The organism is Streptomyces sp. NPDC087859 (assembly GCF_044742595.1).
Classification (GTDB): Bacteria; Actinomycetota; Actinomycetes; order Streptomycetales; family Streptomycetaceae; genus Streptomyces; species Streptomyces canus_F.
Window position 1 is genome coordinate 57,672 of the sequence record NZ_JBIUUU010000011.1, and the last position, 54,576, is coordinate 112,247.

The following is a 54,576-nucleotide window of genomic DNA, read 5'->3' on the forward strand; positions in this document are numbered from 1 at the left end:
TCGGCGTCCGGGGCGGGCCGGCGGGGACGCGGGGCGAGGACGGCGTCGATGTCGCTGCCGACGTCGTGCGCGGCGGCCTTGTCGACGGTGGTGACGTACACACCCCCGGGCCGCAGCACCCGCGCGCACTCGGCGACGATGCTGCGCACGTCCTCGGCGTCGTCGACGAGATGCAGCAGCCACACACTGGTCACCGCGTCGAACACCCCGTCGGGGAAGGGCAGCCGGCGGCTGTCCGCGAGGACGATCGTCCCCGGCAGCCGGGCCGCGGCCATCCGTGCCATGCCGTACGTCAGGTCGGCGCCCGCCACCCGCAGCGCGGGCCGTGCCCTCGCGAGCCGCCGGGTGACGATCCCGGTGCCGCAGGCCACGTCGAGCAGGCGGCGGGCGCCCTCGGGGACGAGGCCCAGGACGGCGTCGGCGGCCGCGGCGGCGCGAGGTTCGCCGCCGCGGGTGATGTCGTAGGCGTCGGCCTCCTTGTCGTAGTCCAGCACCTCACCGGGCTCCGTGGCCGGGGGCGAGCGCCTCCACCCTCTGCGCGAGTTCGAAGTCCTTCTCGGTCACCGCGCCGCCCACGCTGTGCGTGTTCACGGTCAGGGACACCGTGTTGTAGCCGAGCGTGAGGTCGGAGTGGTGGTCGAGCTCCTCCTGGACCCGGGCGATGTGGACGACCATCGCCGTGGCCGCGAAGTGCGAGGACAGACGGTAGGAACGGGCAAGGCGGTCCCCGTCGAGCGACCAGCCCGGCAGTTCCGCGAGCCGGTCCTCGATGTCCTTCTGCGACAGCGGTTCGAGGGGCATGACGCTGCTCCTTCCTGGACTGCGGATTCTCCTTCAGCGTGCCACACGGAGCCCACCGAAGCCCTGGTCAGCCGGGTTCTCTTCCCCGGTGTGCCCCTTCGTCGTCTACGGTCCTCGTATGACCACCACTGCCGCCGACAAGGGCGTCGGCCCCCTGCTGCGGGCCTGGCGCGAGCAGCGCCGGGTCAGTCAGCTGGAGCTGGCGCTGCGGGCCGACTCCTCCGCCCGGCACATCAGCTTCATCGAGACGGGCCGCTCCCGGCCGAGCGAGGAGATGGTGCTGCGGCTGGCCGAGCATCTGGACGTCCCCGTGCGGGAGCGCAACGCGCTGCTGCTGGCGGCGGGTTACGCCCCGCGCTATGCGCAGACCCCGCTGGACGACCCGGCGCTGGATTCCGTACGGACGGGCATGGAGCGGCTGATCCAGGGCTACGAGCCCTATCCGGCACTGGTGTTGGACGCGATGTACAACGTGCTCGCGGCCAACCGGGGCATCCTCATGCTGCTCGACGGCATCCCGGAGTCGCTGCTCGAACCCCCGCTGAACGCGATGCGGCTCACCCTGCACCCCGAGGGCATGGCCCCCCGGATCCGCAACCTCGGTGAGTGGCGCGGGCATCTGCTCGCGCAGATGGAGCGGCAGATCGCGCTGCACCGCTCGCGGCCGCTGCGGGAGCTGTACGAGGAGGTGGCGGCGTATCCCGTGCCGGACACCGGTTCCGGTGAACCGCTGGAGGAGGCACCGTACTTCGCGCTCCCGATGCTGATCGAGCACGAGGGCCGGGTGCTGTCGTTCATCTCCTCCATCTCCACCTTCAACACCCCCATGGACGTGACCGTCGCCGAGCTGGCCATCGAGACGTTCCTCCCGGCCGACCCGGCGACGGTCAAGTACCTTCAGTCACTGATGTCCTGACGGGCCTTCAGCCCCATGTACTGGAGGACGGCGAACCCCGCGACGGTGAAGGCCTGCACGACGGTCCACACGGCGCCCGCCGTCGAAGGGGTGAGCCACAGGGCCAGGGCGAGACAACTCACCGTGGTCCAGGCGAGGTTGATCTCGACGACGGCCCGGACCGGCAGCGCGGCGGGCCGGGCCCGGGAGGCCAGCAGGGCGACGGCCGCGGCGTACACCGCCAGGAATGCCCCGAGGGCGAGCAGCAGCGTGGAGCCGACCCCCAACAGGCGGCCCAGCGGCCCGGAGAGGGCCAGGTAGGCGAGGGCGTTCGCGCCGGTGACGACCGCGTCGAGGGCGAGGAAGCGCCGCAGCGCGGTGTGCGGGTCGCCGGTGCGGACAAGAGCGGACAGCTGGGTGGCGGACATGGCGAATCACCCTCCGACGGGGTCGATTTGGGGCTGTGAGGAACGGCGGGACCCGGGTTCCGGACCGGAGTGCGCCGGCCCGGAACCCGGTGTCACCACGATCCCGCCCCGGGCCCGGCCGGTCGATTACCCCTGACGTCATGCCACACGTGGCGAGCGCCTCACCCCGGACCCTGTGAGACCGACGGCGGAACATGACACACTGCCCTGCGTACTTCGGCGCGTAGGGGAGGCGTGGCGTGAGTGAGCGGCGGCCTGCGCCCACCGTGGGTCAGGTGGTGCTCGGCAGACGGCTCCAGGAGTTGCGGGAGGCGGCCGGGCTCAAGCGCGAGGAGGCCGCGAAGGTCCTCCGTGTGGCGCCCGCGACCGTACGGCGCATGGAGATGGCCGAGGTCGCGCTGAAGATCCCCTACGTGCAGCTGCTGCTGTCCACGTACGGCGTCGCGGAGGAGGAGACGGACGCCTTCGTCGCGCTGGCCGAGGAGGCGAACCAGCCGGGCTGGTGGCAGCGGTTCCACGATGTGCTGCCGGACTGGTTCAGCCTGTACGTGAGCCTGGAGGGTGCCGCCCGCCTCATCCGCTCCTACGAACCGCACTTCGTGCCCGGCCTGTTGCAGACCGAGGCGTACGCCCGCGCCGTCATGGAGGCGGGCACGATCGCACAGCTGGGCTCCGACACCATCGAGCGGCATGTGTCCCTGCGGATGACCCGGCAGCAGCTTCTGGAGAAGCCCGATCCGCCCCACCTGTGGGTGATCATGGACGAGACGGTGCTGTGCCGGCCGGTCGGGCAGGGCGGCGAGATCATGCGGGAACAGCTCGACAGACTCCTGGAGTTCGCCGAGCGCGACCGGGTCACCCTGCAGATCGCGGAGTTCGCCGCGGGCCCGCACCCGGGGACGTACGCGCCCTTCTCGCTGTTCCGTTTCGCCGAGCCGGAACTGCCCGACATGGCGTTCACCGAGTATCTGACCGGCGCCCTGTACCTGGACTCGCGCGCGGAGGTCTCCGCGCATCTGGAGGTCCTGGACCACATGACGGCGCGCGCCGCGTCGGCCGAGCGCACCAAGAAGCTCCTGCTGGAGCGCCGCGCGACCTATTGAGCCACGCACCACTCGGGCCGCGCACGGCAACCTTCCCGCCCTCCCCCGACGACTCCCGAGCAGACCCCGTCAGGCACCGCGCACCGAGGAGAAGACACCGCATGACCGGATCCGGATCCGAAGCCGCGCCCACCACCGTCGACACCAGCCGGCCGCATCCGGCGCGGGTGTACGACTGGTGGCTGGGCGGCAAGGACAACTACCCGGTGGACGAGGCGCTGGCCCGCAGGATCCTGGCGTCGGACGGCACCGCGGTGCGCGGGGCGCGCGCCAACCGCCGGTTCATGCACCGGGCGGTGCGGACGGCCGCCGAGGCCGGGATCCGCCAGTTCCTGGACATCGGCACCGGCATCCCCACCGAGCCGAACCTCCACCAGGTGGCCCAGGAGGTCGCCCCCGAGTCGAGGGTCGTGTACGCCGACAACGACCCGATCGTCCTCAGGCACGCCCAGGCACTGCTGCACAGCGCCCCCGAGGGCGCCACGAACTATGTGCACGCCGACGTCCGGGACCCCGGCACCATCCTGCGGCTGGCCGCGGAGACCCTGGACTTCGCGCGGCCCGTCGCGCTGTCCCTGGTGGCGCTCACCCACTACCTGGACGACGAGCCCGACGGCGACGACGTGTACGGCTTGCTCGCGCGGTACGTCGCCGAGCTCGCGCCCGGCAGCTTCGTGATCCTGTCCCAGGTCACCCCCGACCTCAGCCCGGAGGCGATCGCCAAGGCCACGGAGCACTTCCGGGCCGGCGGCACACCGTTCCACCCGCGGTCGCTGGCGGAGTTCTCGCGGTTCTTCGACGGTCTGGAGCTGCTCGGCCCCGGCGTGATCCCGGTCTCCGGCTGGCGCCCCGGCCCCGAGGACGTGGCCGCCCAGGCGGAGGGCATCGTGCCGGTCTACGCGGGGGTCGCCCGCAAGGCGTGACCTGACCCGAACGGGTGTCGCCGACGGGTGCGCTCCCCTGCCCAGCCCTAGCTTCGAGAGGCACGGGCAAGCAAGGGAGCGCATGTGACCGACACCCAGACACCGCCCTTGGAGCCGGGTGCGGCGCTGCTGCGGGCCGGTAGGTTCTTCCGGCCCGGCACGCCCTCGTCCGACCTGCACAGCATCGGGCTGACGGGTGGCCGCGAGGCGGACGCCTTCTACCGCGACCGCTGGAGCCACGACAAGGTCGTGAACTCCACGCACGGCGTGAACTGCACGGGTTCGTGCCGCTGGAAGGTGTATGTCAAGGACGGCATCATCACGTGGGAGACCCAGCAGACCGACTACCCGGGCGTCGGCCCCGACCGCCCCGAGTACGAGCCGCGCGGCTGCCCCCGGGGCGCCGCCTTCTCCTGGTACACGTACTCCCCCACCCGGGTGCGCCATTCCTACGTCCGCGGTGTCCTGCTCGAGATGTACCGCGAGGCCCTCGGCCGTCTCGGCGACCCGGTCCTCGCCTGGGCGGACATCCAGGACGACCCCGAGCGCCGCCGCCGCTACCAGCGGGCCCGCGGCAACGGCTTCTCCCCCATCCCCGCGATGTCGATGGTGTCGCACGCGGCGGGCGCCCGGTTCCACTCCCTGATCGGCGCCCCGATGCTGTCGTTCTACGACTGGTACGCCGACCTGCCCGTGGCCTCCCCGCAGGTCTTCGGCGACCAGACCGACGTGCCGGGCCGGGATCCCGTACGACTGGATGGAGGCGGCCCGCCGCTCCCCCGTGCGGGCGCTGATCAGCACGTACAAGGTGGCGCTGCCCCTGCATCCGGAGTACCGCACCATGCCGATGGTCTGGTACATCCCGCCGCTGTCCCCGGTGGTGGACGCGCTGACCGAGACCGGTCACGACGGCGAGGACGCCCAGAACCTCTTCGGCGCCATCGACACGCTCCGCATCCCGCTGGAGTACCTCGCGGAGGTCTTCACCGCGGGCGACACCGCCCCGGTGCGGTCGTCCCTGGAGAAGCTCGCCGCGATGCGCGCCCACTTGCGCGCGATCAACCTCGGCGAGGAACCGGACCCGTCGGTCGCGGAGGCCGTCGGCATGAAACCCGAGGAGATCGAGGAGATGTACCGGCTGCTGGCGATCGCCAAGTACGAGGACCGCTATGTCATCCCGACCGCGGCCGTCGGTGACGCGCGCCGGCTGGAGGAGTCGGCGATCCCGGACGACTGCAGCCTCGCATACGACGGCGGCCCGGGCATGGGCGGCGACGGGCCGTTCGGCCAGGATTCCGGCCGCAAGCTGCTGCCGGTGGTGTCCGTGGAGAACTTCCACGGTCTGCGCAGACGCCAGACGTCCGACGACCCGGCCGACGCCGAGGAGGTCTGATGCCCTCGTACGCCGTGCTGTACCAGGCAGCCGCGCTCTGTCTGACGTACCCCGACGACGACTTCCGGGCCCGGCTGCCCCTGCTGCGCGAAGCGGCCCCGCAGCTGCGGGAGTTCGTCGACCACGCGGTTCTCACCCCGCCGCAGGAGCTGGCCGCGCACTATGTCCAGGTCTTCGACTTCAAGAACCGGCACAGCCTCTACCTGAGCTGGTGGCAGGACGGGGACACCCGCCGGCGCGGTATGTCGCTGGTCCGCTTCAAGGAGGTCTACCGCGCCGCAGGACTGGAGTTCACCGGCGAGGAACTGCCCGACTTCCTGCCCGCGGTCCTCGAGTTCGCGGCCCGCACCGGCAGCACCGACCTGCTCACCGAACACCGGGACGGCCTGGAGCAGCTGCGCTCCCGGCTCACCGCCTGCGGCACTCCGTACGCGTCCGTGCTGAACGCCGTATGCGCCGCACTGCCGACCGCACACACCGGGGCGCGCTCATGAGCACACTTCTCTGGGGCGCCCTGCCGTACGTCGTCCTCGCAGGTCTACGAGTCGAAGCTGCTGAACATCGCCTCGCCGGCGTTCCATTACGGCATTCTCTTCGTGCTGGCCGGGCACCTCGTGGGCCTGTTCGTCCCGATGTCGTGGACGGAGGGCCTCGGGGTCGGCGAGCACGCGTACCACCTGCTCTCGCTCTACGGCGGCACGGCGGCCGGGCTGCTCACGGTCGGCGGGATCCTGTTGCTCGTATACCGTCGACGGACCAAGGCGCCCGTCTTCCGGGCGACGACCGCCAACGACAAGCTCATGTACCTGGTGCTGCTCGGCGCGATCGCGATGGGCATGATCGCCAAGCTCACCCACGCCTCCGGCGACGGCTACAACTCCCGCGAGTCCATCGGCCCCTGGGCGCGCAGTCTGTTCACCCTCCGGCCGGACATCGACCGGATGGAGGGGGTGCCGGTGCTGTACCAGATCCACGCGGTCATCGGGATGGCGCTGATCGCGTTCATTCCGTACAGCCGGCTGGTGCACATGTTCAGCGCGCCGGTGCAGCACCTGTTCCGCCCGTATGTCGTGTACCGCAGCCGCGACCCCAGGCAGTTGGGGCCGCGGCCGGAGCGGCGGGGTTGGGAGAAGACGGGCGCGTAGTCCGTCAGCCGCCGTCGACGTGGCCGGCCGGGGCGGCGCCGCCGTCGTAGTGGCCGTCCGTGCTGCTGTCGTGGTGGCCGGCCGGGGCCGCCTCCACGGAGAAGTCCCGGTTCTCCGGGGCGTCCACGACCCCGTGCACGCCCGCGGCGGCCGCCCCTGCCAGCAGCGCCCCGGCCGCCAGAGCCGCCAGCCTTGTGCGCCGCTTCCCGCTGTCGTCCATACTCACGTCCCTCCGTGAAGTCCGTTACCACCGACCAGCATTGAGGGCCGGGGCCGCTCAGGCGAGGTGGAACGGAGCATCTTCACAAAGGGAATCTCAGGCCGCGCCGCCCTTCCGGCCCTTGTCGTCCTTCTCGTCATCGACGATCTCCGCGTCCACCACGCCTTCCTCCTCCGGCGACTCGGACGACGCCGACTGCTCCTGACCGGCGGCCGGTTCGGACTGCGCCTGGGCGTACATCGCCTGGCCCATCTTCTGGCTGACGGTGGCGAGTTTCTCGACGCCGGTGCGCAGCGCGTTCGTGTCGGCGTTCTGCTCCAGGAGCGTCTTCAGCTCCGAGATCGCCGACTCCACCTCGGACTTGGTGTCGGCGGGGACGCGTTCGTCGTTGTCACGGATGAACTTCTCGGTCTGGTAGACGAGTTGCTCGGCGTGGTTGCGGGTCTCGGCCGCCTCCCGGCGGTTGTGGTCCTCCTCGGCGTACTGCTCCGCCTCCCGCATCATGCGGTCGATGTCGTCCTTGGGCAGGGCCGAGCCGCCGGTGACCGTCATCTTCTGTTCGCGGCCGGTCGCCAGGTCCTTGGCGGAGACGTGCATGATCCCGTTGGCGTCGATGTCGAACGCGACCTCGATCTGCGGAACGCCGCGCGGCGCGGGCGGCAGTCCGGTCAGGTCGAAGACGCCCAGCTTCTTGTTGTACGCGGCGATCTCCCGCTCGCCCTGGTACACCTGGATGCCCACCGAGGGCTGGTTGTCGGTCGCCGTCGTGAAGATCTCCGAACGACGGGTCGGGATCGTGGTGTTGCGCTCGATGAGCTTGGTCATGATGCCGCCCTTGGTCTCGATGCCCAGGGACAGCGGGGTGACGTCGAGCAGCAGGACGTCCTTCACGTCGCCGCGGATGACACCGGCCTGGAGGGCCGCGCCGACGGCGACGACCTCGTCCGGGTTGACGCCCTTGTGCGGGTCCTTGCCGGTGAGTTCCTTGACGAGGTCGGTGACGGCGGGCATCCGGGTCGAGCCGCCGACGAGGATGACGTGGTCGACCGCGGAGAGCTTGATGCCGGCGTCCTTGACGGCTTGGTGGAAGGGGGTCGTGCAGCGGTCGAGCAGATCGGCGGTCAGCTCCTGGAACTGGGCGCGCGTCATCTTCTCGTCGAGGTGCAGGGGGCCCTCTGCCGAGGCCGTGATGTAGGGGAGGTTGATCGTCGTCTCCGACGAGCTCGACAGCTCGATCTTGGCCTTCTCGGCTCCCTCCCGAAGCCGTTGCAGCGCCATCTTGTCCTTGCCGAGGTCCACGCCGTACTGCCCCCGGAACTTCTTCACCAGGTGCTCCATGACCCGCTGGTCCCAGTCGTCGCCGCCGAGATGGGTGTCGCCGTTGGTGGCCTTGACCTCGATGACACCGTCGCCGATCTCCAGCAGGGAGACGTCGAAGGTGCCGCCGCCGAGGTCGAAGACGAGGACGGTCTGCTCCTCGCCCCGGTCCAGGCCGTAGGCGAGCGCGGCGGCCGTCGGCTCGTTGATGATCCGCAGCACGTTCAGGCCCGCGATCTCCCCGGCCTCCTTGGTGGCCTGGCGCTGAGCGTCGTCGAAGTACGCCGGGACGGTGATCACCGCGTCGGTGACGTCCTCGCCGAGATAGGACTCGGCGTCCCGCTTCAGCTTCTGCAGGACCCGCGCGGAGAGCTCCTGCGCCCGGTAGCGGGTGCCGTCGACATCCCCCTGGTCCGGGAAGCGCCAGCTCCCGTCCCCCATGTACCGCTTCACCGAACGGGCCGTCCGCTCGACGTTCGTCACCGCCTGCCGTTTGGCGACCTCCCCGACGAGCACCTCGCCGTTCTTGGCGAAGGCCACGACCGACGGTGTGGTCCTGGCCCCCTCCGCATTGGCGACGACTGTGGGGTCGCCGCCCTCCAGGACGGCCACCACGGAGTTCGTGGTCCCCAGATCGATCCCGACCGCGCGTCCCATCGCTGTCCCCTTCCGCCAGGGCACTTCCCGGACTCCAGCACAAAACTTGAGTGGGCTGTTGTCAATGCCGCGTACCCATGCCGGGTACCCGGAAAAGGGCGCTGCCGCGCCCCTCGCGAGGGGGACGCGGCAGCGCGGGACGTACGGATGTCAGGCGAGCTTCGCCGACAGGGTGATCGGTACGGCCTTGAGGGCCTGGCTGACGGGGCAGTTCACCTTGGCCTGCTCCGCCGCGGCGACGAAGCCGTCCTCGTCGAGGCCGGGGACGGTGCCCTCGACGGTGAGGTGGATGCCGGTGATGCCCTCGCCCGGCTGGAAGGTGACGTCGGCGGAGGTGACGAGCTTGGTGGGCGGGGTGCCGGCCCCCGCGAGGGCGTGCGAGAACGCCATCGAGAAGCAGCTGGAGTGGGCGGCCGCGATCAGCTCCTCGGGGCTGGTCTTGCCGTTGGCCTCCTGCGTGCGGGCAGCCCACGTCACCGGCTGCTCGGCGATGGCGCCGGAGGAGTCGAAGGTGACGACTCCGTTGCCCTCGAGCAGGTTGCCTTCCCAGACGGTGTGTGCGGAGCGCGTGGTAGCCACGGTCAGTCCTTTCGTGTGGTCCCGGTTCCGGGTGGTGCACCCCATCCGATCACACTCGGGCGCGGCTCACCCTGAAGACCGGCCCGCGCGGGCTGAAGGGCAGCCGCGCGCCCTCCGGGACCAGATACGCGTGTTCGCGCCGCACCCTCAGCACGTCGCACCAGCCGTCCGTGATCACCAGCACGGGCGCGCCGGGCGGGAAGTCGTCGGCACGGTGCAGCAGGTCGATCCCGGGCTGCAGGACCGTACCGCCGCGACCGCGCACCCGGACCCGGCCCGCGATCTCGGTGACCGGCAGATACCCGGCGTCGTAGGGGGCCGCGTCGCAGAACACGACGCGCGCCGCCGGTACGTCCCGGGCCTCGGCGTACGAGGCGATCGCGCCGAGCGCCTTGCCGAGCAGGGTCCGGTCCATGGACCCGGAGGTGTCCAGGACGACGCCGAAGGTGCAGCGGGCGATCTCCTCGGGCGGGAAGTACCGGCCCGCGCGGGGGATGTCGGGGGTGGACGACTGACGGCGGGAGGGGCGCGCGTACGTCCGCAGCGGCTCCGGGCGGGGCACGAACTCGTCGAACCAGCGGGCCAGTCGGGCGTCCCACGGCAGCGGCGGGTGGCTGAGCGTGCGGATCTCCTCGACGAGGCCGCCGGGCAGGAACCCGCGCGCCTGCCGCTGGTGCAGGTCCAGGCCGTGGCCGAGGCCGCGGCGGTAGAACTCGTCGAGGTCGACGTAGTCCCGGGGCGAGCCGAGCGGGCCGCCGAGGACGTCGCCGAGGCCCTTGCCACGCAGGGTGCCCAGGCGGCGCATCCGGCGCAGGTCGCCGGCGATACGGTCGTAGACCTCCTCCGCGGACAGGTCCTTCAGCCCGGGGTCGTGGAGCAGCCCGTCGGGCATGGTGCCGACCTGCATGTCGGCCAGCCAGCCGTTGATGACGTAGTCGCAGGCGACGTTGAACAGGTACGGGTCGCGGGTACCGCAGCGGTCGCCGTGCCGCAGGGCGGCGTGCAGCATCTCGTGGGCGAGGACGAACCGCCATTCCTCGTCGTCGAGTTCGCGCAGCGGGTTGATGTAGATCTCGGCGAGTTCGGGGTTGACCGCGGCGACGGAGATGTCGTGGGCGCGGGCCAGTTCGGCGTCGGCGACCAGGGTGATGCCGGCCGCGATGCCGCCGAGCAGCGGGTAGGAGGAGACGAACCAGCTCAACGCCCGTTCCCACGGCTGGAGCCGGGTGGAGCCGCCGCCCATCGACGCCCGGCGGCCGCCCGCCACGTCCATGGCGGCGGCGACGGTACGGGTGAGGGCGTGCGCGAAGTCCAGCTGCCAGTCCTTCGGGGCGCCGCCCGTCCACACGTCCCAGCGCACGAGCAGTTGGTCGGGTTCACGGCCCGCCGTGCCGCAGTGCTCGTACACGGGCGGGATGCCGTCGCGGCGCCAGCGGGCGGCGAGCTGCTCCTCGTCGCCGTCGGGGTAGGACGGCGGCAGGTCCTCGGGGGTGCGGCCGACGGGGAAGCCGAGCAGGAAGCGGTTGACGACGGCGCAGCGGGCGGCCAGCTCGAACCGGTCGGGCTGGGTGCGGCGGCCCTCCTTCGCCGGAACGTGTCCGAAGCCGAGGTGGATGATGGCGTGGGCGACCGCCCAGGCCCAGTCGACGGGGTCGGCGCGCCGGGTGGGGTGGACGTGCAGGGTGCCGTCGGAGTCGACGCGGACCAGCCCGGAGGCGGGCGAGTGGGGGCAGTCCTCCTTGCGGCAGGTGCTGAACCCGATCGCGGCGAGGGCCCGGTTGGCCCGCACCAGCCGCAGTCCCTCGGCGAAGGCCTCGGCCGCGAGGTCCTTCTTCGCCGGCTTCGCGGCGCGTGTACGGCTCACCGCCACGCCCCCTTCGTACGGCTCACTGCCGCGCCTCCACCAGCCGCGGCATGTCACGGGCCGCCTCGACCAGGAACCAGGCGGGCAGCAGCGGGTTGCCGTCGGTGTCCGGGGCGATGACGCTCTGTGCGACCTCCACCGAGATCTCGGCGAGCTGCACGAGCAGCGACTTGGCGCGGTACGCCGTCTGCTGAGCGGACGCCGACAGGTGCTCCTTGCTGGCGGGAAGCTCCTTGACCAGACGGCCGCGGAAGGACTCGGCGAGGTAGTACAGGAGGTCGCGGTCCTCCAGGCGGTGCGGCCAGCGGGCGTCGCCCTTGATGATCGCCTCGATGCCGTACTGGCCGCGCACGATCTTGACGTAGCCGCAGAACGCGACGGCGTGCGCGGGGGTCAGCGTGCCGTGCGCGATCACCTTCAGCGTCTCCTCGTCGAGGCCGCGGCCGAAGGAGTGCAGGGCGTCGGAGAGCATGTGCCAGGAGCGGGGCGTGGAGAACGGCTCCTCGGTCTTGGGCGGCTTGGACCACAGGTGGTCGGGCCGGTCGATGAGGTGGTCCAGGACCCAGGGGTGGATGCCGTTGCCCGCGGCCCAGACGAGCCAGTCCTTCGCGGAGGCCTCCAGATGGACGTGGGCGAGCCGGTTGACCAGCGCGGAGGCGATGGGGCGGGCGAGGGCGTTGTCGGTGGCGCGGTTGCCTGCGCCGATCACGATCGAGCCGGCCGGGAGGTCGTAGCTGCCGATACGGCGGTCCAGGACCAGCGAGTAGAACGCCTTCTGCACATCCGGGGTGGCCGCGTTGAGCTCGTCCAGGAACAGGCAGTACGGCTCGTCGCGGGCGATCGCCTCCGGCGGGCAGAACACCGAGCGTCCGTCACGGATCTGCGGCACGCCGATCAGGTCCTCGGGAGCGAGCTGGGTGCCCAGCAGACTCACGCACTCCAGCCCCAGGGACTCGGCGAACTCCCGTACCAGGGAGGACTTTCCGATGCCGGGGGCGCCCCAGATGAAGACCGGCCGCACGGTCGCGAGACCGAGCAGCAGCTCCGGGATCCGGGCGGGAGTGACGGTGACGGCAGCCTGCACGCAGTGGCTCCAGGAGATGTTCGAGAAGGGCGCGCTGGTGCGCGGGGTCCGATGCGAACAGTGTGTGTGCCGCCGCTGCGGGACGCACACGATTTTCCGGGCCCGCGGCGCGAGGGGCGTACCACCGGAGCCGCTCACGGGTGGGACGGGGAGGCGCGTGCGGGGCGCGCGGCAGTGACCGGAATGTGCCCTGGGCAAACCCGTGCCGCGGTGACACGGTGTGCGCGGTCCTCCGTGTGAGCCGCTCCTCCGTTCATGGGGGTATGGAGGAGCGGCGGACGTCGAGGGCTAGGCCGCGCGCCGCTCCTCGTCCTGACGTGGCGTCAAAGGCACCTGGGGGCCGTCGGATTCGCGCAGCCAGCGGCGCAGGACGCGGTGGACCTGCTCGGCGCCGACGAGTTCCTCGGTGTCCGCCACCGGCGCGGACAGGACGACGGGCGACAGGAGGAACGGCCGGCCCTGGGCGCCGCCGAGCCCGCCGTGCGAGCCGATCTGCTCCTCGAAGGCGAGGACTTCGCCGTCGACCGGGTCGTACCAGGAGTTGACCATGATGTCGGCGGTGTGCGCGAAGCCGTGCGTGCGGCGTACGACGTCGGCGGCGCCGGGTCCGAAGGCGGCCAACGGGCCCGGTTCCTCGTCGAGTCGGGCCACCGGGATCTCGGTACCGAACGGGCCCAGGACCACTCCCCCGTGCTCCGCGCTGCGGACGAGGAGGAACCCGATGCCCGGGTGGTTGGCGAGCGTGGTCAGCAGGGCGGGGTGGCGGGCGTCGATCTCCTCCTTGGTCATCCGGTGGGGCACGTCCGGGAAGGAGACCAGGCCGAGGTTGCCGGAGGCCAGCACGAGCGGCTCCGAGCGGTGGTGCGAGGGCCGGCGCTGCTCGTCGCGCTCCTCGACGCGGATGCGCAGCGCGGCCCGCACGGCCGCGCGGGCCTCGGCGCCGCTGTGGGTGCGCTGCGCCTTGCGGGGCACCGGCAGCCCGCAGCCTGCCCGCACCAGGTCGCCGAGGGAGAGGCCGTAGCGGGTGCGGAAGGTCTCGCCGGGGCTCTGGCCGTGGTCGGACAGGACGACGATCCGGTACGGGCGCGGGGCGTGCTCGGCGATCTTCTCGATCAACGCGAGGGAACGGTCGAGGCGTTCGAGGACCTTCTCGGCGTCGCGGCTGTGCGGTCCGGAGTGGTGGGCGACCTCGTCGTAGGCGACGAGGTCGGCGTAGACGGCGGTGCGGCCGGCGAGCATGTCGCCCATCACCGCGGCGACGACGACGTCCCGTTCGACGACGGTCGCGAAGGCGCGGACGAGGGGGTAGAGGCCGCCGCGCTTGACGCGCGGGCGGGCCCGGCGGGCGCGGCTCCTGGTCGACTGCGCGATCTCCCGGCCGACCTCGGCGAAGAACGACAGGGCCGTGCGGACGGCGTTGGCCGGGTCGGAGAAGTACGCGAAGTAGCCCGCGCGGGACCGGGTCTCGCGGCTGCGGCGGCGGGTGGCGATGGACAGCACGAGCGCCTGCTCGTCGGCGCCGCCACTGAAGAGGTTGCCGCGGCTGGCGCCGTCGGCGCTGAGCAGCCCGCCGTCACCGGTTCGTGCCACCGCCCGGCGCTGGAGCTCGGCGGCGCTGGTGGGGCGGTTGCAGACCATCACCTCCTGGCTGTCCTTCTCGTACCAGCGGAAGGCCGGCACGTCCTCGTTGCTGCCGTGCAGGATGCCGAGCTGGCTGGCGCCGGTCTGGCTGGACCAGTCGGTGCGCCACGGGGTGAGCCGGTGGGTGCCGTCCAGCCACTGGGCGACGGTGGGCATGAGGCCCTTCTTCACCGCCGCCTCCAGGACGTCGTGGCCGACGCCGTCCAGCTGGAGGAAGACCGTCCCCGGCGTGACGGGGCCGCCGGGTCCCACGCTGCGGCGGCGGTCGGCGAGCCGGTAGAGCCGGCGCCGGTAGGCGTCGTCGTCGCGCACCGCCAGGGCGGCGCCGGTGGCGGAGGCGACGGCGGACATCACGGCGGCGACCACGACCGCGGTCTCCCACGCGGCCGCGCCCCGCTCGGTCGGGTTCAGCCGCAGCGCCACGAGGAGCAGCGCGCCGTTGAGGAAGAAGACCAGCAGGCCGAGGACGAGGGCGGGCACCAGCAGCAGGAGCCGTACGAGAAGCGGCCAGACCAGCGCCGACAGCACACCGAAGGCGCCGGCGCCCAGGGCCGCGGTGACCGCGATGTCGGTGGCGCTGTCACCGTCCGCGGACCGGAGCTGGAACTCCGGCAGGATGCCGGCGAGCACGAGCATGGTGATCGTGGAGACCGCCCACACCGCGACGCTCCGCCCCGTCTGACTGGCGACCCGCCGCCAACGCCCGCCTCGCACGCCCCGCACACCTCACGTCCCGGGCCCGTCGTCGGTGCGGGCCTGCACCCACCCTGTCACAACGCGCGGAGGTCCCCCGGCGTCCCGGGGCAGGTGTCAGCGGCCGTCGTAGCCCGCGGTCGGCATCGACAGCCGGCGGTGGATCCGGGCCTTCATCTGGGCGTCGTACGACGGTTCGGCGTGCCCCACGGTCTCCACCCGCACCCCGCGCCGTGCGCACTCGGCGACGAACTCCTCGACGGAGGACAGGGCGCTCTCCAGGACCCGGTGGCTGGGCGCGACGAACAGGTCGGTGCCCGGGCGGACGCCGTCCCACAGGACGCAGTGGTCGGCGCGCAGACCCCGCACGAGGAGTTCCCGGCTGACGATGTAGCCCCGCTCCGCCGCCCAGCGGGCGCACATCGCGTGCTGGCTGCGGGAGTCCACCAGGAAGGGATCCGCCTCCAGCTCCTCCAACGGCGTCAGACTCGCGATCGCCGTGACCCGCACCGGTCCCATGGCGTCCCCCTCACCTCCGGGTTTCGCCGCCGACCCTACTCCTGCCCGTAGGCTTCGGGGAGTCGCGCGAAGGAGGCAAAGAGGTGCCGGTGGAGATCACCTGGTGGGGTCACGCCACCTGCACGGTCGAGGACTCGGACGTCCGCGTGCTCACCGATCCTCTGTTCGCCCGCCGGCTCGCGCATCTGCGCCGCCGCCGCGGGGCGGTGCCGCCGCCCGCCGCCTGCCGCGCGGACGTGGCGCTCGTCTCCCATCTGCACGCCGACCACCTGCACGTTCCCTCGCTGGCCCGGCTCGCACCGGGCACCCGCCTGCTCGTGCCCCGGGGCGCGCCCCAGGCCGTGCCGGGGCTGCGCCGGCTCGCCCATCTCCAGGTCGACGAGGTGGCGCCCGGGGACGAGACGGTGATCGGGGACGTGGTCGTACGGACCGTCCCGGCCCGGCACGACGGGCGACGGCTGCCCCTGGGACCGCACCGCTCCCCCGCGCTCGGCTACGTCGTCGAGGGTGAGGCGCGCACCTACTTCGCCGGGGACACCGGGCTGTTCGACGAGATGGCCAAGGAGGTCGGGCCGGTCGACGTGGCGCTGCTGCCGGTCGGCGGCTGGGGCCCGTACCTGGGCGAAGGGCATCTGGACGCGGGGCGGGCGGCCGAGGCGCTGGCCCGGCTCGAACCGGTGAGCGCGGTGCCGGTGCACTACGGCACGTACTGGCCGATCGGGATGGACGCCGTGCGCCCCCATGAATTCCACGCTCCCGGCGAGGAGTTCGTGCGACTCTCGGCGGAGCGTGCGCCGGGCGTGGCGGTGCATCTGCTGGAGCACGGGCAGAGCGTGCGCCCCAAGGTGGCCCGGTGAGCTGGCTGGCGGCCGCGTCGACGGCACCGGAGTCGACGCAGCAGGCGCTCGGGTATCCGTCGTTGTTTCTGCTGGTGCTGATCGGGGCGTTGGTGCCGGTGGTGCCGACGGGGGCACTGGTGAGTTCGGCGGCGGTGGTGGCGTTCCATCAGACGGCCCCCTTCTCTCTGGCCCTGGTCTTCGTGACGGCGTCGCTGGCCGCGTTCCTCGGGGACGCGACGCTGTACTGGCTGGGGCGGCGCGGGATGAAGTCGAAGAACGGGTCGCGGTGGCTGGAGGCGATCCGGTCACGGGCGCCGGAGGAGCGGCTTGCGCAGGCGCAGGAGAAGCTCGCCGATCACGGGGTGTCCGTTCTGGTGTTGTCCCGGCTCGTGCCGGCCGGCCGGCTTCCCGTGATGCTGGCCTGTCTGATGGCGAAGTGGCCGATGCGGCGATTCGTGCGGGGAAATCTGCCGGCCTGTCTGGCGTGGGCGGTGACGTATCAGTTGATCGGGATTCTGGGTGGGTCGCTGTTCAAGGAGCCTTGGGAAGGTGTGGTGGCTGCGGTGGTACTGACCGTGGTCATCAGTCTGGCGCCCGGGCTGTGGCGGCGGGTTCGGTCTGCCGCTTGACGTGCGTCGCGGGGTGCGGGTTGTGTGTGGTTGATCGCGCAGTTCCCCGCGCCCCTGGGTTGGTCCCCGTGAGCGCCTGCTAGTCGATCACCCGGGATCCTCCTACCGGGAGGTCCCACAGGTTCTCCCTGTTCAGGCCCGCCTTCTCCCACGCCGCCCGCACCCTGGTCAGTGGTTCCAGGACCGGTTCCGCCGACAGGACGAACGTGCCCCAGTGCATCGGTGCCATCCTGCGCGCGCCCAGGTCCTGGGCCGCCCGCACCGCTTCCTCCGGGTCGCAGTGCACGTCGCTGAGCCACCAGCGGGGGTTGTAGGCGCCGATGGGGAGGAGGGCGAGGTCGATGCCGGGGTAGCGCCGGCCGATGCGGGTGAACCAGTGGCCGTAGCCCGTGTCGCCGGCGAAGTAGACGCGCTGTCCGTCCCGGTCGGTGAGGACCCAGCCGCCCCACAGGCTGCGACAGGTGTCGGTGAGGCTGCGCTTGGACCAGTGGTGGGCGGGGACGAAGTCGAGGCGGACGCCGTCGAGTTCGGCCGCCTCCCACCAGTCCAGCTCGGTGATGCGGGTGAAGCGGCGGCGGCGGAACCAGGCGCCGAGTCCGGCGGGCACGAACACCGGGGTGTCGCGCGGGAGCCGGCGCAGGGTGGGGGCGTCGAGATGGTCGTAGTGGTTGTGGCTGATGACGACGGCGTCGACGGGGGGCAGCGCGTGCCAGGCGACACCGACCGGGGTGATACGGGCCGGGGTGCCGAGGATGCGGCGGGACCAGACGGGGTCGGTGAGGATCGTCAGCCCGCCGATCCGCACCACCCAACTGGCGTGCCCCGCCCAGGAGACGGCGACCGTGCGCGCGTCCACGCGGGGCAGCGGGCCGGGCTCGAACGGCAGGCGCGGGATGTCGGCGAGGCTCTCCCGGTCGGGCCGGACGGAGCCCTCGCGGGCGAACCGGGCCATGGCCTTCAGCCCGGGCAGCGGGGCGGTCAGACGGTCGTGGAAGGTCCGCGGCCACACCCGGCGTTCGCCCAGCGGGCGGGGTTCGGCGAGCGGCGGGACGGGCGGCGCGAACGGTGAGAGGACCGTCGGCTCGTCGGCGTCACGGACGGTCGTACTCGTGCTGGTCGACTCGGACTGCTGCGTCATCGAGGAGGCTCCCATCGCTGAGCGTCATCGCGGAGGTCGTCGAAGACCGACTTCAAAGTGATCAACGCGCGTTGTGTGTGCGGCAGTTCCACGGGTGTGGGTGAACTGAGGCATTCCTCGAGCTCCTCGTCCGTCCCAGCGAGCAGCGAACCGGTCGACAACCGCACGCGCAGGGCGCCCAGGTCGTCGCCGAAGCGATGGCCGCCCGGGGCGGGCAGGCCGAGCCGGGCCGTGAGGAACTCCTCCAGGTCCTGTGCGTCGCCCACGCCGTGCGCGCCGAGCGCGGTGCGCAACGGGCCGAGGTCGACGTAGAGATGCCGGCCGGCCCGCGGGGGGCGGGCCAGGGCGCCGGACGGGACGACGGCGGCGTGCGCGGCGGCGGCCACGCGCGCGTGCAGACGTACGGTGGCCGCCACGCGCGTGGTGACCGGTTCGGGTTCCGTGAGCGCGTACCCGGCCGCGGCGGCGACGGGGGCGGCGACGCGGGCGCCGAGGGCGGTGAGCACGTCCAGCACGCGCGCGTGGAGGTCGTCGGCGGCCTCGCCCGCGGGGAAGCGGGCGACGGCGGCGGGCCAGCCCGGCGGCAGCAGGGCACCGGCCAGGTCGGTGACGACGGTGACCCGCTCCGGCAGCATCTCGGCGGGTCCGATCAGCACGGTGTCGTGCGGGGCGTGCACGGTGTCGCGCCAGGTCTCGTCGCTGACCACGTGCAGTCCCTCGCCGACGGCGGCCTCCACGGCCTCGTGCACCGCCTCGGGCGGGGCCACCGTGGCGGTGGGGTCGTCGGCGACGGACAGCACGAGCAGCCGGGGATCGCCGCCCTCGTCACGGACCCGGCGCACGGTCTCCAGCAGGGCGTACGGGTCGGGCACCCCGCCGCACTCCGCCGGTGTCCCGACATGGAACACGGGCCTTCCCAGCAGCCGCGCGTACGGCGCCCACCAGGCCGCGCACGGCCGGGGCACCAGGACGTCCCCGCCGAGGGCGGCGGTCAGGGCGAGCAGCAGCGAGGGGGCGCCGGGCGCCGCCACCACACGCTCGGGCCCGGCGGACAGTCCACGCCGGGCCCAGTAGTCGCACGCGGCCTCCAGGAGGGCAGGCCCGCCGCCGACGGGTTCGCTCCCGGCGCGGGGCGCGGCGGCGGCGAGCACGGCCGACAGTTCGGGGAGCACCGGAAGTCCGTCGGCGGGCAGGGGCGGCCCGAAGCGGACGGGGCCGTGGCCTTCGGGATCCGTCCGCCGCATCCGTACCTCCGGGTGAGCTGCTGGGTCACGGTGCCGTCGGGTGTGCTCCCGGTTCTCCCTCCGTACGACGGGGGCGGCGCCTCGGCGTCCGAGTACCCAGGGTGGCGTACGCCGATAGGAATCGGCTCGAGTTGCGCCGGTCACACTCCCCGGCTCAGACGTCGGCGCGGGACTCCTTGCGGCGTACCCGGTACACGGCCCCGCCGAGGGCGCCCGCGATCAGGAGGCCGCCGGTGACGAGGGCCGGAACGGAGTCGGTGAAGGCGCCGCCCTGGCCCGCCTGCACGCCGCGCTGGACGGTGGTGGTGGCGGAGCAGCTCTCGGTGCGCGGCTCGGTGCACGACGCGTGGCTCTCGCCGCCGTGGGTCACCGTCAAGGTCGCGCTCCACTGTTTGCCCTGGCCGCCGGGCGCAACCGGACAGGTGCCGTCGACGGTCCACGCGGAGTCCTCACCGGCCGCGTCGGCGCCGGCCTCGAGGTCCTGGGCGGAGGCGATCCGGGCGGTCCCGCGATAGGCGGGCCCGGACACCGCGGCGTCGTTCCCGGCGACCAGCTGGAGCTGCACGGTCTCCTCGTCGAAGGCCTCCGAGGTGGCCTCGAGGGTGGCCGGGGCGGTGCCGCCGGCGGAGTCGCAGGCGACGGACACGGTGACGCTGCCGCCCGGCTGGAGGGTGCTCGGACTGACCTCCGCGGCCGGGTCCGCGAAGGCGACCGGCACGGCGACGCCCACGGCGACACCGGCCAGAACGGCGACGGACAGGGCACGGGCGGTGCGGCGCATGGGGTGGGCTCCTTAGGCCTGCGGCTGCGAGGGCACGCAGCCATCACAGCCCGGCGGAAGCGGCCCCGCGCGCGGCCGGACCCCATTAGCGGGACGTGCACGGCCAAGCGGGTGACGTCGGACCCGCCTCCGACGCGCTACGCGGCGTCCCGCATCACCTGTTCCCGCACCCGCCCGCAGCACCGGCTGATCAGCCGCGACACATGCATCTGCGAGATCCCCAGCTGCTCGGCGATCCGCGCCTGGGTCATGTCGCCGAAGAACCGCATGTACAGGATCGCCCGCTCCCGCTCCGGCAACGCGGCGAGCCGAGGCTTCACGGCCTCCCGGTCCACCACCGTGTCCAGCGCCGGATCCGCCGACCCGAGAGCGTCGCTCAGCGAGTACCCGTCCTCGCTCCCGGGCAGTTCCGCGTCCAGTGACAGCGCGGTGAAGCTCTCCAGCGCCTCGAGCCCCACGAGGACGTCCTCCTCGCTCATGCTCGCGTGTGCGGCGATCTCCGCGACGGTGGGCCGCCGCCCGGAGATGGTCTGCGCCAGGTCCTGGGAGGCGAAGCGCACGCGGTTGCGCAGGTCCTGGACCCGCCGGGGCACGTGCAGCGTCCACATGTGGTCGCGGAAGTGCCGCTTGATCTCGCCGGTGATGGTCGGCACGGCGTAGCTCTCGAAGGCGTTGCCGCGCTCGGGGTCGTACCGGTCGACGGCCTTGACCAGGCCGAGGGCCGCGACCTGGCGCAGGTCGTCGAAGCTCTCGCCGCGGCTGCGGAAGCGGCCCGCGAGCCGGCCGGCCATGGGCAGCCACGCCTCGATGATCCGGTCGCGCAGGGTGTCGTGCTGGGGGCCCGGGGGCAGTGCGGCGAGCCTGCGGAAGGCTTCCGCGGTGTCGGGGGCGTCGTCATGCGGGTGGTGCTTCGCGCTCACGCGAGGGGACATGGTGCGTCGCAACTCCCTAGTCGGTGCTCTGGGTTGGACGGTCACCGTGGGAGCGCGGCCGGACAGACACAGCCGGGGCGGCCTCGGAGCCTTTCCCACGGACGTGCCTCCTGTCCGAAGCACTGTGGGTGCGCCTGCCCCCGCCCTTGGGCCGCAAACCCGGGCCCAGGTTTTCCGGGAGCCCGCACGGTCACTCGTAAGGGGCCGTGTGCCCCGATGCCCGGGAGGTCCCGTCCATGAGCACCAAGGTCTCCGACCACGTCCTGCAACGGCTGCGCGAGTGGGGTGTGGACCATGTCTTCGGCTATCCCGGTGACGGCATCAACGGCCTGCTCGCCGCGTGGGGGCGGGCCGAGAACCGGCCGCGGTTCATCCAGTCGCGGCACGAGGAGATGTCGGCGTTCGAGGCGGTCGGCTACGCCAAGTTCAGCGGCCGCATCGGAGTGTGCGCGGCCACCTCGGGACCCGGCGCGATCCATCTCCTCAACGGCCTGTACGACGCCAAGCTGGACCATGTGCCGGTGCTGGCGATCGTCGGCCAGACGCACCGCACCGCGATGGGCGGCTCGTACCAGCAGGAGGTGGATCTGCACACCCTGTTCAAGGACGTCGCCTCGGACTTCGTGGAGACGGTGACGGTCCCCGAGCAGCTGCCGAACGTCCTGGACCGCGCGATCCGCACCGCGTACGCGCGCCGCTCCCCCACCGCCGTCATCATCCCGGGCGATGTCCAGGAGCTCGAATACGCCGCCCCCACGCACGAGTTCAAGATGGTGCCGTCCAGCCTGGACCGCAGTTCCTGGACGGCCGTGCCCTCCGAGGAGTCGCTGCTGCGGGCGGCCGAGATCCTCAACTCCGGTGACAAGGTCGGCATTCTGGTCGGCCAGGGCGCCTCTGGCGCACGGGACGAGGTGGCGCGGATCGCCGAACTGCTCGGCGCGGGCGTCGCGAAGGCGCTGCTCGGCAAGGACGCGCTGAGCGACGAACTCCCTTATGTCACCGGCTCGATCGGCCTGCTGGGCACCCGTCCGTCGTACGAGCTTATGCGGGACTGCGACACCCTGCTGACCATCGGATCGTCCTTCCCGTACACGCAGTTCCTGCCGGACTTCGGCCAGGCGCGCGGGGTGCAGATCGACATCGACCCGCACATGGTCGGGATGCGTTATCCGTACGAGGTGAATCTCGTCGGCGACGCCAAGGCGACCCTGGAGAAGCTGATCCCGCTGCTGAACGCGGAGCGCGGACGCGAGTGGTACGACACGGTGTGCGACAACGTACGGCACTGGCGCGACATCATGGAGCGGCGGGCGCGCCTGTCGGCGGACCCGATCAACCCGGAGTACGTGGCCCATGTCCTGGACCCGCTGCTGCCCGGGAACGCCATCATCAGCTCCGACTCCGGTTCCGCGGCCAACTGGTACGCGCGCCATCTGACGATGCGGGACGGCATGCGGTCCTCGCTGTCCGGCACGCTCGCGACGATGGGCTGCGGGGTGCCGTACGCCATCGGAGCGAAGTTCGCCCACCCCGACCGGCCGGCGATCGCGCTGGTCGGGGACGGCGCGATGCAGATGAACGGCATGGCGGAGCTGATCACGGCGGCCAAGTACCGCGATCAGTGGGAGGATCCGCGGCTGGTGGTGGCCGTGTGGAACAACCACGATCTCAACCAGGTCACCTGGGAGATGCGCGCCATGGAGGGCGCCCCGTCGTTCCTGCCCTCGCAGGAGCTCCCGGACGTGCAGTACGCCGCGTTCGCCCGGTCCCTGGGCCTGACCGGCATCCGTGTGGAGAAGCCCGAGGACGTGGAGGCGGGCTGGCGCGCCGGGCTCGAGGCCGACGGGCCCGCGGTGATCGAGTTCCTCACCGACCCCGCCGTGCCGCCGATCCCGCCGCACGCCACCTGGGACCAGATGGAGTCGACGGCCGCGTCGATCCTGAAGGGCGACGCGGACCGCGGCTCGATGATCAAACAGGGGTTCAAGGCGAAGCTGCAGGAGTTCCTGCCGGGCCGGGAGAAGAAGTAGGCGGCAGCGGGACCGCCTCCTCCCGCTCCGTGGGCAGCAGCAGCTCCTCATAGCGGCCCAGTGCCAGCACCGAGCCGAGCATGAGGAGCGGGATGAGCACAGCGAGTACCACCATGGCGTTTCCCTCCCCGGGGACGGAGTGGGGGGCGTCCGGCCGGGTCTCCCCCGAAACGGGGGACAAACCCCCGTGTCGAGGTCCGGTCCTCGGGTACGCGGAGCCCACCCCCGAAGATCTGGAAGGAGCGCCATGCAGCGAGGCAGCGACCGGCTGAGCGTCCACCGCGACGACGAGATGAAGCACGAACTACAGGGCCTGCTGAGGTCCGGGCACCCCACCCGGAGCGAGGAGTGGCACGACCCCGAGCCGACCGCCGACGACGATCCGGAGATCGCGGGCGGGCCCGTGGCGCCGGGCGGCGCCGGGGCGTCCCTGGGAGTGGTCCGGCTGGAACTGGCCCGGCATCTGAGCCGCAGCGCGTTCCCGGCGAACTCGCGCCACCTGGCCGGCGCGCTGCGCCGCGCGTACGCGCCGGACACCCTCGTCGACGCCGTGGAGCGACTGCCGCACAAGGAGCACTACGCGACCGTGCAGGAGCTGGCCCAGGCGCTGACCAGGCCCGGCGCATAGGGGCCCGGCCCCGGGGTACTGCGGGCGGCGTCAGCCGAGAAGACCGAGGAAGGGCCCACCTTGATGGCTGAATTCGTGAAGGACGTCATGACCCCGGGGGTGGTCGCCGTCCGCCCGGACGCCTCGCTCGTCGAGGCGGCGCAGCTGATGCGCGCGCAGGACATCGGCGACGTCCTGGTGGCCGACGGACAGCGGGTCGTCGGGATGCTCACCGACCGCGACATCACGGTGCGGGCGGTCGCCGAGGGCGTCGATCCGCTGTCGGCGAGCGCCGGGTCGGTGTGCACCCCGGACCCGGTGCTGGTCGCCCCGCACGACCCGGTGGACGCCGCGGCGGCGCTGATGCGGGCGCACGCGGTGCGCCGGCTGCCGGTCGTCGAGGAGGGGCTGCCGGTCGGCATGGTCAGCCTCGGTGACCTGGCCGAGGCGGAGAACCCCGGCTCGGTGCTCGCCGAGATCGGCCGGGCCGCACCCGACCACCAGGACACCGTATGAGCCGGTTCCAGGCCACCGACGTCGGCGAGGACACGGCGGGCACCAAGGAGTCGGTGATCCTGCCCCACGGCCCTGAAGGCGTGGGAGGTGCCCCCGATCTGATGATGACCGAGGTCGGCATGCCGATCGCGGCGGCACGGCGCCACGAGGTCAGCCCCGCCCTTCTCGCCGGGCGCCGCGGCGGTGCACGGGGCGACCGCGCCGCGGGACGTGCGGACGGCCGTCTACAGCGGCCGCGAGGTCCGGCACGCCGGCCAGGTGAAGTCCCTGCTGCGCGAGGGCCGCGGCCGCTGTCGGCGGGCGGCCCGACGGAACAAGAAGCGCGCCGAGCTACGAGGCTGAGTGGCGTGCCACGAAAGGACGTTGAGGATTCATGCGTATCGCATTCCTGACCGCACCCGAGGGCGTCGAGCAGATCGAGCTCACCGAGCCGTGGAAGGCCGCCGTGGACGCGGGCCACGAGCCCGTCCTGGTGTCCACGAAACCCGGGACCATCCAGGCCTTCCACCACCTCGACAAGGCGGACACCTTCCCCGTCCAGGAGGTGGTGGGCGAGACGGCGGCGGACTCCTTCGGCGGGCTCGTGCTGCCGGGCGGGGTGGCCAACCCGGACAGCCTGCGGATGGACGAGAAGGCGGTCCGGTTCGTCAGGGACTTCTTCGATCAGGGCCGGCCGGTCGCCGCGATCTGCCACGCCCCGTGGACCCTCGTGGAGGCGGACGTGGTCCGCGGCCGGGTGCTGACCTCCTGGCCGAGTCTGGCGACCGACATCCGCAACGCGGGCGGCACGTGGGTCGACGAGCAGGTGAAGATCTGCGACCACGGTGACAGCAAGCTGGTCACCAGCCGCAAGCCGGACGACCTGAAGGCCTTCGACGAGGCGTTCCTGGACGTGTTCGCACGGGAGGCCGCCTGATGGACACCCCGCGCGACCGCAAGCAGGAGCAGCGCGAGGCCTACCGGGCCGAGGACCCGGCGGCCGGCCCGCTCACCACCGACCAGGGCGTGGAGATCGACCACACCGACGACTCCCTCGCCGCCGGCGAGCGCGGTCCGACGCTGATGGAGGACTTCCATTTCCGGGAGAAGCTGACCCGCTTCGACCACGAACGCATCCCGGAGCGGGTGGTGCACGCACGCGGCGCGGGCGCGTACGGCTACTTCGAACCGTACGAGTCCTGCGCGGAGTTCACCCGTGCCGCCTTCCTCCAGGACCCGGCCGTGCGGACACCGGTGTTCGTGCGGTTCTCGACCGTCCAGGGGCCGAGGGGCTCGGCGGACACCGTGCGCGACGTGCGTGGATTCGCCACCAAGTTCTATACGTCGGAGGGCAATTACGACCTGGTCGGGAACAACTTCCCGGTCTTCTTCATCCAGGACGGCATCAAGTTCCCCGACTTCGTGCACGCGGTGAAGCCCGAGCCGCACAACGACATCCCCACCGGCGCCTCCGCCCACGACACCCTGTGGGACTTCGTGTCGCTGCAGCCCGAGACGCTGCACGCGATCATGTGGCTGATGTCGGACCGGGCGATCCCGCGCAGCTACCGCATGATGCAGGGCTTCGGTGTGCACACCTTCCGGTTCGTGAACGCCGAGGGACGCGGCACGTTCGTCAAGTTCCACTGGAAGCCACGGCTGGGCGTGCACTCGCTGGTGTGGGACGAGGCGCAGGAGTGCCAGGGACGCAACCCGGACTTCAACCGGGGTGATCTGTGGGACGCGATCGAGGCCGGCGAGTACCCGGAGTGGGAACTGGGCGTGCAGCTGGTGCCGGAGGAGGACGAGTTCGCCTTCGACTTCGACCTGCTCGACGCCACGAAGCTCATCCCGGAGGAGCAGGTGCCGGTGCGGCCGATCGGCCGGATGGTCCTGAACCGCAACCCGGAGAACTTCTTCGCCGAGACCGAGCAGGTCGCCTTCCACACGGCCAACGTGGTCCCGGGCATCGACTTCACCAACGACCCGCTGCTCCAGGCCCGCAACTTCTCCTATCTGGACACCCAGTTGATCCGCCTGGGCGGTCCCAACTTCGCCCAGCTGCCGGTGAACCGGCCGGTGGCGCCCGTGCGGACCAACCAGCGTGACGGGTACGGCCAGAGCACGATCCACCGCGGCACGAACTACTTCCCGAACTCGCTCGGCGGCGGCTGCCCGGCCCACGCCGGTGCCAACAGCGGCGCGTACACGCACTACGCGGAGCGCGTCGACGGCGCCAAGATCCGCCGCCGCAGCCCGAGTTTCCAGGACCACTACAGCCAGCCCGCGCTGTTCTGGAAGAGCATGACCGAGTGGGAGCGACAGCACATCGTCGCGGCCTTCCGGTTCGAGCTGGGCAAGGTCGACGCGATGGCGGTCCGCGCCCGTACGGTCGAGCAACTGGCCAAGGTCGACGGTGAGTTGGCGGTCCAGGTGGCCCGCGGCATCGGGGTCCCGGATCCGGCCGTGCCCGGCGAGACGCCGAACAAGCCGCTCTCCCCCGCGCTGAGCCTCGAGTCCCTGCGCGGCGACGGCTCGATCCGCACCCGGCAGATCGCGGTGCTGGTCGCCGACGGCGTGGACGCCGAGCAGGTGGTCTCGGTACGGGAGGCGCTGGCCGCCGAGGGCGCGATCGTGGAGGCGCTGGCGGCGACGGACGGCACGGTCGCGGGTGCCGACGGTGAACGGTATACGGTCGACCGCGCGCTGCCGACCGTCGCCTCCGTGCTGTACGACGCGGTCCTGCTGCCCGGCGGCCCCACGGGCACCCCGCCGCTCACCGCCGACCAGGACGCGATGCGCTTCGTGCGGGACGCGTACCGGCACGGCAAGCCGGTGGGCGCGCTCGGCTCCGGAGTGGGCGTGCTGTCGGCCCTGGACCCGGAGGGTCTCCAGGTGTCCACGGAGTTCCACCGCGTGGTCCGCGATCAGGGCGTCGTGACGGACACCTCGCCCGGAACGGCGAGCGAGGAGTTCGTACGCGCCTTCGTGGAGGCGATCGCGGCGCACCGGCACTGGGACCGGCCGCCGGCCCGCCGCTAGCGGGGCGCCGTCAGACGCGGGGGGTCGCCGACTCCCCGCGTCCGCGTTCCCTGGCACCCTCGCGGGTGCGGCCGGGGGCGACCGGGCGCCGGGGGTTGCGGCGCAGGTACTCGCCCTCCAGCTCGGCCATCCGGCCGTTGTGGGCGCGCAGCGCGTCGTTCGAGGCGTGGAGCAGAGTGTCGTGGCGCGTGCGGTGGATGGTCTCCAGCTCTTTCATGAGCTGCTGGTCGTCCAGCCTGCTGGGGTCGACTCCGGTCATGGCGGCTTCCCACTCGTCGTGTGCGTTCATGGGCTTCGAGTACCCGCCCGGTGCGCACTACCCCCGAGCGGCATCCGGGACAGAAGCGTGGATCTCGCCTTTCCTCACCCACTCTACGAACATCCGGGCCCCCGGGCCCCGGTATCCGGAACTACCGCGCCCGTTCCACCCGCCGCTCGTCCCACACCGGCTCCTGCGTCTCGCGGACGCGGCCGTCGCTGCCGAAGACCAGGTAGCGGTCGAAGGAGCGGGCGAACCAGCGGTCGTGGGTGACGGCGAGGACCGTGCCGTCGAAGGCCTCCAGGCCCTCCTGGAGGGCCTCGGCGGACTCCAGGTCCAGGTTGTCCGTCGGCTCGTCCAGGAGGAGCGCCGTGACGCCCTCCAGCTCCAGCAGAAGGATCTGGAAGCGCGCCTGCTGGCCCCCGGAGAGACGGTCGAAGGTCTGCTCGGCCTGCTGGGTGAGCTCGTAGCGGCGCAGCCTCGACATCGCCGCGCCCCGGTCCTGGGAGTGTTCCGTCCACAGGATGTCCAGGAGCGTGCGGCCCAGCAGCTCGGGGTGCGCGTGCGTCTGGGCGAAGTGCCCGGGCACGACGCGCGCGCCCAGCTTCCACTCCCCCGAGTGCGCCACGGTGTCCCCCGCCAGCAGCCGCAGGAAGTGCGACTTGCCGGAGCCGTTGGAGCCGAGCACGGCGACCCGCTCGCCGTAGAAGACCTCCAGGTCGAAGGGGTTCATCAGGCCGGTCAGCTCGAGCCCCTTGCAGGTGACGGCCCGCACCCCGGTACGGCCGCCCTTGATCCGCATCTTGATGTCCTGCTCGCGCGGCGGCTCCGGCGGCGGGCCGGCCTCCTCGAACTTGCGCAGCCGGGTCTGGGCGGCCTGGTAGCGGGAGGCCAGCTCATGGCTGATGGAGGCCGCCTGCCGGAGATTCAGGACGAGCTTCTTCAGCTGGGCGTGCTTCTCGTCCCAGCGCCTGCGCAACTCCTCGAAGCGGGCGAAGCGTTCACGCCGGGCCTCGTGGTACGTGGCGAAGCCGCCCCCGTGCACCCAGGCGTCCGCGCCCGTCGGCGAGGGCTCCACCGACACGATCTTCTCGGCGGAACGGGCGAGCAGTTCACGGTCGTGGGAGACGAACAGGACCGTCTTGCGGGTCTCCTTCAGCCGCTCCTCCAGCCAGCGCTTGCCGGGCACGTCGAGGTAGTTGTCGGGCTCGTCGAGCAGCAGCACCTCGTCGTTGCCGCGCAGCAGCGCCTCCAGCACGAGCCGCTTCTGCTCGCCGCCGGACAGGGTGCGCACCTCGCGGAACTGGGCCTTGTCGTACGGAACGCCGAGCGCGGCCATGGTGCACATGTCCCACAGCGTCTCGGCCTCGTACCCGTGCGCCTCGGCCCAGTCGGAGAGGGCCTGCGCGTACTGCATCTGCGCGGCCTCGTCGTCGACGGTCATGATGAGGTGCTCGGCCTTGTCGACGGCCCGCGCGGCCTCGCGGATGCGGGGCTGCGCCACCGACACCAGCAGGTCCCGTACGGTCGTCTCGTCCCGTACGGAGCCCACGAACTGGCGCATCACGCCGAGGCCGCCGGTGACGGTGACGGTCCCGCCGTGCGGTTTCAGCTCTCCGGAGATCAGCCGCAGCAGGGTCGTCTTGCCTGCGCCGTTGGGTCCGACGAGGGCCACGACGGACCCTTCGCCCACCCGGAAGGACACATCGCCGAGCAGCGCCCTCCCGTCGGGGAGGTAGTACTCGATGTGTGCGGCTTCCAGATGTCCCATGGGGCCGCATTCTCCGGCTCGGGGGCCGGGACGGGCAAACCCATATCCGATGCCGCGGCGGCTCAGCCGCACACACCGAGCCGTACACGGCCGACCGTATGCAGTCGACAGCCGACCGTGGGCACTCGGCCCGGTGCGTGCCGCCCCCTCCTGGCCCGGCGTCGTCGCACCGCGTCACGTCACGGCTGTTCGACCTCGTCCAGCGGCCGACCCGCCGGCCCGCTCTGCGGCCCGCGCCCGGCGGAGTCCACGACCGCGCCCTCCCACGACAGCACCTTCCAGCCGTCGGCCGGGGAGCCCTCCAGGACCACCACGCCGGTGTTGTCCAGCGGGCGGGCGGCGGCGAAGTCGATGTCGACGTTGTCGGCGCGGGCCGAGGCCCACAGCCGGATCGCCGCGCCATGGCTGACCAGGGCGACCGTGCCGACCCCGAGGGCGGCGGCCTCGGCGACCACCGCGTCGTAGCGCGCGAGCACCTCGGCGCCGCTCTCGCCGCCCGGCATCCGCAGCTCCGTGTCGCCGTCCGGCCAGGCGAAGATCGTCTCCATGTAGGTCCGGCCCGCCTCCGAGTGCCCGTCCAGCATCTCCAGGTCCCCGGCGGACACCTCGCGGATGCCGTCGCGGACGACGATGTCGAGGCCGCGCGCGGCGGCCAGCGGGGCGGCGGTGAGCTGGGTGCGTATCAGCGTGGAGGCGTAGAGGGCCTCGATGTCCTCGTCGGCGAGGGCCGCGGGCAGGGCGGCGGCCTGGCGTTCGCCGAGGGCGGTCAGGCCGGGCCCCGGGACGGCGGTGTCCAGCAGGAAGTCGACATTGGACGGGGTCTGGCCATGGCGGACGAGGAGCAGTCGCATGCAGAAAGCCTCCGGTGTCGGGTCCGCCTCCGCACAAGAAACGGCCACTTCAGGGTACCCGCCACCGCATGACCCCTGACGTGGACCTCACCCTCCTGAAGCCCGGCCGGCACGCCGTCCGCGACACGCTGCTGGCGCTGGACTGCCGGCTGTTGGAGTTCGCCGCCGCGCGGAACTGGCCGCTCGCCGAACCCGTGCTGCCGCGGCTGAGCCGGAGCGCGAACCATGGTGTGCTGTGGTTCGCCGCGGCGGCCGCGATGGCGGCGAGCCGCACCCCGCGGGCCCGCCGGGCCGCCGCCCGCGGACTCGCCTCGCTGTCACTGGCCTCGCTGACCATCAACACCCTCGGCAAGCGGTCGGTGCGCCGCACCCGGCCCGCCCTGGACCCGGTGCCGCTGGTGCGGCGGCTGAAGCGGCAGCCCATCACCACCTCGTTCCCGTCCGGACACTCCGCCTCGGCCGCCGCGTTCGCCGCCGGGGTCGCGCTGGAGTCGCCGGCCTGGGGCGCGGCGGTGGCGCCGATCGCGTGGTCGGTGGCGCTGTCCCGGGTCTACACCGGTGTGCACTTCCCGAGCGACGTGCTGGCCGGTGCGGCGCTCGGGGTGGGAGCCGCGTACACCGTGCGGCGCATGGTGCCGACGCGCGCCCAGATCGTGCCGCCCGCCCGGCCCCGGGCCGAGGTCCCGGCACTGCCCGACGGCGAGGGTCTGATCGTGGTGGCCAACGACGCCGCGGGCAGCGCCGACCGGGTGCACGCCCTCCAGGACGCCCTGCCGGGGTGCGAGGTCGTGGAGTGCCGGCCCGCCGACGTCCCGGCCGAACTGGAGAAGGCGGCGGCCCGCGCCCGGGTGCTCGGTGTGTGCGGCGGCGACGGCACGGTGAACGCCGCCGCCGAGGTCGCCCTGCGGCACGACCTGCCGCTCGCGGTCCTGCCGGGCGGCACACTGAACCACTTCGCCTATGACCTGGGCCTGGAGAGCGCCGGTGATCTGGCCAGGGCGGTCCGGGGCGGCGAGGGCGTACGGGTGGACGCGGGCCGCTTCACCTGCGACGGCACCGAGGGCATCTTCCTCAACACCTGCAGTCTGGGCGTCTATCCGGAGCTGGTGCGCGAGCGGGACCGCTGGTCGCACCGGATCGGCGGCTGGCCGGCCGGGGTGCTCGCGGCCCTGCGCGTCCTGCGCGCCGACCAGCATCCGCTGGAGGCCGAGTTCCGGGGCCGGGCACACCCGTTGTGGCTGCTGTTCGTCGGCAACGGCACCTACCACCGGGTGGGTCTGACGCCGGGCCGCCGCCATGATCTCGCGGACGGGCAACTGGACGTACGCGTGGTGCACGGCGGGCGGCGGCCCGCGGTACGGCTGCTGGCGGCCGCCCTCGCCGGGCCGCTGACCCGCTCCCCCGTGCACGCCGCGGTCCAGGTGGGCCGGCTCCGCCTGGCGGGCGTGGCACCGGGCTCGCTTCTCGCCTACGACGGTGAAGTCACTCGGGTGGAAGGGGAGGTGACGCTGGAGAAGCTGCCCGAGGCGCTCACGGTCTACCGCCCGCTACCCGGAAACTGATCACCCGTCAGTCCATATGGCAAAACGCGGGTCTCACCATGCGACATGCGGGCGTACCGTGTCGATCAGCGACAGGACGTCGAACAGGGGAGTTCAGCCATGTCGAAACCGCAGGAGACCGCCGTCTACACGCACGGGCACCACGAGTCGGTGCTGCGCTCGCACACCTGGCGCACCGCCGCCAACTCCGCCGCCTACCTGCTCGGTTCGCTGAAGCCCCACATGAAGATCCTGGACATCGGCTGCGGCCCGGGCACGATCACCGCCGATCTGGCGGAACTGGTCCCCGACGGTCAGGTCACCGGTGTCGACCGGGCACCCGGCGTCCTGGAGCAGGCCCGGGCCACGGCCGCCGGGCGCGGCCTGGGCAACGTCGACTTCGCGGTCGCGGACGTACACGCCCTGGAGTACCCGGACGACACCTTCTGCGTGGTCCACGCCCACCAGGTGCTGCAGCACGTGGGCGACCCGGCCCAGGCGCTGCGCGAGATGAAGCGGGTGACGAGGCCGGGCGGGTTCGTCGCCGTGCGCGACTCGGACTACGCGGCGATGACCTGGTACCCGGCGTCCCAGGGCATGGACGACTGGCTGGACCTGTACCGCCGTGTGGCCCGCGCCAACGGCGGCGAGCCCGACGCCGGGCGCCGGCTGAAGTCCTGGGCACTGGAGGCGGGCCTGACCGACATCACCGCCACCTCCGACACCTGGACCTACTCCACCGCCGAGGAGCGGGCCTGGTGGAGCGGACTGTGGGCCGACCGCACCGTGGCCTCGGCGTACGCCGGACGGGCCACGGAGGGCGGGCACGCCACACCGGAGCAGTTGACGGCCGTGTCCGAGGCCTGGCGGGAGTGGGGAAAGCAGCCCGACGGCTGGTTCGCCGTACTGCACGGAGAAATTCTGTGCAGAAAGAGTGCCTGAATCTCCGTTTCCTGGAAACCCGGAAAACAGGAGGTTCACATTATGGTTCCCATCCTGCTCGTACTGCTCCTGGTGCTGATTCTTTTCGGCGCCGGATTCGCAGTGAAAATTCTCTGGTGGATTGCAATCGCGGTGCTCGTGCTGTGGCTGCTGGGGTTCCTGATGCGCAGCACAACGGCAAGCGGAGGCAGGGGACGCTGGTACCGATGGTGAATCACCCCGGATAATCCGGGGTGATTCACTCCCGGGGAAGCAGAGGTCCGAGCGGCCCGAGGTCCAGATTCAGGTCCTCGGGCCGCAGTCCGTAGCGCTCGCGCAGCTCGGTCATGCGGTCGTCGAGCAGCATCAGGGTGAGCCCGATCCGCTCCTCCTGCTCCTCGGTGAGACCGCCGTCGTCGAAGCGGCGCAGCGCCTGGCGTTCCATGAGCTGGCGCAGCAGCTCCACCACGGTCAGGACGAGTTTGACGAGGTCGCGCTCGACCGTGTCCGGCTCGAGGTCGAGGCGATTGCGGTTGCGGTCCTGGGTCACGAGGATTCCCCCCACGGCGACGGGACGTTCGCGTTCACGGAGCTGATCAGGGCGTTGAGGTCGATGCGGACGAGGTCGACGTCGGCGATGCGCAGGGTGATGTCGCCGGTGATGACGACCCCGCCGGCCAGCAGCCGGTCCAGCAGGTCCACGAGGGCGATCTCTCGGCGTTCGACGACGGTCACGGCTTCTCCCCCGCGAAGGAATAGGCGGCCCACGGGCCGGTGAGTTCGACCCGCATTCCGGGGACTTCGCCTTTCGTACGGTCGACCAGTTCCACGAATTCCTCGGACACGGCCCGCGGCACGAGATACGCGGCATTGAGCACATTGCGCCCGGCCGCTCCGGAGAGCTTGGCATTCTGCGGCGGGTGCAGCCGGGAGTCCTCGGCGAAGGCGGACAGTGTTTCATGCAGTCCGCCGGCGAATTCCTCGGCCCGCTGCCACAGGTCCTCGTTCGCCCGCACACGGGTGCTGCGCCGGCGGAGATAGTCCCGGCCGCTCGTGGCCTTCGCCGCCTCCTCCGCCGGTGCGTCGTCACCGGGCGGCTCGGTCTCGACGTACACCTTGACGCCCCACTCGACCCGCCCGGTCAGCCGGTCGAGGGTGCGCCCGAAGTCCGCCTCCCGAGCCTCCAGCATGGTGCGCACGCCGCTGTCGTCCCGGAAGACGGTGGCCAGCCGGAGCGGCAGCGGCGTCGTGACGACGGTGAGGGCGTCGATCACGCCCTGGTGGGCGCGGGCGGTCTCGGAGAGCCAGTCCAGGTCCTCCAGGCGTGCGTGGAGCGGGCCTTCGGCGAAGTCCCGCTCCGGCACGTGGCTGACCACCGCGACAAGGCCGTGGTGGACCAGCAGTCTGGGCGGATCGCCCGCCACGCCGGTCAGCTGGGACTGCAGGGGCGCCTTGAAGGGCCGGCAGACGGCGTACACGTAACGCAGTCCGGTCATCAGGTCTCCTTCTCGGCTCTGCCGGGCTCCAGCCGGGCGATCCGCTCGCGCAACTCTGCGTTCTCCCGGGTGAGCTGGTCACGACGGGCCTTGGTGGACAGGGCGGGGTCGTCCTCCCACCAGTCGATACCCATCTCCTTCGCCTTGTCGACGGACGCGATGATGAGGCGAAGTTTGATGGTGAGCAGTTCGATGTCGAGCAGATTGATCCGGATGTCGCCGGCGATGACCACGCCCTTGTCGAGGACGCGCTCCAGGATGTCGGCGAGGTTCGCGCTGCCGTCACCGCGGCCATAGGGCTCGGGCAGCCGTCCGGGGGTCGTCATCGACGGCTCCCGCCCTCGGCGTACTCGTATTCCTCCTCGTCCGCGCCTTCCTCCTCGTACTCGCCCTCGGGCTCCTCTTCCAGCTCCTCTTCGCCTTCGGCGCCCTCCAGTTCGTACTGCTCCTTCTCGCCCTCCTCCTCGTCCTCCTCGTCCTCCTCGGCGTACGGGCCGTCTTCCTCAGCTTGCTCTTCCTCGCCCTCGTACGCCTCCTCCTGCTCCTCGTCCTGCTCCTCCTGCCCGGCCTCCTCCTCGGCGACCGCGTCGTCGTGGCTCTGGACGACCTCGCCGTCGCGGATCTCGCCGCGCCAGCCGTCCTCGGCCTCGCCCTTGAGCGTGACGAAGCGGACGTAGTTCTTGAGGTCGAGGCGGGCCCGGCGGCCCTGGGCGCGCCAGATGTTGCCGGTCTTCTCGAAGAGGCCCTTGGGGTAGTACTCGATCACCAGCAGGACCCGGGTGAGACGGTCGCCGAGCTCGTGGAAGGAGACCACGCCCTTCGAGGTGCCCTTGGCGCCCTCCGAGGTCCAGGCGATGCGGTCGTCGGGGACCTGTTCGGTGGTTTTCGCCTTCCAGCTGCGGTTGGACCAGAAGATCTTCATCTGCCAGTCGGAGGTCGTGTCGTCGGCGCGGTTCGCGCTCTTCACGCCCTTCGCGAAGGTGCTGAAGTCCTGGAACTGGGTCCACTGGTCGTAGGCGGTACGCAACGGCAGGCCGACGTCGACGTACTCCATGATGACGGTCGGCTTGTTGCCCGCCCCGCCCTTGCGCTTCCCCTTGCCGCCGAGCCCCTTGAAGGCGCCGACCACGTTGTCCTTGACCCGGGAGGCGCCCAGCTCGACAGCGGAGCGCAGCGGCCCCTTGCCCTCGGTGAGCTTGCGCCCGCCGTCGAGGGCCAGCTTGGCGAAGCCGGGGCTCTTGCCGTCGGCGATGTCGTTGAGCTTGACCGTGGTCTCGCCGAGCTTGCGGCCGGCGCCGATGAGCAGCCGCTGGGCCTGCGCGGCGAGGTACTCCTGCGCCTCGGCCTTGAGCCGCTCGGTGGCCTCGCTCTGGGCGATACCGCCGAGCGGGCCTGCCTTCTTCGTCGCTCCGCTCGCCGCGGAGGTCGCGGATCCGACGGTGTCGGTCATCGCTCACCGCCTCCCTTCGGCACCCTGGACCTGGCTCCGCGGGCGGCGGTGCGGGCCGCGGCGGTCTTCTTGCCGGTCGTCTTCTTGGCCGCCGTCGTCTTCTTGGCGGCGGCCTTCTTCGCCGGAGCCTTCTTGGCGGGCGCCTTCTCGGCGGTCTTCCTGGCGGTCTTCTTCGCCGGAGGCTTCTTCTCCGCCGCCTGGCGACGCGGCTCGGGCTCCTCCTCTTCCTCCGGTTCCTCGTCCCTGTCCTCGGGCTCTTCGTCGTATTCCTCCTCGGACTCCTCGTCCTCGAAACCGAGGTCCGACGTGTCCGGTACGACGCCCGCGATCTGGTCGCGGACCTCGGCGGTACGCCCGTGCAACCGGTCGGCGATCGCACTGATCTGCCGCTCGACCATGGCACCCGAGGCCGCCTTGCCGACACCGCGCAGGTCCTCGCGCAGCTGGTCGCCGATCTCCTTGAACTGCGGGTTGTCCCGCAGCTGTCCGGACACCAGGTCCGCGAGCGCCCGCGGGCTCAACTGCATCCGCTTGCCGGCCACCAACGTGCCTACGGCGAAGGCCAGTTTCATCTTCTTCGTACGCCCGAGGACGTATCCGGCCCCTACCGCGAGGCCCAGTCCGAGTCGGTTCATCCTGATGTCCAGTCGTCGGTTCCGGCCCGATTGCGCGAGCCGATCTCCAGCCGGTCCAAGAGCTCGTCCTCCTGTCGGTCGAACTCCTCCTCGTCGATCTCCCCCGCCTCCAACCGCTCTTCCAGCCGGCCGAGTTCGGCCCGGATCGTGGCCGGGTCGTAGTAGATGCGTTCCGCCTCGTGCAGCACCTGCCCGATCACCCACGCGCTGCCACGCACGGGGGCGAACGGCAACAGCAGCACCTCGCCGATCAGGCCCATGTCGTCACTCCCTCGAGCTCTCGCCGCCGATCGCGCTGCCCGCGTGCTCGGCGGGGCCGGGCTCGACGAAGCTGTACGGCGGCAGCGGGCCGTTGACCCGCAGTTCCAGGTGGGGGTGGGACTTGCGGATCTGTTCCACCGCGGCCATGAACGCCTCGGCCGATTCCCGGTCCACCAGGAACGACACATTGGCGAGCCAGCCGGTGGACTCGGGACCCGCGCTCACGGCGGTGGCAGCGGACTCCAGGTCGCGCTGCACCTCGGCCGCGTCCTCGGCCTCCCGTGCCTTCACGGCGGAGACGACCATCTCGCCGAGCCTGAGCTTGTCCTCGTAGGAGCCGCCGCCCGCCTGCCGGTTGGCGTCGGTGAGGGCCCGCAGCTCGGGGTTCTCGGCCATCACGCGGTGCAGTACGGCCTCTTCGTCGTGCGTGGCCTTGACGTTGTACTCGACCTTGCCGTCCAGCGTCCGCAGCCGCTCCTGGTAGTGCGCGGCGCGTTCGCCGAGGACGTTGACGACGGTCTCGTCGTCGGGTGCGACGCTGCCGAACCGCATGGGCAGCACACAGCCGTCGGAGCCGGCCTCGGCGAGCACCGTCTGGTGGGCGAGCAGATCCTTGCGCTTGGGCCGCAGCCCCTCGGGCGCGTCACTCACGACGGCCGCGAGATCACCCGCCGTGAGGACGCGCACGGGCCGCGGCGGGTCGCCGACGCCCGTCAGGTCCTCGGACAGCGAGGCTCCGGAGCCGCCGATGATGCCGTACACATAGGTGCTCACTCCTGCTCCTCCTTCCGGCGCGCGGCGGTCGACTTGCGGGCGCGCGGCCTGGGCTGCGACTCACCCTCCTCGCGGGCCTGCTTGAAGGCGTCCGAGACGGTCTGCGCGGCACCGCTCAGCGCACCCTTGGACTTGCCCCGGGCGCCGGACTCGGTGACCTCACCGACCAGGTCGGGCAGTCCGGGACTGCGGTGCGGACCGGCCTCGAGGTCGAGGCGGTTGCACGCCTCGGCGAAGCGCAGATAGGTGTCGACGCTGGCGACGACGACCCGGATGTCGATCTTGAGGATTTCGATGCCGACCAGGGATACCCGTACGAACGCGTCGATCACCAGGCCCCGGTCGAGGACCAGTTCCAGAACGTCGTAGAGGCCGCTGGTGCCGCCCGAGCCGCCGCTCTGTTGTGCCGGGACAACGGTCATGCCGACCGTGCCTCCTTATCTGTGAGTGTGAGGGGAACGAGAAGGCGACTTAGCGGCCGCCGGCCCTGTGCGAGTCGGCCCGCCCGCGTTCGTAACGCCGAACGCGCCGGTAGCCGGTGAGTTCTCCCTGCGGGTCCAGTTCGACCTGATAGCTCGCCATCAGGCTCATCGTGTCCGGAACCCTGGCGAGCTCCAGGACCTCGACCTCCAGGGACCAGCCGTCCTGCGTCTGTCCGAAGGACGACACCGACTCGGCGGACATGCCGGTGAGCTCCTCGAGCTGGGTGCGCCCATGACGCAGCACCTGCATGGGGCTCGGCCGGACTTCCGCGGTGTCGCTTTCCGCTCCCTTGCGTGATTCCCGTGAGTTCTGTGTGTCTGATGTGTTTTTTGTGTTCGACATAGCCACCTCTTACTCCGGGTGGCCGTAAGTCCGTTGGCCAAACATTCACGACGCAGGTGGGTCAGCCGCGCAACGCGTTGAGCCTGCGACGGGCGGGGCCGAGGGCGCGGCCCTTGGCCATCACGCCGGCCCAGGGGTTGGTGCGGGCCTGCTCGACGGCGTCCTCGATGCTCCAGCGGCGGGCGTCGAGGACCGGGTCGTCGAGCTGGTTCCAGGACATGGGGGTGGCGACGGGGGCGCCCCGTTTCGCGCGGACGGTGAACGGCACGACGGCGGTCTGGGCGTAGCCGTTGCGCTGTACGTCCAGGTAGAGCCGCTCCCCGCGGTCCTTCTTGCGGGCGGCGGTGGTGAACTTCTCGGGGTGGGCGGCGACGAGGGTGTCGGCGACGTCCTTGGCGAATTCCCGCACCTCGTCGAAGTCGTGGTGCCCCTGCACCGGGACCACCACGTGCAGACCGCGCGAGCCGGTGGTCATCAGCGCGGAGGGCAGTTTCAGCTCGTCGAGCAGCTCCGCCAGCAGCCAGGCCGCCTCGTGGACCGGTGTGAAGTCGTCACCGAAGGGATCGAGGTCGAAGACCATCCGGTCGGGCTGTCCGACGCGTCCGACGCGGGACAGCCAGCGGTGCAGGGTGAGACAGGCCTGGTCGGCGAGGTAGACCAGGGTGGCGGTGTCGTCGCACACGGTGTGGCGGACGGTGCCGCCCTCCTTGGTCACCTCGACGCGGCTGATCCAGTCGGGATACCCGTCCGGGGTGTTCTTCTGCATGAACGTCGGGCCGCCGACGCCGTCCGGGAGCCGTTCCAGCATCAGGGGGCGGCCGCGCAGATGCGGCAGCATGAAGGGGGCGACGGCCCGGTAGTAGTCGACCAGGTCGGACTTGGTGTACTCCTTGGCCACCCCGTCGCCGGGGAAGAGGACCTTCTCCGGCCGGTGCACCTCGACGGTGCGGCGCCCGGCCCGCACCGTCCGGGTGGCGTCCTTGCTCACCGTACGATCGCCTCCTCCACCAGCAGCCGTGCGGCGGCCGCGATGGACTCGGCGTCGATGCCCGCGGCGTGCAGCTGCTCGTCCGGCGCCGCCGAGCCCGGCATGGTCCGGACGGCCAGGCGCACCAGCCGCGGGACGGGCCGCCCGTCGACGAAGGCGTCGAGCACGGCGTCCCCGAGGCCGCCCTCCTCGTGGTGGTCCTCCACCGTCATCAGGCAGCCGGTCTCCTCGGCGGCCCGGCGCAGGGTGAGCCGGTCCACGGGCTTGACCGAGTACAGGTCGACGACCCGGACGGCGATCCCCTGCTCCTGGAGCGCGTCGGCGGCGGCCAGCGCCTCGTGCACGGTCACCCCGGCCGCGACGACGGTCAGCCGGTCCCGGTCGGAGGAGCGCAGCACCTTGCTGCCGCCGACCGGGAACTCCTCGTCGGGCCCGTAGATCACCGGGCTCTTGCCGCGCGAGGTGCGCAGATAGCGGACGCCCTCCAGGCCCGCCATGGCGCCGACGAGGTGCGCGGTCTGGTTGGCGTCGCACGGGTACAGCACCGTCGAGCCGTACACCGCCCGCATCATCGCCAGGTCCTCCAGACCCATCTGCGAGGGCCCGTCCTGTCCGATGGCGACGCCCGCGTGCGAGCCGACCAGGTTGATCCCGGCGCCACTGACCGAGGCCATGCGCACGAAGTCGTACGCGCGCGTGAGGAAGGCCGCGAAGGTGGAGGCGTACGGCACGAAACCGCGTGCGGCGAGTCCCACGGCCGCGGCGACCATCTGCTGCTCGGCGATGTAGCACTCGAAGTAGCGGTCGGGGTGTTCCTTGGCGAAGAACTCCGCGCGCGTGGAGTCGCTCACCTCGCCGTCGAGGGCGACGACGTCGCCGCGGGCGGTGCCGAGGGCGGCGAGCGCCTGGCCGTAGGCGTCCCGGGTGGCGATGGGGTCGTCGGATCCCTTGTCCCAGCGGGGCAGCTCGAGGTGTCCGGCGCGTACGGCGTGCAGCATGCGGGCGGCGGGCGGCTCGTGGGCGTGGATGCGGAGGTCGCGGCGGCCGCCGAGTTCGGCGATCGCCTCGTCGGCGTCGGGCAGCGGCTTGCCGTGCAGGCCCTCACGGTCCTGGACGGCCTCGACGCCCTTGCCCTTGAGGGTGCGGGCGAGGATCGCGGTGGGCTGCCCGGAGGTGGAGATCGCCTCGCCGTACGCGCGGTCGACGGCGTCCACGTCGTGGCCGTCCACCTCGATGGTGTGCCAGCCGAAGGCCTGGAAGCGGCGGGCGTAGGCGTCCAGGTCGTGGCCGTGCCGGGTGGGACCGCGCTGGCCGAGCCGGTTGACGTCGACGATGGCGGTGAGGTTGTCGAGATGCTCGTGCGCGGCGTGCTCGGCGGCCTCCCACACCGACCCCTCGGCGAGCTCGCTGTCCCCGCACAGCACCCACACCCGGTAGCCGGTGCGCTCCAGGCGCTTGCCGGACAGCGCGATCCCGACCCCGACCGGCAGGCCCTGCCCGAGCGATCCGGTGGCCGTCTCGACCCACGGCAGCCGCCGGGGCGTGGGGTGCCCCTCCAGTCGGCTGCCGAGCGCGCGGAAGGTGGCCAGTTCGGCGTCGTCGATCGCGCCGACGGCCTTGTAGCAGGCGTACAGGAGGGGCGAGGCGTGCCCCTTGGACAGGACGAAGCGGTCGTTCCCGGGGTGGGCGGGACGGTCGAAGTCGTAGCGGATGTGGTGGGCGAGCAGGACGGCCATCAGATCGGCGGCGGACATCGACGACGTCGGATGCCCGGACCCGGCGGCATCGGCCGCGCGGACGCTGTCCACGCGCAGCTGCTGTCCCAGGTCGACGAGTTCGGCGGTGTTCATGAGTCTCCCTCAGCGGGGGTGGCTGGACGGTCGGGGCGCTTGACGGGGCCGGGGGCGGTGTCCGGGTCGGGTGCCTTGGCGGGGCCGAGGTTCCTGACGGGGCTCGCCACCGGGCTGGTTCTTGGCCGGTTCACCACCGGGCTGGTTCTTGGCCGGTTCGCCTCCCGGCTGGTTCTTCGCGGGCTCCTCAGCGGGGCGGTCCTGCACCAAGCCCCGTGCGCTCGCGTCCGGCCCGCGCTCCGGTCGCCCCGGCACCCGTGCCAGTTCCGGCGACGCCGTGTCCAACGGCACCGACCAGGACCGGACGAGCCCCAACTGCACGGCCTGGCGCGGGAGTACGGAGTCCAGCAGCCAGTCCGCGGCGACCCGGAGGCGGTTGCCGGGCATCGCCGCGAGGTGGTAGCCGCGGGTGACCGCGCCGGCCGCCACGCCGGACAGCGGGATGTTCAGCGGGTTGGCCGCCGCCTTCGCGCCGCCCAGGTCCACAACGAACCCCAGGTCCCGGTGGGCGTAGGGCCGGCTCGTGCCGTCCCCCAGGGAGGCGGCGACGTTGTGGGCGGCCGTGCGCCCCTGCCGCCAGGCGTGCTGGGCGGTCATCGGCGTGTACTGTCCCGGGTTCGCCAGGTCCGGCACCGCGGCCGCGTCACCGCAGGCGAACACCTCGGGACGGCCCGGCACCCGCAGCTGCGGGTCGACGAGCAGCCGGCCCCGCTCCATCGGCAGCCCGAGCGACTCGGCGAGCGGATCGGGCCGCACCCCCACGCACCACACCAGCGTGCGGGTCTCCACGAACTCGCCGTCGGTCAGCAGCACCCCCCTCGGCGTGGCCTCCTTCACGGACGTTTCCATGCGCACCTCCACGCCCCGCTCCCGCAGCGTGCGGTCGGCGGTGCGGGACAGGTGCTCGTCCAGTTCGGGCAGGACGCGCGGCGCGGTGTCGAGGAGCAGCCACCGCGGCCGCATGCCCTCGCGCAGCGGGTGCCCGCGTACCTGCGCGTCGGTGAACAGCTGTCCGTGCGCGGCGACCTCGGTCCCGGTGTAGCCCGCGCCGACCACCACGAAGGTGCAGCGGGCCGCGCAGGTCCCGGGATCGTCGGCGCCGGCGGCGAGTTCCATCTGCCGGGTCACGTGGTCGCGCAGGTACAGCGCCTCCGGCAGTCCGCGGAAGCCGTGGGCGTGTTCGGCCACACCGGGGATGGGCAGCAGCTTGTTGACACTGCCGGCGGCCAGCACCAGCCGGTCGTAGTCCAGGGTGCCGCCGCCGCCCTCGGGGTCGGTGTAGTGGACGGTCCGCCCGTCGAGGTCGACGGCATCGGCCTCGCCGAGCACCAGCCGCACCCGGGGCAGGGTGCCCGACAGGGAGACGGTGACCCGGCGCGGCTCCAGGATCCCGGCGGCGACCTGGGGCAGCAGTGGTAGGTACAGGAAGTAGTCGGTCGGGTTCAGCAGGGTGATCTCGGCCCTCCCCCGGGCCTTCCGGGACAGTTCTCGGGCCGTCCGGTACCCGGCGAAACCGGCGCCGACGATCACGATGCGGGGTCGACTCACAATGCGCCTCCGGGGCTGTCGCGTACCTCGGGAGATTTCCGCGTAACCCTGGCCGGGTCGCCCAAACGTCCGCCGGTTTCCGGCCTGCCGTCCGGGTACCCGGACGGCGTTCCGTCCTGTCCGTCGAAAGGTGCCGGAGGTCCCCCATGCCCGAGTACGGCTACTTCCTGTCCTGCGAGGAGTTCGGCCCCGCGGATCTCGTCGAGCAGGCGAGGATGGCCGAGCAGGCCGGGTTCCGCTCGCTGTGGATCTCGGACCACTTCCACCCGTGGAACGACGCCCAGGGCCAGAGCCCGTTCGTCTGGTCGGTCCTCGGCGCGCTCTCGGAGGCGGTGTCACTGCCCGTGGAGACGGCGGTGACCTGCCCGACCGTGCGCACGCACCCGGCGGTGGTGGCGCAGGCCGCGGCGACCACGGCGGTGATGACGGAGGGCCGTTTCCGGCTGGGAGTGGGCAGCGGCGAGGCGCTCAACGAGCACATCCTGGGCCACCTCTGGCCGCCCGCGCACATCCGGCTGGAGATGCTGGAGGAGGCGATCCAGATCATGCGCCGGCTCTTCACCGGCGAGGAGGTCAACCACCACGGCACCCACTACACGGTGGAGAACGCCCGCCTCTACACGGTCCCCGACGAGCCGGTCCCCATCGACATCTCCGGGTTCGGCCCGGCGGCGACCTCGCTGGCGGCCCGGGTGGGCGACGGCTACATCACGATGACGCCGGACGAGTCGATGGTGGCGCAGTTCCGCAAGGGCGGCGGGGGCGCCAAGCCGGTCAGCGGCGGGACCAAGGTCTGCTGGGGCACGGACCGCGAGGAGGCCGTACGGACCGTGCGCCGGCTGTGGGCGAATCAGTTCCTGCCCGGGGAGATGGCCCAGATCCTGCCCTCGCCGAGCCACTTCGAGCAGCTCCAGCCGCTGGTGACCGAGGAGTCGGTGCGCGAGAAGGCGGTGTGCGGGGACGACGTCGACGAGCACGTGGCCGCGCTGTCCGCGTTCGCGGACGCCGGTTTCGACCGGGTCTACGTCAACCAGATCGGCCCCGACCAGCGCGGCTTCTTCGACTTCTACCGCACCAAGGTGCTGCCCCAGCTGCAGCAGGCCTGACGATGAAACGGCGTCTCCCGGCGGTGTCCGTGCACACGGTGCCGACCGGCACCGGCCGGACGTACGGCCCGCGGGCGGCCGGCCCCGCTGGTGGAGGGCCGCGACGCGATGTGCAGGTCGGTGCGGAACGCCGGCCGCCAGGGCATCGCCGCCTGTGCGATCTCGGCCGCCGTCCATGAGCCGCCGCGTGCACGACCGCACGGGCCGCAGCGCGGCCCGGGTGCCGAACTCACGCCCCAGGTACGTCACTTCGGTCACCGGGCGGAACTCGTCCGGGGTGATCTCCGTGAAGGGCGCGAGGACCCCGGCGAAGGCCAGGGCCGTGGCCTGCCCCACGCCGCCGCCGGCTCCGGTCACCACGAAGGCCCTGCCCCGACGGGGCAGGGCCTTCGTGGTCAGCCGTTCCACCGCGCGTCAGCCGCGGTGATGCGGCTGTTCGGGGTCGTTGTCGTCGGGACGCGGCGGTACGCCGGGACCGGGCGTCCCGGCCGCCGGTGTACCCACGCCGGGCGCGACGGGCGGCACCGGCGGGTACGGCATGCCGGTCCCGCCCGGCGGAGTGGCCGGTGCCCTGCCACCGACGACGTGGTCGCCCTCCGGCGTGGGCCGGGACGCGGAGGGCCGGGCGGCGCCGCGCAGCACATAGGCGACGGCCCCGAGGATCGCCGCGGTGATGAGCGCGGCGGCCCAGTCCGGCAGGCCGAGGGCGAGAGCGAGCCCCACGGCCAGCGCCAGGGCGGCGCCCGCGTAGAGGGCGACGGCGCCGGACGCGGCGTACAGCATGGCCTTGCGGCGCTGCTTGCGGGTCTGCTCGCGCAGTTCCTCGCGTACGGTCTCGCGCGTCACCTGGGCCAACTCCTCGACCAGGTGCTTGTCCAGATGCTCAAGATGATCCAAGCGGTCCATGCCCGACGGGTACCCGTACACCCGTACGCATAACGCGGTCCGTCACGGCCACCCGTACGGCGACGCACCCCTACAGGAGGAAGAAGAGAAGAGGATGACCGAGCGCACCGACGTAGTGGAGCTGCTCAAGGGGCAGCACACCAGGATCCGAGAACTGCTCGACGAGGTGGCGGCCGGCAAGGGCGAGGAACGGAAGCATGCCTTCCATGACCTCGTCCGCCTCCTCGCGGTGCACGAGACCGCTGAGGAAGAGGTCGTCCATCCCTTCGCCCGCAAGAACATCGACGGCGGTGAACTCGTCGTCAAGGACCGGATCGAGGAGGAGGAGAAGGCCAAGCGGGTGCTGTCCGAACTGGACGACATGGACCCCGACTCGGCCGAGTTCCTCGACAGGTTCGCGGCGCTGCGCGAGGACGTGCTCACGCACGCCGCCAACGAGGAGCGTCACGAGTTCGCGCACTTCCACAAGGTCGCCGACCGCGGCAGGCTGGAGAACCTGGCCCGTGCCGTGCAGGCCGCCGAGGCGCTGGCACCGACCCGCCCGCACCCGGGCACCGACACCGCGGTGAAGAACGTGGCGGTGGGTCCGGTCGCGGCCGTCGTCGACCGCACACGGGACATCGTGCGCAAGGCCATGGGCTGACCCATCGGCCCACTGACCCACCGAGGCATGCGTGTCCGGCGGCCGGGGTGCGGGGATCGCGTGAAACGATCTCCTGCCCCGGCCGCCCCTATTAGGCTCGTCCGCATGGACATTCTGGGAGCCACGCTGCGCGTCTGCGTCGACGACCTGGAGACCGCGGTCCCCTTCTACGAACGCCTGGCCGGCGGCCCGGCCCTGCGCTTCGAGCGCGGCGGGGTCCAGGTGGCGGCCGTGGGCTGCTTCCTCCTGATGAGCGGTCCCGCGGCGGAGTTGGAGATCCTGCGCAAGGTCGCGGCCACGATCGCCGTCAAGGACGTCGACGAAGCCCATCGGGTACTGACCGAACTGGGCGCGCACGTCATCGCGGGACCGGTGGGGACACCGGCCGGGCGCAATCTGATCGCGATGCATCCGGACGGAGCGGTGTACGAGTACGTGGACCGGCGGGCGTAGGACCGGGGTCACCGCATACGGAAGTCATAGCGGTCCGGGAGCGGTTCGTCGCCGACCCGCTCCCACAGCCGCCCGACGGCCTCCGCGCCTTCCCTCAGGTCCGCGACCTCGAAGCCCTCCTCGAACACGGCCCGCGCCTCCTCCCGCCTGCCCTCGGCGACCAGCAGCCCGGCCTCGATGAACCGGAATCGCCCGCGGGCCCGCGTCGCGGGACGCAGTCGCGCCCACACCGACCGCGCGTCCCCCGTGCGCCCCACCGCGAGCAGCGCCTCGATCGCCTCGCGGCCGAGCGCGGCCGTGGCCGCCGTCCAGGCCTCCCCCGCGTCGCGGCGCTCCCGGCACAGGTCGTCGAAGGCCTCGGCGTACCGGTCGGCGGCCCGCTCCCGGTTGCCGACCTCCTGGTCGGAGACGGCCAGGCAGCGCAGCAACGGCCAGACGGACGGGGCGAGTTCAAGGGCCCGCTCCCAACTCCGCACCGCCTGCGCCCGGTCGCCGGCGTGCCACTGGGCGACGCCGAGGTGGTACTCGGTGTGCGGGCCCGCCGGCGCGGTCTCCAGCAATTCCCGCCAGTGCGGGGCGACGAGCGTCTCGCCGGGCGGCCGCACTGTGCGCGGCTCCGGCAGCACTCCGGCCCTGAGCAGCTCCAGCCAGGGTTCCTGCGCCTCGCCGAGGGTGCTGTCGTCGAAGGGCGTACCGGGCAACTTCAGGTCGGCGCACAGCACTTCGAGAGCGCCCCAGCCGGATCCGGTGGCCAGGATCTCCCCGGGTGCGGTGTCGGCGTGCGGTTTCCAGGCGGCGTACGCGGCGTCGACGCCGGCGCGCGGGAGGACGGCTTCGAGCCGCTCCTCCGCCTCTTCCACCCGCGCCGGGGAGTGCAGCGGCCCGTACGCCTCCAGCCACGACACCTCGCTCTCCGGGTCCAGCCGTACGTGCTCCAACTGTGTGCGGGCGAGGCCCGCCTGGATCTCGCAGTAGCCTTCGGTGCCGGGTTCGGTGAGCCATTCCTGCCAGCGTCGCCCGCCCGGCCCCGCTCCCCAGACGAACAGCTTGCGTCCGCGCAGTGCGTCGGTGGACGTCTGCACCAGTCCGTGACCGTCCTCGTCGAGGGCGGCGATCCAGCGGCGCCGGGCGTCGGGGAGGTCGTAGAAGTAGTCGGCCGCGTGCGGGAGTTGCCGGATCTCCTCGTACGACGGCACAGGCACCGTCCGCAGTCGTCGCTCGTATCCGAAGCACCAGGCCTCCCTCGCCGGCGCGAGGATCCGGCGCCGTTCCGGCACGGCGATGTTGGACCACCAGTACGTCGGCACCGGCTTCTCGTGCGGATTGCGGACGCGGACGCCGACGTACAGGAAGTCGGAGCCGTCCGGCAGCCAGAGGTCGACCTGGAAGGGCAGGTCGCGCAGCCGTTCCCACTCCCACAGGCGCAGCATCTCTCCCCCGTCGGGGGCGGGTACGCGGGCGGCGTGCAGGGGTGCGCAGGCGAGGGTGGTGTGGCCGGTGGCGCCGATGTTCCATTCGATGCCGCCGGAGAACCAGGCGCCGTTGAGGGCGAACGCGGCGGGTTGGAACACCGGGTTGCGGTACAGGAGTTCACGGTCGGACGGCTTGTGGAGGAGGGAGGCGATCCGGCCGCCGAGACCGGGGAGCACCGTGGCCCGCAGCCGGTCGTTCTCGATCACGAGGGCATCGATCCCGCGCGGCTCGCGCACCCGCTCGTAGCCGTCCCGGAGGCGCACGGGAAGCAGGCTGCGCAGGGGCTCGTAGCCGATCTGGCGGGCCATGTCCGGGGGCAGGTCGTCGCGGTCGTCGACGCGGTGGAGCTCGTCGAGCGGCCGCAGCGGGGGCAGGGGGTTGTCGGGCCCCAGCTCCGCGGCGGGCAGCGTCAGTACCTCACGTCGGATCGTCGTCACGATCGCCATGGAAGCCGCTCGCCGGGAAGCTGAACAGGGGCGCTACAGGTCAGGATTACGCAAAGGCGGACACCACGATGTCGGCGAGGAGGGCGCCCGCCGTGCCGTCCGGGTCGAGATCGGGGTCGTAGATGGTGACGTTCAGCCCGACGCAGTGCGCGGACCCGAGCAACGGCCGCAGCAGCTCGACGAGTTCGCCGGGCAGCAGGCCATCGGGGTCAGGGCTGTCCACGGCCGGCATGACGGACGGATCGAGGACGTCCGCGTCCAAGTGCACCCAGAATCCGTCGAGTTCGGGGATTTCGAAGGCCTCGGCCGTGGCCCGGGCCACGGCGTCCGCGCCCCACTCGCGGATGTCCCCGACGGTGACGACGGGGATCTTGACGGCGGCGAGTTCACTGCGGTCGTCCTCGAACGCGTCGCGGTTGCCGAAGAGCCGTACGTCCTCGTCCCTCAGGTACGGCTTCAGCCCCTCCAGGTTCGTCAGGTCGTCCTGCCCGCGCCCCGTCGCCAGTGCCATCTCCTCACCGCCGGCCGCACCGATCCGCTCGGAGTTGCCGGGGTGGCGGAAGTCGGAGGAGGCGTCCACGGCGGCCAGCCCGTACCGGCCGAGGCGGCGCAGCGCGAGGGAGGCGCCGAGCTGGATGGAGCAGTCACCGCCGAGCACCACCGGGAACTCCCCGGCGCGCACATGGCGTTCGATACGGTCGGCGAGCTTCACCGTGTACGCGGCGATGGCGGCCGCGTTGAAGACGCCGTCGCCCTCCCGCCAGTCCCCCCGGTCATAGCGCGGCGGCACCACCACCCCGCCCTCCAGCGCGCCGAGCCGGTGCACGATCCGCTGCTCGCGCAGGGCACCGGCGAGCTTGTAGCAGCCCGGGACGGTTCCCGGCGCGGGCGGACGCAGCCCGAGATTGGACGGGGCATCCAGCACCACCCTGGTACGCATCGGCCTCACTTCCGGATCATCTCGGCGGTGACGGCCCACCGCTCGTGGTCCCGCCAGGCCCCGTCGATGTAGAGCATCTTCGGTGAGAAGCCCTCCCGACGGAAGCCGCAGCTGCGGGCGAGAGCGATCGAGGCGGTGTTGGCGGGCTGCACGTTGATCTCCAGCCGGTGCAGCCGCATACCGCCGAAGGCGTATCGCACGACCAGCCCGAGCCCCTCCCGCATCAGACCGCGCCCGGCGGCATGCGCGAAGGCCCCGTATCCGAGCGCCCCGCACAGGAAGGCGCCCTCGACGATGTTGTTGATGTTGATGAACCCGGCGACGGCTCCCTCGCCGTGCTCCCCGTCCTTCTCGCAGACCAGGAACCCCGCCTTGGTCGGGTCCTCGATCAGCCGGCCCGCGTACGCGGTGAACGCGTTGGCGTTGTCCGGCGGGAAGAGCCAGGGCTGGTGCAGCTCCTTGCTCTCCCGGGCCCGGGCGGTGAACTCGGCACCGTCCTCGTAGGTGATGTGGCGTATGCCCACGCGGGGGCCCTCCACGAGATAGCGGGACGCGGTGTGCGGCATCCCGTCACCCTACGACGGACTAGCGGCGGCGCTTCACGAAATACGCCCCGCACAGGGCGCCGATGACGCCCGTGGCCAGCAGCGCCATCCACAGGGGCATCGTCACCTCGGGAATCAGCAGCCTGATCCTGGTGGCGCGGGTGTTCTCGAAGATGAAGATCAGGGCGAGGACGGCGAGCAGCAGGACGACCACCCGGGCGGGCGTGACGGGGCCGCCCTTGCCGCTGGTGGCGCCGCCGCTCTCGGAGGTCTTCGGGCTCATGCGACCAGGGTGGGCCCGAAGACCCGGCCCCGCGCGGCGGGGCCGTCCACCGGGTGAATCAGCCGTCGGCCACCGGCAGCTCCAGCACTCCGGTGTTCCCGGGCGAGCTGACCACGGTCACCGGTTTGATTCCGCGGTTGCCGAAGTAGGCGTCGTCGCTCGCCGCGACCACGAACCGCAGCCGGTGCCCCTTCTCGTACCGGTGCACGATCCCCGGCAGTGTCACGGTGAAGCTCTTGGTCACGTCGGGAACCCGGACCGGGGCGACGAGCCGGTGCACCAGCGTCTTGGTGCCGTCGGGCGCGATGTCGTACAGCTTGGCGAACAGGACGAGCTTGTCGGCGGCGTCCGAGGAGTTCTGCGTCCGCTCGGCCTTCGGCGAGACCACCTTGAGCGTGGCCTTCGGCGCGCCCACGACGTCGGTGGTCCGGGCGAGCGGCTCACTGGTCCAGCCGAGGTAGGTGCCCTCGGTGTCGTAGGGCGCCGGGTCGGGGAGGCCGATCGTCCCGGCCAGCGAGCTCTCCGAGTGGCTGGTGGCGACGAGCCGGTTCGTGTACGTCCGGCTGCCGAGGGCCACCTTGGAGCGGGTGTCGACGAGCTTGCCGTCGCCGGACAGGTACAGCTTCCGGTTGAGTGCGGGCAGGTGGTCGGCGGTGGCGTAGGTGCTGGTCGGGTCGGTGATCCAGTCGCGGTAGTAGGCGAGGGCCGGTCCGGTGTCGGTGTCCTTCTTCTCCTGGAGGTAGCGGTCGAACCAGGCGAGGATCCGCTTGCCGACGTAGGTGGACTCCAGGTTCCCCTCGCCGAGATTGAGCTCGCCCGCCGCCATGCCGCCGCTGTGGCCCCAGGACTGCCAGATCATCTTGGCCGGAGTGCCCTGCGCCTTGAGGGTCTTGTACGTCGCCGTCGCCTCGTTGAGGTTGAAGAGGCTGTCGGCCTGTCCCTGGACCAGCAGCGTGGGTGCCTTCACCCGGCCGAGGTAAGTGACCGGGGAGACGCTGCGGGAGTAGGCGAGCAGTTCGGCGGTGCGGTCGGCGGGATAGCTGCCGGAGTTCAGGGTGCGGACGGTGTCGCAGGCCTCGGTGACGAAGTGCAGACAGCCCAGGGAGTTGATCCGGGAGGGGTCGAGGTTCGGTGCCGTCAGCGGCTGGCTCTCGCCGATCAGATAGAAGCCGTTGGCCCACTGCCATTTGAAGGCGCCGGGCACCGTGCCGTGGGCGCCGGCGTTGTTCGGGTCCAGGGAGTACGCCAGGTCGTTCCAGGTGATCAGCGGGACGAGTGCGTCGACGCGGTGGTCGACGGCCGCCGTCGCCAGCTGGATCGCGCCGCCGTAGGAGCCGCCGATCATGCCGACGCGCGGGTCGCCCTTGCCGTCGAGGGTGACGAAGTCGGCCTTGGTGCCGTCGTCGGCGGCCCGTTTCCCGGCGAGGAAGTCGACCAGCTTCGAGGCGGCCTTGCCGTCGATGTCCGGGTCGTCGAGCGAGATCAGGCAGCCGGAGCCGCCGAAGCCGAGCCCGGAGTAGACGAGCGAGACATAGCCCCGTTCGGCGAAGGCCTTGCCGATGCCGTCCGTGGAGCCGTCGGACTTGCTGCCGCCGAATCCGTTGGTGGCGAGCACGGCGGGGGCGCGGCCGGCACCGGTGGGCCGGTACAGATCGGCGTCGATCGTGCAGATGCGGTCGCCGGCCCGCACGGTGAACTTCAGGGCCGTGACGGTGTACTGGCCGGTGGCGGGAGCGGGGGCGGCGAGTGTGGCACCGAGCAGGAGAGCGAGCGGAACGCTGTATCCGAGCACACGACGAGACACGAGACCTCCACGCTGAGGACAACTCGGCTTACCGGCCGGTAAGAACCGGCCAGTAGCCAGGGTGTGACACGTGTCAAAGGAGGTCAATCACCGGGACGGGTGTTTTCTTGACGATGATTCAGCGCAGGGCCGGTTCGTCGAGCGTCAACGTGCGCGCATCGGCGTCGAGTTCTGCCGCCACTCCGAAGGGCATGGTCAGCGCCCCGTCGCAGTGCCCGAACCCGAACTCCTCCACGACGGGCACCCCGAGCCCGCCGAGCCGGTCGGCGAGCAGCGCCCGCACCTTCTCCTGGGGACCGCACTCCCGCCACGACCCGAGCAGCACCCCTCGCACCCCGTCGAACCAACCGGCGCGCAGGAGTTGGGTGAGATAGCGGTCGAGGCGGTACGTCTCCTCCCCCACGTCCTCCAGGCACAGCAGCCCGCCGTGCGCGGAGGGCCGGGCGTGCGGGGTGCCCAGTTCGGCGGCGAGCAGGCACAGGCAGCCGCCGAGCGTGACGCCTCGCGCCCGCCCGGGGGCCAGGGTCCTGCCGCCGGAGGCGATCGTGCGGACGGTCTCCGGTGCGAAGAGCGTGGCCTTGAGGTGCTCCTGTGCCCGGGCGTTCTTGATGAAGTCGATCCCCGCGGCCATCGGCCCGTGGAGCGTGACGAGGCCCAGCCGGGTGGCGAACGCCTCGTGCAGCGCGGTGATGTCGCTGAAGCCGACGAACACCTTCGGCCCGGCCGCCCGCATCGCCTCCCAGTCGAGCAGGTCGGTCATCCGCTGCACGCCGTACCCGCCCCGCGCGCACAGCACCGCGTCGACGGACGGGTCGCACCAGGCGCTCTGCAGATCGGCGGCCCGGTCCGCGTCGGTGCCCGCCAGGTAGTCGAAGTCGCCGTGCCGGTCCAGCACATGGGGCCCCACCACGGGGTCGAGGTCCCAGCCGCGCAGGATGTCCAGTCCGGCCTGCAGCCGCTCCTCGGGAACGGGCCCGCTGGGCGCGACGACGGCCACCCGGGCGCCGGGCGCGAGTCTGGAGGGCCGGACGGGTCTCTTCACTTGTCGAGCTCCAGGGTCGGGATGCCGGGCGGGTTCAGGACGAAGACCTGGGCGTACAGGGAGAGTTCGGACTCCAGCGCCCGGATCATCGTCTCCGCCCGCCGGAACCCGTGCCCCTCCCCCTCGAAGGCGATGTACGCGTGCGGCACCCGCCGGTCCTCCATGCGGGCCAGGAACCGCTCGCACTGGACGGGCGGACAGATCACGTCGTCCAGGCCCTGCAACAGCAGGAAGGGCGCGGTGATCCGGTCGGCGTGCTCGGTGGGCGAGCGCTCCGCGTACCGTGCGGGCACCTCGGCGAGGGGTCCGACCAGGGTCTCCAGGTACTGCGACTCGAAGTCGTGGGTCTCGCCCTCGCCCCAGCCGGTCAGATCGAGGATGGGGTAGACGATGGTGCCGCAGGCGTAGACGTCGGTCGCGGTGAGGGAGACGGCCGCGGTCCAGCCGCCGGCGCTGCCGCCGCGGATCGCCAGCCGGTCGCGGTCGGCGGTGCCCTCGTCGGCGAGGGCCTGGGCGACGGCCGCGCAGTCCTCGACGTCGACCACGCCCCACTGCTCGCGCAGTCGGTTGCGGTACTCCCGGCCGTGCCCGGTGGAGCCGCCGTAGTTGACCTCGACGACACCGATGCCCCGCGAGGTGAAGTAGGCGATCGCCAGGTCGAGGACGAGGGGGGCGCGGCTGGTGGGTCCGCCGTGCGCCCAGACGACGTGCGGCGGCAGTTCGTCGCCGGGGGCCATACAGGTGGGATGGTGCGGCGGGTAGACGTGGGCGTGGATGTCGCGTCCGGCGGGTCCGGTGAAAGTGCGGATCTGCGGCTCGGGGTAGAACGAGGGGTCCACGGCGTCGTCGTGTCCGGCGCCGATCACCCGGGCCCGGCCGGTCCGGGTGTCCAGCTCCACCAGTTCGTGGGCGCTGCGCGGGCTGGCGCCGACGGCGACGACCCGCTCGCCGTGCACCGCGAGGGTGGGCGCGAACTCGGTCCAGGGTCCCGCCGCGTCGACGACCTCCGCGGTCTCGGGGTCCAGTATCCCGAGCGCGGTGGCGCCGCGGCCGTGCACGACGGCGATCAGTCCGCTCTCCAGCGGGGCGAACCAGCGATGGCCCAGCTTCCAGAGCGGGCCGCCGAACTCCTCCTCGCGCCGGCACAGCGGTTCGCCGTCGCGGTAGAGGTTCCACCAGCCGGTGCGGTCGCTCGTGTACAGCAGGGCTCCGTCGTGGGCCCAGTCCACCTGGGCGATCGACTCCTCGGGCCCGCCGGCGATCGTCCGGGGTTCGCCGAGTGTGCCGTCGGCCCGGACACCGGTGAGCACCAGCTCCGTGCCGTCCCACGGCATCCGCGGATGGTCCCAGGCGAGCCAGGCCGCGCTGCGCCCGTCGGGGGAGATCCGGGGGCCGGTCACGAACCGGTGCCGGGCGTCGGTGAGTTCGCGCACGGCGTCCCGGTCCTGGGCGGCCGAGCCGTCCAGCGGCACCGCGGCCAGCACCCGGCGCACGTCGCCGGGCCCGTCGCCGGTGAACTCCTCCAGCACACACCACACTTCACCGCGGTCCGGGAGCAGCACCGGGTCCGCCCAGCGCAGGCCGCCGCCGACCGGGGAGACCGGGGTGAGGGGTCTGGGGTCGCCGTCCGGCGCGTACCGGTACAGCCGCTGGTCGGCGAAGTTCACGAAGACCACGAGCGGTTCGCCGTCGACGACCGTCCCCGCCCAGGGCTGTCCGCCGTACTCGATGACCCGGCTGCGGACATTCCACGGCGCCGGCAGCACCGACTCCGTCGCGCCGTCGGTGCGCCGCCGCACCAGCGTGCGCCGGCCGCCCTCGGCGGGGCGTGGCTCGGTCCACCAGGCCTCGTCGCCGACGAAGCCCACGAACTCGGGATGCCCGTCGTGCGCGGCGGCCAGTGCCGCGTCGATCGGCGAGGGCCAGGCCCCGTACGCCAGCGTCTCCACTTCTCCCCCAGTCGCTCAGGCCGTGCGCAGAAATCGGTCCAGGACCCGGACGCCGAAGTGCAGTGCCTCGACCGGGACCCGTTCGTCCACACCGTGGAAGAGGGCCTGGTAGTCGAAGCCCTCCGGCAGCTTCAGCGGTGTGAATCCGTATCCGGTGATACCGAGGCGCGAGAACTGCTTGGCGTCCGTGCCCCCGGACATGCAGTACGGCACCACGTGCCCCTCCGGCGCGAACTCCTCGACGGCGGCCCGCATCCTCGCGTACGTCGCCGAGTCCACCGGCGCCTGGAGCGCGACCTCGTGGTGCTGGAACTCCCACTCCACGTCCGGTCCGGTCAGCAGGTCGAGGGTGGTGCGGAACTCGTCCTCGCCGCCGGGCAGATACCGTCCGTCGACGTGGGCCACGGCCTCGCCCGGGATGACGTTGACCTTGTAACCGGCGTCCACCATGGTCGGGTTGGCGCTGTTGCGGACCGTCGCCTCGACGAGCTTCGCCGCCGGGCCGAGCTTCTCCAGGAGCCGGTCGACATTGTCCAGGTCGGGCTCGATGCCGTACAGGACGGCGAGTTCGGTGAGGGCGGCGCGGACGGTCGGGGTGAGCCGCAGCGGCCACTCGTGCGCGCCGATGCGGGCGATCGCGGCGCACAGGCGGGTGACCGCGTTCTCCTTGTTCACCTTGGAGCCGTGCCCGGCCCGTCCGCGCGCGGTGAGCTTCAGCCAGCCCGTGCCCCGCTCGCCGGCCGCGATCGGATAGATCTGCCGTCCGGCGCCGTCGTGGAAGGTGAACGCCCCGGACTCGCTGACGCCCTCGGTGCAG

The 54,576-nt window shown here is 72.0% G+C and carries 58 protein-coding genes and 2 pseudogenes (2 of these 60 running past the window's edge); 21 read left to right on the top strand and 39 right to left on the bottom strand.

Annotation, left to right across the window (positions count from 1 at the left end; translation table 11 throughout):
* A protein-coding gene (locus ACIOHP_RS26755; RefSeq protein ID WP_361541086.1) for a class I SAM-dependent methyltransferase crosses the window boundary here: on the bottom strand, positions 1 to 494 show its 5' portion. Its footprint begins 250 nt before the window's first position; the window shows 494 of its 744 coding nt (coding positions 1–494); it begins with the start codon at positions 492 to 494; its stop codon lies beyond the left edge, outside the window.
* A 1-nt stretch (position 495) separates the two neighbouring features.
* Entirely contained in the window at positions 496 to 801 is a 306-nt protein-coding gene (locus ACIOHP_RS26760) for a 4a-hydroxytetrahydrobiopterin dehydratase (protein ID WP_307023883.1), read from the bottom strand.
* Positions 802 to 919: 118 nt separating this feature from the next.
* Here ACIOHP_RS26760 and ACIOHP_RS26765 point away from each other — a divergent pair, with 118 nt between their 5' ends.
* Positions 920 to 1,717 (top strand): helix-turn-helix domain-containing protein, encoded by a 798-nt coding sequence (locus ACIOHP_RS26765; protein ID WP_401891553.1) that lies wholly within the window; start codon positions 920 to 922, stop codon positions 1,715 to 1,717.
* Here ACIOHP_RS26765 and ACIOHP_RS26770 read toward each other — a convergent pair.
* Positions 1,699 to 2,124, bottom strand: coding sequence for a hypothetical protein (locus ACIOHP_RS26770; RefSeq protein ID WP_401891554.1), 426 nt, complete (start codon positions 2,122 to 2,124; stop codon positions 1,699 to 1,701). The two genes, ACIOHP_RS26765 and ACIOHP_RS26770, sit on opposite strands and share 19 nt — an antisense overlap.
* A gap of 239 nt (positions 2,125 to 2,363) precedes the next feature.
* Between ACIOHP_RS26770 and ACIOHP_RS26775 the strand changes: the two genes are divergently transcribed.
* The 6 genes and pseudogenes from ACIOHP_RS26775 (at position 2,364) to narI (ending at position 6,688) form a co-directional block, all read left to right on the top strand.
* Entirely contained in the window at positions 2,364 to 3,227 is an 864-nt protein-coding gene (locus ACIOHP_RS26775; protein ID WP_401891556.1) for a helix-turn-helix domain-containing protein, read from the top strand.
* 101 nt (positions 3,228 to 3,328) lie between these two features.
* Positions 3,329 to 4,150 (top strand): SAM-dependent methyltransferase, encoded by an 822-nt coding sequence (locus ACIOHP_RS26780; RefSeq protein ID WP_361541098.1) that lies wholly within the window; start codon positions 3,329 to 3,331, stop codon positions 4,148 to 4,150.
* An 84-nt stretch (positions 4,151 to 4,234) separates the two neighbouring features.
* Positions 4,235 to 4,885 (top strand): annotated as a pseudogene (locus ACIOHP_RS26785) (nitrate reductase subunit alpha); the annotation flags it as partial.
* Positions 4,881 to 5,543: pseudogene (narY, locus tag ACIOHP_RS26790) on the top strand (nitrate reductase subunit beta); the annotation flags it as partial. The pseudogenes ACIOHP_RS26785 and narY, both read left to right, overlap by 5 nt.
* Entirely contained in the window at positions 5,543 to 6,037 is a 495-nt protein-coding gene (narJ, locus tag ACIOHP_RS26795) for a nitrate reductase molybdenum cofactor assembly chaperone (protein WP_401891557.1), read from the top strand. The pseudogene narY and the gene narJ, both read left to right, overlap by 1 nt.
* 66 nt (positions 6,038 to 6,103) lie before the next feature.
* Positions 6,104 to 6,688 (top strand): respiratory nitrate reductase subunit gamma, encoded by a 585-nt coding sequence (narI, locus tag ACIOHP_RS26800; RefSeq protein ID WP_401891876.1) that lies wholly within the window; start codon positions 6,104 to 6,106, stop codon positions 6,686 to 6,688.
* 4 nt (positions 6,689 to 6,692) lie between these two features.
* Here the strand turns inward: narI and ACIOHP_RS26805 are convergent, their stop codons facing one another.
* The 7 genes from ACIOHP_RS26805 to ACIOHP_RS26835 all read right to left on the bottom strand — a co-directional run bounded on the left by ACIOHP_RS26805 (position 6,693) and on the right by ACIOHP_RS26835 (position 15,262).
* Positions 6,693 to 6,914, bottom strand: coding sequence for a hypothetical protein (locus tag ACIOHP_RS26805; protein ID WP_401891558.1), 222 nt, complete (start codon positions 6,912 to 6,914; stop codon positions 6,693 to 6,695).
* 90 nt (positions 6,915 to 7,004) lie between these two features.
* A complete protein-coding gene (gene dnaK, locus ACIOHP_RS26810; RefSeq protein ID WP_401891560.1) occupies positions 7,005 to 8,882 on the bottom strand; it encodes a molecular chaperone DnaK in 1,878 nt (625 codons plus the stop codon).
* A 150-nt stretch (positions 8,883 to 9,032) separates the two neighbouring features.
* Positions 9,033 to 9,461 (bottom strand): OsmC family protein, encoded by a 429-nt coding sequence (locus ACIOHP_RS26815; RefSeq protein WP_266820753.1) that lies wholly within the window; start codon positions 9,459 to 9,461, stop codon positions 9,033 to 9,035.
* Positions 9,462 to 9,510: 49 nt separating this feature from the next.
* Entirely contained in the window at positions 9,511 to 11,325 is a 1,815-nt protein-coding gene (locus ACIOHP_RS26820) for a hypothetical protein (RefSeq protein ID WP_401891561.1), read from the bottom strand.
* Between the two features lie 22 nt (positions 11,326 to 11,347).
* Positions 11,348 to 12,409, bottom strand: coding sequence for an ATP-binding protein (locus tag ACIOHP_RS26825; protein WP_401891562.1), 1,062 nt, complete (start codon positions 12,407 to 12,409; stop codon positions 11,348 to 11,350).
* 288 nt (positions 12,410 to 12,697) lie between these two features.
* Complete coding sequence (locus tag ACIOHP_RS26830; RefSeq protein WP_401891564.1) at positions 12,698 to 14,773, bottom strand: alkaline phosphatase family protein; 2,076 nt, start codon at positions 14,771 to 14,773, stop codon at positions 12,698 to 12,700.
* 87 nt (positions 14,774 to 14,860) lie between these two features.
* Positions 14,861 to 15,262 carry a hypothetical protein gene (locus ACIOHP_RS26835; RefSeq protein WP_361481581.1) on the bottom strand — a complete coding sequence of 134 codons (402 nt, stop codon included), beginning with the start codon at positions 15,260 to 15,262 and terminating at the stop codon, positions 14,861 to 14,863.
* 83 nt (positions 15,263 to 15,345) lie between these two features.
* Between ACIOHP_RS26835 and ACIOHP_RS26840 the strand changes: the two genes are divergently transcribed.
* Positions 15,346 to 16,119, top strand: coding sequence for an MBL fold metallo-hydrolase (locus tag ACIOHP_RS26840; RefSeq protein WP_361541125.1), 774 nt, complete (start codon positions 15,346 to 15,348; stop codon positions 16,117 to 16,119).
* On the top strand, positions 16,116 to 16,730 hold the full coding sequence (locus ACIOHP_RS26845; RefSeq protein WP_401891566.1) for a DedA family protein: 615 nt from the start codon (positions 16,116 to 16,118) through the stop codon (positions 16,728 to 16,730). Before ACIOHP_RS26840 ends, ACIOHP_RS26845 begins: the two co-directional genes overlap by 4 nt.
* 79 nt (positions 16,731 to 16,809) lie before the next feature.
* Here ACIOHP_RS26845 and ACIOHP_RS26850 read toward each other — a convergent pair whose 3' ends face one another.
* From ACIOHP_RS26850 to ACIOHP_RS26865, 4 genes are all read right to left on the bottom strand, one after another.
* Complete coding sequence (locus ACIOHP_RS26850) at positions 16,810 to 17,868, bottom strand: MBL fold metallo-hydrolase (protein WP_401891568.1); 1,059 nt, start codon at positions 17,866 to 17,868, stop codon at positions 16,810 to 16,812.
* The gene (locus ACIOHP_RS26855) at positions 17,865 to 19,112 is read right to left on the bottom strand and encodes an aminotransferase class I/II-fold pyridoxal phosphate-dependent enzyme (RefSeq protein WP_401891570.1); all 1,248 of its coding nucleotides are present in this window, start codon (positions 19,110 to 19,112) and stop codon (positions 17,865 to 17,867) included. The genes ACIOHP_RS26850 and ACIOHP_RS26855 overlap by 4 nt, the downstream gene beginning before the upstream one ends.
* Before the next feature lie 154 nt (positions 19,113 to 19,266).
* Positions 19,267 to 19,893 carry a hypothetical protein gene (locus ACIOHP_RS26860; RefSeq protein WP_401891572.1) on the bottom strand — a complete coding sequence of 209 codons (627 nt, stop codon included), beginning with the start codon at positions 19,891 to 19,893 and terminating at the stop codon, positions 19,267 to 19,269.
* A 137-nt stretch (positions 19,894 to 20,030) separates the two neighbouring features.
* Positions 20,031 to 20,825, bottom strand: coding sequence for an RNA polymerase sigma factor SigF (locus ACIOHP_RS26865; protein ID WP_401891573.1), 795 nt, complete (start codon positions 20,823 to 20,825; stop codon positions 20,031 to 20,033).
* A 236-nt stretch (positions 20,826 to 21,061) separates the two neighbouring features.
* Between ACIOHP_RS26865 and ACIOHP_RS26870 the strand changes: the two genes are divergently transcribed.
* The 6 genes from ACIOHP_RS26870 (at position 21,062) to ACIOHP_RS26895 (ending at position 26,999) form a co-directional block, all read left to right on the top strand.
* Positions 21,062 to 22,855: a thiamine pyrophosphate-requiring protein gene (locus ACIOHP_RS26870; RefSeq protein WP_401891575.1), complete on the top strand. Its 1,794-nt coding sequence runs from the start codon at positions 21,062 to 21,064 to the stop codon at positions 22,853 to 22,855.
* Positions 22,856 to 23,102: 247 nt separating this feature from the next.
* Positions 23,103 to 23,483: a DUF2795 domain-containing protein gene (locus ACIOHP_RS26875; RefSeq protein ID WP_401891576.1), complete on the top strand. Its 381-nt coding sequence runs from the start codon at positions 23,103 to 23,105 to the stop codon at positions 23,481 to 23,483.
* A gap of 63 nt (positions 23,484 to 23,546) precedes the next feature.
* Positions 23,547 to 23,978 carry a CBS domain-containing protein gene (locus ACIOHP_RS26880; protein WP_361481608.1) on the top strand — a complete coding sequence of 144 codons (432 nt, stop codon included), beginning with the start codon at positions 23,547 to 23,549 and terminating at the stop codon, positions 23,976 to 23,978.
* A gap of 183 nt (positions 23,979 to 24,161) precedes the next feature.
* Complete coding sequence (locus ACIOHP_RS26885; RefSeq protein ID WP_401891578.1) at positions 24,162 to 24,320, top strand: hypothetical protein; 159 nt, start codon at positions 24,162 to 24,164, stop codon at positions 24,318 to 24,320.
* A gap of 31 nt (positions 24,321 to 24,351) precedes the next feature.
* On the top strand, positions 24,352 to 24,894 hold the full coding sequence (locus ACIOHP_RS26890) for a type 1 glutamine amidotransferase domain-containing protein (RefSeq protein WP_401891579.1): 543 nt from the start codon (positions 24,352 to 24,354) through the stop codon (positions 24,892 to 24,894).
* Positions 24,894 to 26,999, top strand: coding sequence for a catalase (locus ACIOHP_RS26895; protein WP_401891581.1), 2,106 nt, complete (start codon positions 24,894 to 24,896; stop codon positions 26,997 to 26,999). Before ACIOHP_RS26890 ends, ACIOHP_RS26895 begins: the two co-directional genes overlap by 1 nt.
* 10 nt (positions 27,000 to 27,009) lie before the next feature.
* Here the strand turns inward: ACIOHP_RS26895 and ACIOHP_RS26900 are convergent, their stop codons facing one another.
* The 3 genes from ACIOHP_RS26900 to ACIOHP_RS26910 all read right to left on the bottom strand — a co-directional run bounded on the left by ACIOHP_RS26900 (position 27,010) and on the right by ACIOHP_RS26910 (position 29,880).
* Positions 27,010 to 27,288, bottom strand: a complete 279-nt coding sequence (locus tag ACIOHP_RS26900; protein ID WP_361481619.1) for a DUF6158 family protein — start codon at positions 27,286 to 27,288, stop codon at positions 27,010 to 27,012.
* A 121-nt stretch (positions 27,289 to 27,409) separates the two neighbouring features.
* Positions 27,410 to 29,029, bottom strand: a complete 1,620-nt coding sequence (locus ACIOHP_RS26905; RefSeq protein ID WP_361541156.1) for an ATP-binding cassette domain-containing protein — start codon at positions 29,027 to 29,029, stop codon at positions 27,410 to 27,412.
* A gap of 179 nt (positions 29,030 to 29,208) precedes the next feature.
* On the bottom strand, positions 29,209 to 29,880 hold the full coding sequence (locus ACIOHP_RS26910; RefSeq protein ID WP_361541159.1) for a histidine phosphatase family protein: 672 nt from the start codon (positions 29,878 to 29,880) through the stop codon (positions 29,209 to 29,211).
* A gap of 68 nt (positions 29,881 to 29,948) precedes the next feature.
* On the opposite strand from ACIOHP_RS26910, the gene ACIOHP_RS26915 reads away from it, so the two are divergent.
* From ACIOHP_RS26915 to ACIOHP_RS26925, 3 genes are all read left to right on the top strand, one after another.
* Positions 29,949 to 31,442: a phosphatase PAP2 family protein gene (locus ACIOHP_RS26915; RefSeq protein ID WP_361541162.1), complete on the top strand. Its 1,494-nt coding sequence runs from the start codon at positions 29,949 to 29,951 to the stop codon at positions 31,440 to 31,442.
* A gap of 99 nt (positions 31,443 to 31,541) precedes the next feature.
* Complete coding sequence (locus tag ACIOHP_RS26920) at positions 31,542 to 32,363, top strand: class I SAM-dependent methyltransferase (protein WP_401891582.1); 822 nt, start codon at positions 31,542 to 31,544, stop codon at positions 32,361 to 32,363.
* A gap of 42 nt (positions 32,364 to 32,405) precedes the next feature.
* Complete coding sequence (locus tag ACIOHP_RS26925) at positions 32,406 to 32,576, top strand: hydrophobic protein (protein ID WP_327720482.1); 171 nt, start codon at positions 32,406 to 32,408, stop codon at positions 32,574 to 32,576.
* Positions 32,577 to 32,601: 25 nt separating this feature from the next.
* Here the strand turns inward: ACIOHP_RS26925 and ACIOHP_RS26930 are convergent, their stop codons facing one another.
* The 13 genes from ACIOHP_RS26930 to ACIOHP_RS26990 all read right to left on the bottom strand — a co-directional run bounded on the left by ACIOHP_RS26930 (position 32,602) and on the right by ACIOHP_RS26990 (position 42,169).
* The gene (locus ACIOHP_RS26930) at positions 32,602 to 32,892 is read right to left on the bottom strand and encodes a gas vesicle protein K (protein ID WP_401891583.1); all 291 of its coding nucleotides are present in this window, start codon (positions 32,890 to 32,892) and stop codon (positions 32,602 to 32,604) included.
* Positions 32,889 to 33,077, bottom strand: coding sequence for a gas vesicle protein (locus tag ACIOHP_RS26935; RefSeq protein WP_046257980.1), 189 nt, complete (start codon positions 33,075 to 33,077; stop codon positions 32,889 to 32,891). Before ACIOHP_RS26935 ends, ACIOHP_RS26930 begins: the two co-directional genes overlap by 4 nt.
* The gene (locus ACIOHP_RS26940) at positions 33,074 to 33,838 is read right to left on the bottom strand and encodes a GvpL/GvpF family gas vesicle protein (RefSeq protein WP_361541171.1); all 765 of its coding nucleotides are present in this window, start codon (positions 33,836 to 33,838) and stop codon (positions 33,074 to 33,076) included. The genes ACIOHP_RS26935 and ACIOHP_RS26940 overlap by 4 nt, the downstream gene beginning before the upstream one ends.
* Positions 33,838 to 34,164, bottom strand: a complete 327-nt coding sequence (locus ACIOHP_RS26945) for a gas vesicle protein (protein WP_266820796.1) — start codon at positions 34,162 to 34,164, stop codon at positions 33,838 to 33,840. The genes ACIOHP_RS26940 and ACIOHP_RS26945 overlap by 1 nt, the downstream gene beginning before the upstream one ends.
* A complete protein-coding gene (locus tag ACIOHP_RS26950) occupies positions 34,161 to 35,288 on the bottom strand; it encodes an SRPBCC family protein (RefSeq protein ID WP_401891586.1) in 1,128 nt (375 codons plus the stop codon). Before ACIOHP_RS26950 ends, ACIOHP_RS26945 begins: the two co-directional genes overlap by 4 nt.
* Positions 35,285 to 35,923 carry a DNA primase gene (locus ACIOHP_RS26955; RefSeq protein ID WP_401891587.1) on the bottom strand — a complete coding sequence of 213 codons (639 nt, stop codon included), beginning with the start codon at positions 35,921 to 35,923 and terminating at the stop codon, positions 35,285 to 35,287. The genes ACIOHP_RS26950 and ACIOHP_RS26955 overlap by 4 nt, the downstream gene beginning before the upstream one ends.
* Positions 35,920 to 36,183 (bottom strand): gas vesicle protein GvpG, encoded by a 264-nt coding sequence (locus ACIOHP_RS26960; RefSeq protein ID WP_361541180.1) that lies wholly within the window; start codon positions 36,181 to 36,183, stop codon positions 35,920 to 35,922. Before ACIOHP_RS26960 ends, ACIOHP_RS26955 begins: the two co-directional genes overlap by 4 nt.
* Before the next feature lie 4 nt (positions 36,184 to 36,187).
* Positions 36,188 to 36,958, bottom strand: a complete 771-nt coding sequence (locus ACIOHP_RS26965) for a GvpL/GvpF family gas vesicle protein (protein WP_401891588.1) — start codon at positions 36,956 to 36,958, stop codon at positions 36,188 to 36,190.
* Complete coding sequence (locus tag ACIOHP_RS26970) at positions 36,955 to 37,380, bottom strand: gas vesicle structural protein GvpA (protein ID WP_266886081.1); 426 nt, start codon at positions 37,378 to 37,380, stop codon at positions 36,955 to 36,957. Before ACIOHP_RS26970 ends, ACIOHP_RS26965 begins: the two co-directional genes overlap by 4 nt.
* Positions 37,381 to 37,429: 49 nt before the next feature.
* Complete coding sequence (locus ACIOHP_RS26975) at positions 37,430 to 37,783, bottom strand: gas vesicle protein (protein WP_401891590.1); 354 nt, start codon at positions 37,781 to 37,783, stop codon at positions 37,430 to 37,432.
* Between the two features lie 61 nt (positions 37,784 to 37,844).
* Positions 37,845 to 38,771 (bottom strand): non-homologous end-joining DNA ligase, encoded by a 927-nt coding sequence (gene ligD / locus ACIOHP_RS26980; RefSeq protein ID WP_401891591.1) that lies wholly within the window; start codon positions 38,769 to 38,771, stop codon positions 37,845 to 37,847.
* Positions 38,768 to 40,621, bottom strand: coding sequence for a transketolase (locus tag ACIOHP_RS26985; protein WP_401891593.1), 1,854 nt, complete (start codon positions 40,619 to 40,621; stop codon positions 38,768 to 38,770). Before ACIOHP_RS26985 ends, ligD begins: the two co-directional genes overlap by 4 nt.
* 9 nt (positions 40,622 to 40,630) lie before the next feature.
* Positions 40,631 to 42,169 (bottom strand): NAD(P)/FAD-dependent oxidoreductase, encoded by a 1,539-nt coding sequence (locus ACIOHP_RS26990; RefSeq protein WP_401891594.1) that lies wholly within the window; start codon positions 42,167 to 42,169, stop codon positions 40,631 to 40,633.
* A 146-nt stretch (positions 42,170 to 42,315) separates the two neighbouring features.
* On the opposite strand from ACIOHP_RS26990, the gene ACIOHP_RS26995 reads away from it, so the two are divergent.
* Positions 42,316 to 43,275 carry a TIGR03557 family F420-dependent LLM class oxidoreductase gene (locus ACIOHP_RS26995; protein WP_401891595.1) on the top strand — a complete coding sequence of 320 codons (960 nt, stop codon included), beginning with the start codon at positions 42,316 to 42,318 and terminating at the stop codon, positions 43,273 to 43,275.
* A 414-nt stretch (positions 43,276 to 43,689) separates the two neighbouring features.
* On the opposite strand, the gene ACIOHP_RS27000 is transcribed toward ACIOHP_RS26995, so the two are convergent.
* Positions 43,690 to 44,181: a phage holin family protein gene (locus ACIOHP_RS27000; protein WP_401891596.1), complete on the bottom strand. Its 492-nt coding sequence runs from the start codon at positions 44,179 to 44,181 to the stop codon at positions 43,690 to 43,692.
* 94 nt (positions 44,182 to 44,275) lie between these two features.
* Between ACIOHP_RS27000 and ACIOHP_RS27005 the strand changes: the two genes are divergently transcribed.
* Together ACIOHP_RS27005 and ACIOHP_RS27010 are read left to right on the top strand one after the other, a co-directional pair.
* A complete protein-coding gene (locus ACIOHP_RS27005) occupies positions 44,276 to 44,824 on the top strand; it encodes a hemerythrin domain-containing protein (RefSeq protein WP_401891597.1) in 549 nt (182 codons plus the stop codon).
* Between the two features lie 105 nt (positions 44,825 to 44,929).
* On the top strand, positions 44,930 to 45,277 hold the full coding sequence (locus tag ACIOHP_RS27010; RefSeq protein ID WP_361481667.1) for a VOC family protein: 348 nt from the start codon (positions 44,930 to 44,932) through the stop codon (positions 45,275 to 45,277).
* Between the two features lie 8 nt (positions 45,278 to 45,285).
* Here the strand turns inward: ACIOHP_RS27010 and ACIOHP_RS27015 are convergent, their stop codons facing one another.
* From ACIOHP_RS27015 to ACIOHP_RS27050, 8 genes are all read right to left on the bottom strand, one after another.
* Complete coding sequence (locus ACIOHP_RS27015; RefSeq protein ID WP_401891599.1) at positions 45,286 to 47,196, bottom strand: DUF5107 domain-containing protein; 1,911 nt, start codon at positions 47,194 to 47,196, stop codon at positions 45,286 to 45,288.
* Positions 47,197 to 47,242: 46 nt separating this feature from the next.
* Positions 47,243 to 48,136: an arginase family protein gene (locus tag ACIOHP_RS27020; RefSeq protein ID WP_401891601.1), complete on the bottom strand. Its 894-nt coding sequence runs from the start codon at positions 48,134 to 48,136 to the stop codon at positions 47,243 to 47,245.
* 5 nt (positions 48,137 to 48,141) lie between these two features.
* Positions 48,142 to 48,702, bottom strand: a complete 561-nt coding sequence (locus ACIOHP_RS27025) for a GNAT family protein (protein WP_351685169.1) — start codon at positions 48,700 to 48,702, stop codon at positions 48,142 to 48,144.
* Between the two features lie 19 nt (positions 48,703 to 48,721).
* Positions 48,722 to 48,964, bottom strand: a complete 243-nt coding sequence (locus ACIOHP_RS27030) for a LapA family protein (RefSeq protein WP_361481678.1) — start codon at positions 48,962 to 48,964, stop codon at positions 48,722 to 48,724.
* 58 nt (positions 48,965 to 49,022) lie between these two features.
* Complete coding sequence (locus tag ACIOHP_RS27035) at positions 49,023 to 50,768, bottom strand: CocE/NonD family hydrolase (protein ID WP_401891603.1); 1,746 nt, start codon at positions 50,766 to 50,768, stop codon at positions 49,023 to 49,025.
* A gap of 118 nt (positions 50,769 to 50,886) precedes the next feature.
* Positions 50,887 to 51,810 (bottom strand): LD-carboxypeptidase, encoded by a 924-nt coding sequence (locus tag ACIOHP_RS27040; RefSeq protein ID WP_361541216.1) that lies wholly within the window; start codon positions 51,808 to 51,810, stop codon positions 50,887 to 50,889.
* Positions 51,807 to 53,759, bottom strand: a complete 1,953-nt coding sequence (locus ACIOHP_RS27045; RefSeq protein ID WP_401891604.1) for a prolyl oligopeptidase family serine peptidase — start codon at positions 53,757 to 53,759, stop codon at positions 51,807 to 51,809. Before ACIOHP_RS27045 ends, ACIOHP_RS27040 begins: the two co-directional genes overlap by 4 nt.
* A gap of 15 nt (positions 53,760 to 53,774) precedes the next feature.
* On the bottom strand, positions 53,775 to 54,576 hold the 3' portion of the coding sequence (locus tag ACIOHP_RS27050; RefSeq protein ID WP_401891605.1) for a M20/M25/M40 family metallo-hydrolase. It continues 503 nt past the right edge of the window; only the last 802 of its 1,305 coding nucleotides appear in the window; its start codon lies off the right edge, out of view — the gene reads right to left on this strand; the stop codon is at positions 53,775 to 53,777.

Coding starts and splice junctions, on each gene's coding strand:
- ACIOHP_RS26975 (WP_401891590.1), bottom strand. CDS start 37,783: ATGTCGAACACAAAAAACACATCAGACACACAGAACTCACGGGAATCA.
- ACIOHP_RS26880 (WP_361481608.1), top strand. CDS start 23,547: ATGGCTGAATTCGTGAAGGACGTCATGACCCCGGGGGTGGTCGCCGTC.
- ACIOHP_RS27020 (WP_401891601.1), bottom strand. CDS start 48,136: ATGCGTACCAGGGTGGTGCTGGATGCCCCGTCCAATCTCGGGCTGCGT.
- ACIOHP_RS26955 (WP_401891587.1), bottom strand. CDS start 35,923: ATGAACCGACTCGGACTGGGCCTCGCGGTAGGGGCCGGATACGTCCTC.
- ACIOHP_RS27000 (WP_401891596.1), bottom strand. CDS start 44,181: ATGGACCGCTTGGATCATCTTGAGCATCTGGACAAGCACCTGGTCGAG.
- ACIOHP_RS26905 (WP_361541156.1), bottom strand. CDS start 29,029: ATGGGACATCTGGAAGCCGCACACATCGAGTACTACCTCCCCGACGGG.
- ACIOHP_RS26780 (WP_361541098.1), top strand. CDS start 3,329: ATGACCGGATCCGGATCCGAAGCCGCGCCCACCACCGTCGACACCAGC.
- ACIOHP_RS27010 (WP_361481667.1), top strand. CDS start 44,930: ATGGACATTCTGGGAGCCACGCTGCGCGTCTGCGTCGACGACCTGGAG.
- ACIOHP_RS26910 (WP_361541159.1), bottom strand. CDS start 29,880: ATGCGACTGCTCCTCGTCCGCCATGGCCAGACCCCGTCCAATGTCGAC.
- ACIOHP_RS26875 (WP_401891576.1), top strand. CDS start 23,103: ATGCAGCGAGGCAGCGACCGGCTGAGCGTCCACCGCGACGACGAGATG.
- ACIOHP_RS26970 (WP_266886081.1), bottom strand. CDS start 37,380: ATGACCGTTGTCCCGGCACAACAGAGCGGCGGCTCGGGCGGCACCAGC.
- dnaK (WP_401891560.1), bottom strand. CDS start 8,882: ATGGGACGCGCGGTCGGGATCGATCTGGGGACCACGAACTCCGTGGTG.
- ACIOHP_RS26890 (WP_401891579.1), top strand. CDS start 24,352: ATGCGTATCGCATTCCTGACCGCACCCGAGGGCGTCGAGCAGATCGAG.
- ACIOHP_RS26770 (WP_401891554.1), bottom strand. CDS start 2,124: ATGTCCGCCACCCAGCTGTCCGCTCTTGTCCGCACCGGCGACCCGCAC.
- ACIOHP_RS26865 (WP_401891573.1), bottom strand. CDS start 20,825: ATGTCCCCTCGCGTGAGCGCGAAGCACCACCCGCATGACGACGCCCCC.
- ACIOHP_RS26895 (WP_401891581.1), top strand. CDS start 24,894: ATGGACACCCCGCGCGACCGCAAGCAGGAGCAGCGCGAGGCCTACCGG.
- ACIOHP_RS26870 (WP_401891575.1), top strand. CDS start 21,062: ATGAGCACCAAGGTCTCCGACCACGTCCTGCAACGGCTGCGCGAGTGG.
- ACIOHP_RS26915 (WP_361541162.1), top strand. CDS start 29,949: ATGACCCCTGACGTGGACCTCACCCTCCTGAAGCCCGGCCGGCACGCC.
- ACIOHP_RS26960 (WP_361541180.1), bottom strand. CDS start 36,183: ATGGGCCTGATCGGCGAGGTGCTGCTGTTGCCGTTCGCCCCCGTGCGT.
- ACIOHP_RS27025 (WP_351685169.1), bottom strand. CDS start 48,702: ATGCCGCACACCGCGTCCCGCTATCTCGTGGAGGGCCCCCGCGTGGGC.
- ACIOHP_RS26925 (WP_327720482.1), top strand. CDS start 32,406: ATGGTTCCCATCCTGCTCGTACTGCTCCTGGTGCTGATTCTTTTCGGC.
- ACIOHP_RS26995 (WP_401891595.1), top strand. CDS start 42,316: ATGCCCGAGTACGGCTACTTCCTGTCCTGCGAGGAGTTCGGCCCCGCG.
- ACIOHP_RS27030 (WP_361481678.1), bottom strand. CDS start 48,964: ATGAGCCCGAAGACCTCCGAGAGCGGCGGCGCCACCAGCGGCAAGGGC.
- ACIOHP_RS26900 (WP_361481619.1), bottom strand. CDS start 27,288: ATGAACGCACACGACGAGTGGGAAGCCGCCATGACCGGAGTCGACCCC.
- ACIOHP_RS26920 (WP_401891582.1), top strand. CDS start 31,542: ATGTCGAAACCGCAGGAGACCGCCGTCTACACGCACGGGCACCACGAG.
- ACIOHP_RS26835 (WP_361481581.1), bottom strand. CDS start 15,262: ATGGGACCGGTGCGGGTCACGGCGATCGCGAGTCTGACGCCGTTGGAG.
- ACIOHP_RS26945 (WP_266820796.1), bottom strand. CDS start 34,164: ATGACGACCCCCGGACGGCTGCCCGAGCCCTATGGCCGCGGTGACGGC.
- narJ (WP_401891557.1), top strand. CDS start 5,543: ATGCCCTCGTACGCCGTGCTGTACCAGGCAGCCGCGCTCTGTCTGACG.
- ACIOHP_RS26850 (WP_401891568.1), bottom strand. CDS start 17,868: ATGACGCAGCAGTCCGAGTCGACCAGCACGAGTACGACCGTCCGTGAC.
- ACIOHP_RS26855 (WP_401891570.1), bottom strand. CDS start 19,112: ATGCGGCGGACGGATCCCGAAGGCCACGGCCCCGTCCGCTTCGGGCCG.
- ACIOHP_RS26765 (WP_401891553.1), top strand. CDS start 920: ATGACCACCACTGCCGCCGACAAGGGCGTCGGCCCCCTGCTGCGGGCC.
- ACIOHP_RS27005 (WP_401891597.1), top strand. CDS start 44,276: ATGACCGAGCGCACCGACGTAGTGGAGCTGCTCAAGGGGCAGCACACC.
- ACIOHP_RS26860 (WP_401891572.1), bottom strand. CDS start 19,893: ATGCGCCGCACCGCCCGTGCCCTGTCCGTCGCCGTTCTGGCCGGTGTC.
- ACIOHP_RS26940 (WP_361541171.1), bottom strand. CDS start 33,838: ATGACCGGACTGCGTTACGTGTACGCCGTCTGCCGGCCCTTCAAGGCG.
- ACIOHP_RS27015 (WP_401891599.1), bottom strand. CDS start 47,196: ATGGCGATCGTGACGACGATCCGACGTGAGGTACTGACGCTGCCCGCC.
- ACIOHP_RS26760 (WP_307023883.1), bottom strand. CDS start 801: ATGCCCCTCGAACCGCTGTCGCAGAAGGACATCGAGGACCGGCTCGCG.
- ACIOHP_RS26985 (WP_401891593.1), bottom strand. CDS start 40,621: ATGAACACCGCCGAACTCGTCGACCTGGGACAGCAGCTGCGCGTGGAC.
- ACIOHP_RS26950 (WP_401891586.1), bottom strand. CDS start 35,288: ATGACCGACACCGTCGGATCCGCGACCTCCGCGGCGAGCGGAGCGACG.